Source organism: Planococcus faecalis, from assembly GCF_002009235.1.
In the GTDB taxonomy this organism is placed as follows: Bacteria; Bacillota; Bacilli; order Bacillales_A; family Planococcaceae; genus Planococcus; species Planococcus kocurii.
Genome location: NZ_CP019401.1, coordinates 1,056,543 through 1,114,213, shown reverse-complemented (window position 1 = coordinate 1,114,213; position 57,671 = coordinate 1,056,543). Strand labels below are relative to the sequence as shown.

The following is a 57,671-nucleotide window of genomic DNA, read 5'->3' as shown; positions in this document are numbered from 1 at the left end:
CTAATGGAATAAAAATTAATGTGTCTTCCACTACCGCATGACAAGCAACGAGAAAGATAAATACCAGTGTCGCATCCTTTTTACTAACGCCATCTTCTCGTACAGCTTGAATCATCACACCCGCTCCCATAGCGAGTCCGAAAACCAGTCCTGAAGCAAGTGTTAACGAAGCGTTTTTCTGAACACCCAATAAACGAGTTAAAGGTCCGAGCAGATTGGATATTTTTTGAAGGTATCGTTTATCTTTTAAAATTTGAATCATAATCATTAATGGAATAACAATCATCGCCAGCTGAAGAACACCAAACGAAGCTTTTTCAAGTCCGATTAGCATAACCCCAATCCAACTCTCAGGAACAGCTGATGCTTCAGGCGCAAAACCGTATTGCGCCATCTCGCTGCCACCTTTCCAAAAGACATTAATGATAATAGCAGATAACGCAGCTAGACCAAAGCGGACAACTAAAACGATCCACAGCTTGACACCAACTTTTAGCGCTACGCCAGTTTCAATAAAAATATTATGTGAAAAGGATAGCATGACGGCCAAGATAAAAACTTCTTTAACCGTTAAATCTAATGATAGGATGCCGGCAATTCCAGCATAAAGATTAAGCGCATTACCGAGAACCAGTGGAATTGCCGCATCGCCGCTTAATCCGAACAAGCCCATAACGGGTGATACTAAATCGATAACAAAAGGCAAAACCGGTGTGTATTGAAGCATGGTGACGAGCAAAGTGATAGGGAAAATGATTTTCCCTAATGACCAAGTCGTTTTCAACCCTGCCTTCAAACCATTTTTCAGTGTCGACATCTGATCGCTCTTTTCCTAATTAGTTATCCTTATAATGAGGTGGGTTTTTAATTGTGACACGACGGTATACGATGAATACAACAGCGATGACAATAGCCAATACTGACACTAGTTGTGCAGCACGAAGTTCACCGATTACATACAGGCTATCTGTGCGCATTCCTTCGATATAGAAGCGGCCAACAGAATACCAAATCATATAGAAGAAAAACATTTCACCACGTACTAGATTTACTTTTCGTAGTAGCAACAAAAGAATAATTCCCACTAAACTCCACATAGATTCATACAAGAAAGTTGGATGGTAATAAGCCCCGTCTATGTACATGTGATTGATGATCCAATCAGGGATAAACAGATTTTCAAGGAAAGTCCGTGACACTTCTCCGCCATGTGCTTCTTGGTTGATAAAATTACCCCAACGACCAATGGCTTGTCCGATTAAGATACTTGGTGCTAATATATCCGCCACTTTCAGAAATGACGTATTACGCTTTTTGGTAAACAGATAAGCGACAATAACAGATGCAATCAAGGCACCATGTATCGCAATTCCACCGTTCCAAATAGCGATAATTTGACTAGGATTGTCTTTGTAATGTTCCCACTCGAACGCTACGTAATAAATACGTGCGCCAACAATCGCCAGCGGTACCGCCCAAATTAGTAAATCAGTTAAAAATTCAGTATGCAGTCCTCGCTTAACCATTTCACGCTGGCCTACCAAAAAGGCGATGATAATACCAACAGCGATAATAACACCGTACCATTGAACCGAAATCGGACCGAGTGAAAAAGCGGTCGGATCTATTGAAGCTAATATTGCAAACATGTCGTGCACCTTCCCATTCGCTTAGTTTGTATCTTGTGCAATCACGTCATCCAGACGCTTCGAAAACTCTTCGGCGGCGTTAACGCCCATTCGTTTCAAACGATAGTTCATCGCGGCAACTTCGATAATAACCGATAAGTTACGACCTGGACGAACAGGAATTGTTAGTTTCGTCAATTGTGTATCAATAATCTTCATTTTTTCTTCTTCTAGTCCTAATCGATCGTAGGTTTTGTCTTGATCCCAGATTTCTAAATCAATGACCAAAGAAATCCGTTTAAATGTGCGAACAGCGCTCGCACCAAATAAGGTCATGATATCGATAATACCGACTCCACGAATTTCGAGCAAATGCTCAATTAGTTTAGGTGCAGATCCTACTAATGTATTTTCACCTTCTTGATGAATTTCTACACAGTCATCGGCAACTAAGCGGTGACCTTTTTTGACAAGTTCTAAAGCTGTCTCGCTTTTACCAACACCACTTTTTCCCGTCAGTAACACTCCAACACCGTATATATCTACAAGAACGCCATGGATTGCCGTCGTAGGAGCTAACTGACTTTCTAAAAAGTTCGTCAGCAAACTCGAAAACCGAGTCGTTGACATTGGAGTCGTCATGACTGGCACATGCCGATTGCTTGAAGCAGCGATCAATTCTTCTGGAACTGGTACACCATGCGAAACAATAATTGCTGGCGTGTCGTCTGTGCATAGCTTCATCATACGATCTAATCGTTCTTTAGGTGATAGCATAGAAAAAAAAGAAAGCTCGGTTTTGCCGAGCAATTGCACACGATTTGCTGGATAATGGGTGAAATAACCGGCCATTTCCAACCCTGGTCTTGAAATATCGCTAATGGGGATATGACGGCCAATGCCTTCTTCTCCACTAATTAATTCCAAGTCGAACGTCTTCATCACTTGTTTTGTCGTTACTTGTCCCATTTGGTATTCCTCACTTCCTATCCACACATTATTTTGAATTTTCATCAAAACAATTATTTTTATATGCGGTTTGCTTTTATTTTAACATGGAAACTATATATTTGAAGATTTTTGTCCCCTTTGTCATGTTTCCTTCCTATATAGATTGCAAAAGGAGGTCTATCCCAATGAAGATTATGATTGATGCCGGACATGGCCCAGATACACCTGGAAAGCGCTCACCCGATGGCAAATTGAGAGAATTCCATTTTAACGTGGCCGTAGCAGAAGAAGTTAAAAAGCGATTGGTACTGGATGGACATATTGTCTTTTTCAGCCATCAACATGACTTTGATGTTCCATTACACGAACGCACGAATCTAGCAAATCGTATGAAGGCAGATGTATTCGTCTCGATTCACGCCAACGCAGTGGGGCATACATTTAACTCTACAAATGGCCTAGAAACGTTTACCTATAACCACCCTCAGCCTGCTACACACATGCTAGCATCTGCAGTCCAACAGTCACTAATACAAGTAACTGGACGAAAAAATCGCGGGATTAAACAAGCAGATTTCGCCGTACTTCGGGATACCCATATGCCAGCTATTCTGGTAGAATGCGGCTTTATGACACACAAGGAAGAAGTCGAATTACTTAAGTCAGCTGCTTACCGAAAACGCTGCGCACAAGGAATCTGTTTCGGTATCGCTTGTTTTGAAGCAAGTCGGTAAAGGGGTAACTTTACACTTATATGAAAACGGGGCTGTCTCAAAAGGTCATGAACTAAGACTTTTGAGTGCAGCCTCTTTTTCTTGCAACAGAACAGGCCGCTTTTCGCGGGCACAGTCTCAACCGGTTGAACCATCTTAACCACACATTGTTTCCATTCCCATCAACCCCTTTAAAACTTTAAAAAGTGCATTTCTGTAAACTGAAAGTACAGGCCAAAGTAGCTCTTAAAGTGGCATCGATAACGCAAAATCACAATAGAAAGTGTGTTCTTCTATAAAGGAAAATTAATCATTCCCAAGAATTCACCTCTGGAACCTTGAAAAAGTAAACCGAGTTCGGAATTGTGAGGCGCGATTCAAAAAAACAGACAGAGAAAAAGATACTTTTTCTCTGTCTGTTTTATTTTAAAGACTTATGGGACACTCCCTTTTTTATAATTGCATATAAATTCTGTTAAACTAGAGATAAAGAGGTGACAACATGAACAAAACGATTGGAATTCTTGCGCATGTCGATGCCGGTAAGACTACTTTTTCAGAACAACTGTTATATCATACGAAAAGTATTCGGCAGCGCGGGCGAGTCGACCACCAAAATGCTTTTCTCGATAGCCACACCATTGAAAAAACCCGAGGCATAACAATTTTTGCTGATCAGGCAACCTTTACACTAAATGATTCTACTTATTTTCTTATTGACACACCGGGTCACGTTGATTTTTCCCCAGAAATGGAGCGGTCAATTCAAGTAATGGATTACGCCGTTATTATCATTAGTGCAGTTGATGGCATTGAAGGGCATACTGAAACTGTTTGGCAGCTTCTTCAAAAACATAAGATTCCGGTCTTTTTCTTCGTTAATAAAACAGATCGCGAAGGAGCAGATGCCGTTCAAGTTTTAGCAGACATTCGCTTGAATTTTTCCGAAGATGTCTGTAACCTAACAAATAACTTTCATAATGGTGAGTTGAGCGAAAGTCTCATTGAATTTATTGCTGAACGAGACGAAGAATTGCTGATGCAGTATGTCGAGACTGGTTTTGATAAAAAAACCTGGATAGAGGCTTTTCAGCGGTTGATTGCAACTAACCAGATTTTCCCTTGTGCTAGTGGCTCTGCTTTACAAGATATCGGCATCTTAGATTTCCTGCTCCAACTTGATCAATTAACGACTAGTGCTTATTCAGAAGATCATGCATTTGGTGCACGAATTTATAAAATTCGGCACGATGACAATGGCAATCGAATCTGTTTTTTAAAAGCGTTTAGCGGGACTTTACAGGTTCGTGACAAACTCGTTTATGGTCCTAATCAGCTTGAAGAAAAAGTGACGCAAATCCGCAATTATAATGGCAACAAATTTAAACTGGTTGAACAAGCAAGGGCAGGCGAACTTTTTGCGATAGCGGGATTGACAGAGGCTCTGGTCGGTGATGTCATTGGGAATTATGCTACTGACAACCAATCTGAAGTAGTGCCAACATTAAAATCAATTGTCCTTTTTGATGCGTCTCTCCCTGCAAAAGAAGTACTATTAAGTTTCCAAATTCTCGGTGCTGAAGACCCTTCTTTGTCGGTTTTTTGGAACGAGTATTTCCAGCATATCCAAATTCAAGTAATGGGTATTATTCAATTAGAAGTTCTCGAACAAGTAGTTCTAGAACGGTTTGGCCACCACGTCCAGTTTGGGGAACCTGAAATTCTCTATAAAGAAACGATTAACTTACCCGTTATGGGCTATGGCCATTTCGAACCTCTTCGCCATTATGCTGAAGTTCATTTGAAGCTAGAGCCGGGTGAGCGTGGCAGCGGCTTACAGGTAGACAACGTCTGCCATGCTCACGCTTTATCTGTCGGAAATCAGAACCTCATCTTGCATCACCTTAACGAGCGCGACCATCATGGCTTACTAACTGGTTCTCCTTTGACCGATGTTAAAGCAACGCTTGTAACTGGACGTGGTCACAACGAGCACACCTCTGGGGGTGATTTCCGGGAAGCAACTTTTCGAGCGCTTCGGCAAGGACTTGAACAAGCACAAAACCGTCTACTTGAACCCATGTACCGTTTTAAAATCAAAGTAAGTTTAGAGCAAATGGGAAAAGTATTATCGGATGTTCAGCAAGCACATGGTAGTTTTAATGCTCCTGAAACCATTGGTAGCAAAACGATCATCGAAGGTCGTGTACCCGTAGCGACATTTATGAAATACAGCACAGAATTTGCTGCGCTTACCCACGGCAAAGGCGCACTTAGTTTACTATTTGATGGTTATGACTTCTGCCATAATGAAGAACAAGTAATCAACCGGATTGGCTATGATAAAAACACTGATCCTCTTTATACATCCACTTCTATTTTTTGCGCAAAAGGCAAAGGTTATAAAGTTTCTTGGGACGAAGCAGAAAAAGCTATGCATTGTTTGTGAAACCTATCTGCATGAAGGAGGAATGGGCTATGTACGAACAAAAAACAAAAGAAACCGATGCCGACGTTATTGAATTTATCGAATCTGTCGATCACCCAAAAAAACGTCAAGATGCTTATAAGTTACTGGAACTATTTGAAAAAGCGAGCGGTCACTCCGCAAAAATGTGGGGACCCAGTATTATTGGCTTTGGCTCTTACCATTATGTTTATAAAACCGGACACGAAGGCGATGCGCCACTTGTCGGTTTTTCTCCACGCAAAGCGAAGATTAGTTTGTATGTTGCAACTGGTGATGAAAATCGCGGTCCTCTACTCGAGAAATTCGGCAAGCATACAAGTGGAAAAGCCTGTATTTATATTAATAAAACCGAAGACATCGACCTTGATGTCCTTCAGCAATTGATCCAACAATCCATCAGCTTTCTTCAAAGTTTGTATCCACCTCTAAAATAATAATGTAGTTTCGTCACCTAAAATCGTTAAAAAGCCGGCACAGGAAATCTGTGTCGGCTTTTTGTTTTATCTATTATTTAGTCGATTGTTAAATAGCGTAGCAAGACAGAACCTGTTTTGGTTTCTCCATAGACTAATAACGGAGCTGCAGCTGGTTCAGTTCCTTGCTTTGAAAAACGTATCGATTTTTGCATGAATTGTCCTTGTTCGTGCGTAGAATCGATATCCGATAGTAAGACATCTATTTTGCCCAAGTTTGACGAAACTTCACCTTTTAACGGCAAATGAGCTGGAATATAAATTTCTACATTGCCTGCCAACGTTTTCGTTTCAAGTTTGCGAGCTTCTTTGCATCTTGTTGTAGCGACAATATTGCCGTTTAATGATTTAGTAACGATTGTTTGAATATCGCCATCAATATAAATGCGGCCATTTAACGTCTCTGCTTCCACTACTTTCCCTTTTGCTTCCTGAACATGAATAGCACCATTAGCCGTTTCTAGTTCAGCATCATCAAACTCTACATTTTTCAAATCCACTTTACCATTTGCTGTTTTCACTTTTATCAATGCAGCATTCATGCGTTTCATTGTGAATCCACCATTGAATAAGCGAGCTGTAATATGTTGATAGGAAGCTTCTGGAACATACAGGATCACATTTACTTGCGTTGTTTTCAAATCACTGATGACACGTAACTTTTGATCGTCGGCAATAAAAACAAACTTATCAAGAAAATCTTCTTTCGCTTGTGTTGCTGACTCTGAACGATATGCTTTAACGTTGCATTCTGCACGTAGCAAGCCGTCTTGAGATGGGAAAATTTCCAGCTGACCATTTGCGATATCCGCAACGATGGTGTTCAAGTCTGTCATATTTTCTGTAAATGTATGAGTAAACTGAACTGCTTCCCCGAATGGCGAGTCAAATTCCATCGTTTTTAACTTGCCAACAGACGACTGCATAAAGTCCATCATTCGTGTACCCAAATCATTAAAGTCTCGTGACACATTTTTGGAAACGTTTTTGGAAACGTTCTTTGAAAAATCTTTGGATACTTTTTTAACAATATCTTCTGGTCTAAAAAATCCACGTTTGCTAGGTTTGTCTCTTTGGTTGCTACGGCCATAATTTGACTCGTTCGACGATGAACTACTACCATCAATTGCCCGCAGCAACTCAACTGCTTCACGTGCTGAAATCGTACCATTCTCAACCATATCCAAAATGCGTTCTTTTTCACTTTGCATGTATTGCGGCCTCCTCTTTGTCTGAATGCCGATAAGTAAATCCTTACCCTTACAAACAGATGGTTCTTCTTCTTCTATGTTGATACGTTTACTAGCAGAAAAAGTTTCATTTAACTGTTTTTTTCTTGCGACTTGCACCTTTGACGACTGCATCCATACGTGCCCGGTCGCGCTCCAGTACTGGTTTCAAGTACTTTCCGGTATAAGAATTTTCAACAGCGGCGATTTCCTCGGGAGTACCTGTAGCTAAGATCATGCCGCCTTTATCTCCACCTTCGGGACCTAAATCAATAATATAATCCGCCGTCTTAATGACATCTAAATTATGTTCAATAGTCAGTACTGTATCGCCATTTTCTACAAGCCGCTGCAGAACGACCAATAACCGAGAAATATCATCTGCATGCAGACCTGTAGTCGGTTCGTCCAGAATGTAAAAGGACTTACCATTTGAACGTTTGTGAAGCTCAGATGCTAACTTAACGCGCTGCGCTTCTCCGCCGGATAAGGTAGTCGCAGGTTGGCCAAGCTTAATATATCCCAACCCTACATCGACAATCGTCTTTAGCTTGCGATTGATCTTTGGAATGTTTTCAAAAAATGCGTAGCCATCTTCCACTGTCATCGCAAGAACATCCGCAATGCTTTTGTTTTTATACTTCACTTCCAATGTTTCCCGGTTGTAACGTTTACCATGGCAAATTTCGCACGGCACATAGACATCCGGTAAGAAATGCATTTCTATTTTTATAATACCATCTCCACGGCAAGCTTCACAGCGACCGCCCTTGACGTTGAAACTAAACCGGCCTTTTTTGTAGCCACGAACTTTTGCTTCGTTCGTTGTGGCGTAAACATCACGGATATCATCGAAAACACCTGTGTAGGTTGCTGGGTTTGAACGTGGCGTCCGACCAATTGGGGACTGGTCAATATCGATAACTTTTTCCAATTCTTCAGTTCCTTCAATTAGATCAAAATGTCCTGGTTTGGCTTTCGCACGATTCAATCTATGAGCCAATGTTTTGTACAGAATTTCGTTAATGAGCGTACTTTTACCTGATCCTGAAACCCCGGTCACTGCTGTAAATAAACCGAGTGGAATATCGACATCTACTTTTTTCAAGTTGTTTTGATTCGCACCGCGGATTGAGATTTTCCGGTCGCTTGGTACTCTTCGCTCAGCAGGCACGGGAATAAATTTCTTGCCGCTTAAGTATTGACCCGTTAATGATTTTTTATTTTTCATTACTTTTTCAGGTGTTCCTGCAGCAATAATTTCTCCACCATGCGCTCCTGCTCCCGGTCCAACATCAATCAAATAATCAGCAGCTAACATCGTATCTTCGTCGTGCTCTACGACAATTAAGGTATTGCCAATATCTCGCATACTTTTCAAAGTCTCAATCAATCGATCATTATCTCGTTGATGAAGACCTATGGACGGTTCATCGAGTATATAAAGTACACCGGTAAGTCTTGATCCGATTTGAGTTGCTAGGCGGATTCGCTGCGCCTCTCCTCCGGATAAAGTTCCCGATGCACGACTTAACGTTAAGTAATCCAGTCCAACATTGATCAAAAAACCAATGCGTTCTTGAATTTCCCGTAAAATCAGTTTGGCAATTTGCATATCTTTTTCTGACAATACGAGCTGATCGAAAAACTGATTGGCTTCGACAATCGAAAATTCAGCGACGGTTCCGATATGAAGACCATTTACTTTCACTGACAGCGATTCAGGCTTTAGACGATAGCCTTCACAAACTGTGCAACTTTGCTGACCCATGTATTTTTCCATTTGGTCACGGATATAATCTGAAGATGTCTCACGATAACGACGGTCCACATTGGAAAGGACACCTTCAAAATTAATGTGATTGTCTCGAATTTGACCATAGTCATTTTCATAACGGAAACGAATTTTATCGTTTCCAGAACCGCGTAAAATAATGTTAATATGCTCTTCTGGCAATTCACTTACTGGAATGTCCATATCAATTTTATAATGCTGACAAACCGCTTTTAGAAGTTGCGGATAATATTGCGAACTGGTTGGTTGCCAAGGAACAATTGCTCCTTTGTTCAACGTGGCAGTCCAATCTGGAATGACCAATTCAGGATCAACTTCTAGCTTTATCCCTAAACCGTCGCATTCTGGACATGCACCAAAAGGTGAGTTAAACGAAAACATTCTCGGTTCAAGCTCACCAATAGAAAATCCACAAATCGGGCAGGCATGATGCTCACTAAACAGCAATTCTTCTTGCTCCATCACATCTACTAAAACACGGCCTTCTGCTAGCCGAAGGGCTGATTCTAAAGAATCACTTAGACGTGGCGCAATGCCCTCTTTAATGATGATGCGATCAATAACAACTTCAATGTTATGCTTTTTATTTTTATCTAATGCAATGTCGTCATCGAGATCAATTAGTTCCCCGTCCACGCGCACCCGGACATACCCTTGCTTTTTAATGTCCTCAAGTAACTTGACGTGAGTTCCTTTTCGACCAGAAACAATTGGAGCTAAAATTTGCATTTTGGTACGTTCCGGGTATTCCACGATGCGATCTACCATTTGTTCAATGGTTTGAGAAGAAATTTCTATACCATGATTTGGACAAATCGGCTTACCAATCCGTGCATACATGAGCCGCATGTAATCATAGATTTCCGTAACTGTCGCTACTGTAGAACGCGGATTTTTACTCGTGGTCTTTTGATCAATCGAAATAGCCGGTGACAATCCTTCAATTAAATCAACGTCAGGCTTATCCATTTGTCCTAAAAACTGGCGTGCATAAGCAGACAACGATTCAACATATCGCCGCTGTCCTTCCGCATAAATCGTATCAAATGCAAGCGAAGATTTACCGGATCCTGACAGTCCAGTCATAACCACAAGCTTGTCACGTGGAATTACCACATCAATGTTTTTTAGATTATTTGCACGCGCGCCTTGTATACGTATTTCCTGATTTCTCAACTTGCATCATCCTTCCGCTTTCAATTCAAGAACTGTATCACGCAGTTCTGCGGCACGTTCGAAATCGAGTGCTTTTGCCGCCTCTTTCATTTCTGTCTCTAGCAAACTGATCAGCTTTACGCGCTCTTCTTTTTTGAGTTTTTTGCCTGATACTGCTTTAGAGATGTATTCCTCTGACTCTTCTGCTGCATTGGTCGCACGAATGACGTCACGGATTTTCTTCTGTATCGTAATCGGCGTTACGCCATGTTCTTCATTGTATTCAGCTTGAATGGTCCGACGTCGCGTCGTCTCATCCATCGCTCTTTGCATGGAATCTGTTATTCTGTCTGCATACATAATGACACGACCATTTGAATTTCTAGCTGCCCGGCCCATCGTTTGAATCAATGCCCGTTCAGAACGCAAGAACCCTTCTTTATCAGCATCTAAAATGGTGACTAGTGAAACTTCTGGAATATCCAATCCTTCACGTAGCAAGTTAATGCCCACCAATACATCGTAAACGCCCATCCGCAACTCTCGAATAATTTCAATACGTTCAAGTGTTTTAATCTCCGAGTGCAAATAATTCACTTTGATACCGGCATCTTTTAGGTAAGCTGTTAAATCTTCCGACATTTTCTTTGTCAACGTCGTTACTAGTACACGCTCATTGACTTCCGCACGTTTGCGGATTTCATCCATCAAGTCATCTATTTGGCCTTCAATTGGACGAATCTCAATTGTTGGATCTAATAGACCTGTCGGACGAATGATTTGTTCAACCATTTCTGGGGTATGTTCCAATTCGTAAGGACCTGGTGTTGCGGATACAAAGACCGCTTGGCTAATATGCTTTTCAAATTCATCAAAAGTTAACGGTCGATTATCCATAGCAGAAGGCAAGCGGAAACCATGATCAACTAGTACTTTTTTACGTGCTTGGTCACCATTGAACATGCCTCTTACTTGCGGTAAGGTTACGTGACTTTCATCCACTACTAGTAGAAAATCTTCTGGAAAATAATCAATTAACGTATACGGTTGAGCCCCCGCAGGACGCAGAGTTAAATGACGGGAGTAGTTTTCAATACCCGAACAAAAACCCATCTCTCGCATCATTTCCAAATCGTAGCGCGTTCGTTGCTCAAGTCTTTGCGCTTCTAGTAATTTGTCTTCTGCACGCATTTCTTTTAAACGTTCCTCTAATTCTATTTCAATATTTTCAATTGCTTTAACCATCTTATCTTCGCGTGTAACAAAGTGAGATGCTGGAAAAATTGCTACATGGTCACGTTCACCGATAATTTCACCTGTTAACGCATCGACTTCGCGAATTCGATCAATTTCATCGCCAAAAAATTCAACGCGTAAACATCTTTCGTCGCGGGATGCTGGGAAAATCTCCACTACGTCTCCACGAACACGGAATGTTCCACGAATAAAATTAATATCATTGCGCTCATATTGAACGTCAACTAACTTTCTCAATAGCTGATTGCGTTCAATTTCCATTCCTTTTCGAAGGGAAACCACGAGTTCTCTGTACTCTTTTGGCGAACCAAGACCATAGATGCATGAAACGGACGCAATAACGATAACATCATCCCGTTCAAATAACGAACTCGTGGCAGAATGGCGTAATTTATCAATTTCATCATTTATACTTGCATCCTTTTCGATAAATGTATCTGATTGAGGCACATAAGCTTCTGGCTGATAATAGTCATAATAACTAACAAAATACTCAACTGCATTATCGGGGAAAAATTCCTTGAATTCGCTATAAAGCTGGCCTGCCAATGTTTTATTGTGGGCCATAACTAATGTTGGTTTTTTAACTTGCTGGATGACGTTTGACATCGTGTAGGTTTTCCCTGTACCAGTGGCACCTAATAAGGTCTGGCAGCGTTTGCCACTAATGATGCCTTGTGTCAGTTCAGCAATAGCCTGAGGCTGATCGCCAGCGGGTTCGTAAGGGGCTTGAAGATTAAATTCCTGTTTCATAGCAAGGCGTCCTCCCATTCTTTCAATACTTCTACTTTAACATATGCCCTAAAAAACCCCTAACAAAAAGCGAACGTATGTTTTTTATGTGAAGATACTCAAAAAATAACCGAATTTACTTTTTATTAGACACAGAAAAAAGAGGAATTAGATTAGCTCTAAATCCCCTTTTTACGGCCATTCTTAGGCAGCTATTTATTCAGTTTCTTCGTAATTTAAAGTTTGCAATTGTGCAGTATATCTGGTGAACGCTTTTTGATCATGATTGTCCAAGGCTTCATCGATGAGTGTCATCAGCTGTTCTTCTTGCTGGGAGCGGTGAACATGCTTTAAGAACAAATCCAAGTAAATATCATTCAGCAGCTTTTCCGCTTCCGTAATTTTTTTTGTTTGAGCCATTGCCTTCATGAAATCAGCATAAGAATAATAGTTTTCCATTCTACTTCACCCCGAATGCTTTTCATTAGTATACATGACACGAATAGAATAAATCAATATTTATTTGAAAATTATGATTAAATAGAAAAAATTTTATTTTCAATCTAATGCATATTGCAGAATTTCCATTTTTTATTATAATAAGGTATGTAAAGTAAATTTAGGGGGTTTTTCTTCATGAGTAAAAAGAATCATCGGCCGTCATCATATACTATTTGTACGAACACCTATGCTCTTTTACCTTATCCAGATGGTCATCGAACGTGGACGCGTGTCATTGAAAATCGCAGCGAGCTTGTCGTTGAAGAAGCTGTTTACAAAACAGTTACAACATCTTGTCGGTTTTATCGCGCTTCTTTAGAAAGTGCTACACTCTACGCTCAAAAAGCAGTTGGCGTAAAGCATAAGCCCCCGGTTATTATTGGCGAGTATTATGGCAATCCGCTCATTTTCTTTCCGACTCACTCTCCAAAAAACAAAGAATGTGTGTGGTTTAATTACGATGCAATCGATTTGATAGAAAGTGACAGCAGCGGAAAAGGCAGCATTGTTTATTTAAGCAATAGTGAAACCGTTTGTTTGGATGTATCGCCTATCGCTTTGCGAAATCAGCATTCGTTTGCCGGTTCTCTCCGCCGCTATTTTAAGAAGGCGCAGCGTGTCCATAACCAACCGATGGCTTACGTAACAAAACGAACATTTCTGTCCCGCAAACAGCAGCCACTCGATTAGTTTTGAGGCTGTAAAAATTCTACTGGAAAAGAGTCTCTTCAATAATGATGTACAACTTTCTTGATTTATCGAGTATGATTGCGTAAGGAGCTCTGCTTCCCTCGCTTTTTACTACACAAGCTTTATTGCTCCACCCACTAGCTCCAGAAATACTCATGTTACCACCAGTCCTTATTTATACAAAAAAAAGTTGCCGACCCAAGTCAAAATGTCTGACTTGGGTCGGCAACTCTTTTTTTGTGGAATCTAGACTCTGGCTTAACTCTTCGGAATGTAAATCACCTTGTTGTGCGGCAAAGAACGCCGCTTGGAGCGCGTTTTTTCTTTTCTTATTTAATCGATCGGTAAGCCCACAGCGATCCTACGAAAAATACGGATGAGACCCACATGTACGGTTCGTTCCAAAACCAGACTGACACTGAAATTCCAACGAAAGAAATGATGGTGAAAATTCCAGCAAACATTCTTGATTGTAGATCACGACGGTACTCACGCTCTCGGCCATCTCGATTTTCAATGTAACGGCGGAGACGTTCAGGCTCTTCCAGGTAATTAATGACTTTTTGCGGAAAGATTCGCAGTGGCCCCGTTGCATTCAATACCCAGCGTAGAATATCTTCTTTTCCGAAGATTCCTTTGCCTTCCTTCTGCGAAGCTGCCCACTCCAATATTCGAGGACGGGCAAGTGCTAATAAATCTACTTTTGGATCTAATACGTGCAAGACGCCAACAAAAATAGAAACAGCACGACCAAAAAAAGCAAATTCTGCCGGCAATTGAACCGGTTGGGTTCGAACGATTTCTTGCATGTCAGTAAGAATCCGCTCAACAACAAAACTATCCATCTGTGACAGTTCGTTCGATTCATAAGCTGCGACTAGCCGTGAAATGGCATCTCCTAAAATGGCGCGATCCGCCTGCGGCAATAAGAAACGCAAATCTTCTAGTGCATCTAATACTTGATCATAATTTTTAAAAATAATTCCTTCTGCTGCACGTAACACTGCTTGAGAATCTTTTGGTGTTATATTGCCAATCATCCCAAAATCAATTAAGACAATGCCACCATCCGGTTCTAATAAGATGTTTCCTCCATGAGGGTCTGCGTGAAATTGTCCACCGTATAAAACTTGTTCTAAAAACAAAATAAACAAGCGCTCTGAAATTTCATGACGATCTAACTCATTCTTTTCAATAAATGCTAAATCTGTAATACGTGCTCCTTCAATCCATTCCATAACTAATACACGACGTGTCGTGTATTCATCGAAATACAACGGAATGCGAACGCCTTCCATTGCGTCAAAGCGATCGGCAAAAGCGCGACCATTTTGAAGCTCTCCCAAGAAGTTCAACTCTGCGCCAATGGTTTCAGTCATTTCTATATACAATAAGTTAAAATCAATTTGTTTTGTGAACGGCGTAAATTTTTCAGCCAACCAAATGACTATGCGAATGGCCTTAAAGTCTGCGCGTAAAATACGATCTGTTCCCGGCCGCTGAACTTTCACAGCAACCTCTACACCATTTTTCAATACCGCTTTATACACTTCACCAATAGAAGCTGAAGCGACAGCCGAATCAGATAAGTTATCTAAATAATCGGTGTGAACGGTATTCCACTCTTGCTCTAACACCGAAACGATGCTATTTCTTGAAACAGATGGCACACGATCTGTTAATCCTTCTAGTTCCGCAAGAAATGAGGGCGGCATAATATCTGCTCGTGTCGACAGGAACTGACCTAACTTAATCATTAGCCCACCTAGTTTTAAGGCGAGATTTTTGTATTCTTTTGCTTGTTTGGTGATCATTTCATTCCATCTTTTTTCAACTAGCGGAGTCCATTTTCCACGATTTCGCTTTTGGAAAAACGTCACTTGCAAAAAGATTTTAACTGCTAGCCAAACAATCCGGAAGATACGGATAAACGTAATTTTATTCATAAATGCAGTCCCTCCCATATTTTTCATTATAGAGTCTGATGGCGAAATAGTCCAAAAAGTGATATGTTTTTAATGGATGGCATGATACAAGGGGGATGGAAATGGACACAATTCATTATGAACAGCAAAACAATTTAGCTTTTATTACCTTAAATCGGCCCGATTCAATGAATGCCTTTAACTATGACATGCTTCTTGAACTTGGACAGGTCGTAGAAGCAATCCGCATCAACCCAGATATCCGTGTAGTGGTATTTACCGGCGCTGGAGAAAAGGCTTTTAGTGTGGGAGCAGATTTGAAAGAACGTAAAAACTTAACGGAACAGCATGTTAAACGCAATATCTTTAAAATTGGTGAAGTGTTCTCAACAATTGAGAATTTGCCGCAGCCTACCATCGCGATGATGAATGGTTTTGCCTTTGGAGGCGGAATGGAATTGGCACTTGCCTGCGATTTCCGCATTGCTGCAGACGATACATTGCTTGGTCTGACTGAAACCAGTCTCGGCATTATTCCAGGAGCTGGGGGGACGCAACGTTTACCTCGCTTAATTGGAGAAGCCAAAGCACTAGAACTGATTTTGACTGCTCGTCGTCTAAAATCAACTGAAGCACTGGCATATGGATTAGTAACACGTGTAGCAGCACGTGATGAGCTTGCCGACGTGACAGCGGCTTTTGCTGATGCGATTCTTGCCAATGGTCCAATTGCTCTTCAACAGGCAAAATTCGCCATCAAGAATGGCATGAATACGGATTTACAAACAGGCCTGCACATCGAACGCAAAGCCTATGAAATCACTATCCCCACAGAAGATCGAGTTGAAGCGCTAACTGCTTTTGGCGAAAAAAGAAAACCCATATTTAAAGGTAGATAAAAAAACGGAGCGGCTAAAAATAGCTGCTCCGTTTTTAATTTTCACACGTTATCTGCTAGCCAATTCACAATTTGTTCTAAACGAGCAATCCGGCGGTTTGGAGTGTCAGTACGTGATAAATCTGGAAAATGAACGAATGTTGTTGCGATATTCATGCTTTCCAACTTCAGAGTTACTTGCTCTGCGACTTCTTCACCCAGCACAGCTATGCGACTAACATCAATCCAGTCAGCCGATTCCATAGTATCCGTGATCGCGCTCAGAAGGTCTTTATAAGTAAAGTCCCGGCTTGCAGTCGCAAATTCCTGGCTATATCCTTGACTGCCGCTTGGATTGACGTAGAAAATGCCGAAACCGCTCGCTGCATAAAGTTGCAACTCCAGAGAAAAGGTATTGGCAAACATCTCAAGAGGGGTGTCATGAACTTTAATGATTAAGGGATAGTTCTGACCTTCCTCAAAACTAGCAGGTTTTATTAGCCAGCCATGAACCCCATCAATTGAACCTGTTGTAAAGGTAGTTTGTGCTTGGACCAACTCCGTATCTTCCATAAACTTTTGGTTAAACGAGGTCAACGCCTGATATTCACCGGTCGTAATCGTCAAACGATGAAGCTCTCCCGGTTGAATCGGATTGCTACTGGCTAAAACTGCATAGACGCCGTCTCGTGAAACATTGTAATCATACACATGTTCCATGTCAGGTGAAGCTGGGAAAATCATTCCATCAAGCGACGCAAAGTACAAGCGCACATCCCCCATCGTCGATACTTGGAAATACAAATGATCGTCTTTTGTCCAGACAACGGCAGGTGCAACTGCCTTCTTGTAATCACTAATTGCGTAATCACCAATAGGTGCATCCATCCCTTCCGTCAAACAAAAGCGAGTATTTGTTAGTAAGTCTGCGATATAAAGTTCAGTATGGGTTGCATCTCCGTAATAACGCATGCTACCGGCATAAGCGATTTTTGAATCGTCATGTGAAAAAGCGGCACCATTAAAATATCCTTGCTCTTCTGTCAGCATGGTTTGTTGCGCTGTTTTAGTATCGTACAAATAGAGAGGCTGATGAGGATTTTTTTGTAGATTGCCGGCCAAGCCAAAGACTATTTTTTCACCGTCATGCGAAACGGCTTTTAAATGATGATTGAAATTTCCTTGTGTCACAAATTCCACACTTTTCGATTTATGATCTACTAAGCCAATTTGACTGTAGCTTTGTGACTGCGTATCTTCTTTTTTCACTGCGGCATTAATCCAAATTTTTGTTCCGCAAGGTGCCCATTCGAATCGATCTACCCCATTCTCAAAACGGGTCAACCTGTTCATTTTTCCATCAGCGATTGATAATACAAACAATTGCTTTTCTTTTCCTCGATCGAATAAAAAAGCGACAGCTGTTCCATCAGTTGACCACCGCGGGGAAAGAACTCTTCCTGCGCCATTTGTCCACTGACTTTGTTGCCCCGTTTTTAAGTCGATATGATACAGATGCGTTGTGTACGTATTTTCCTTTTCGTCTATTTGCGTACGGACGAAAACTACTCTTTTTCCATCCGGTGAAATTTGAGGATCTGTCACTGAAATCAATTTCGTTAAATCGCTACTTTCTACTACTTTTTTCACCACTTTTTATACTCCTTTACGCGTTTATTGCTTGCCAATGAAAACTACCAGTTTTACCAATCAAAGTCTACCACAAACGACGATGCAGAAAGAATATAAGGTATGTGATAGCCATATAAAAAAGGCTCCGATTCAATCTCGGAACCTCTTTCTTATACTTAATCTGGCACTGCCTTATTTCTGCATCGCTTGGTCTTTTAGCGATCGCCGTAAAATTTTCCCAGTTGTATTCTTCGGCAACTCTTTAAGAACTTCAAACTGTCTTGGTACTTTGTATTTTGCTAAATGCTCTGTGCAATAAGCTTTAAGATCTTCTATAGAAACCGCTGGATCCTTTAATACTACATAAGCATTAACTTCTTCACCGAAGTCTGGATCCGGCAAACCGACAACTGCGGCTTCTAAGATTGCAGGATGAGCAAAAAGCACTTCTTCCACTTCTCGTGGATAAACGTTGTAACCGCCGACGATAATCATATCTTTTTTGCGGTCTACAATATAGAAGTACCCTTCTTCATCAACACGTGCTAAATCACCCGTATAAAGCCAGCCATCACGAATTGCTGAAGCTGTTTCTTCAGGCATTTTGTAATAACCTTTCATGACGTTCGGTCCACGAACAATCAATTCACCCACTTCGTTTGTTGCTACTTCTTCACCTAATTCGTTAACCACTTTGTTTTCTACATTGATAATGGAAGTACCAATTGAGCCCGCTTTACGCTCACGATCAATCGGGTTAAAGCACGTAACTGGTGATGCTTCAGATAAGCCATAGCCTTCTGAAATACGCACATTGAATTTGTCTTCGAAACTATGCAACAAAGCAACCGGCATTGCGGAACCTCCTGACACCGCAAGACGAACAGACGCAAAATCCGCTGGGTCAATGTCTGGCAATTGGTTCATAAAGTTAAACATAGTTGGTACGCCAGCAAAAACGCTTGCTTTGTGTGTTTTAATCGCATCAAACACTTCTTTTGGATGAAAGCGTGGAATCAAAACAATTGTCGCACCTTGTAATAATGGTGCGTTAACTACTACTGTTAATGCAAATACATGGAAAACTGGCAAAGTTGCTACTACCCGATCATTTCCACCAATTTGCAAATATGCTCCAACATCACGTGCGTTTGAATATAAATTCTGATGTGTCAGTAGTGCGCCTTTTGGCTTTCCAGTGGTACCCGATGTGTATAAAATGACGGCATTATCATCTTCTGCAACTTCTGCAAAAGTATTAGTTGCTGTTGAACGAGCCAACAGATTTGTAAATGAATACACCTTTTTTTGAACAGCTTCAGGCAATTTCATTATTTTCTCTTGTGTCGATGGATCTGTTTCACAAATAATATACGATTCTACAAAAGGCAGTGCTTGATGTGCTTTTTCTATGAGCGGAAGTAAGGCGTCTAATGCTACTACTACTTTTGCATCACTATCATTGACTATGTAAGCGATTTCATCCGGGCTATAAATAGGATTGATGGGGACACTTGTAGCTCCCAAGCGCATTGTGGCGTATAGTGCAATTAAAAAATGTGGCGTATTGCTTAAAAGAAGTGCAACATGATCGCCTTTTTTTACGCCTAAACTTTGTAAAGAATTAGCAAAAACAGCAACTGTTTGATCAAATTCACCATAGCTTGTATCTTTCCCCATAAAGCTATAAGCGACTTTTGCAGAATCCTGTTGTGAAATTTCATGAACACGTGTCATTAAATTCATCTTCATCCCTCTTTCGCGTTGAATGAATACTCATTCATATTTAAATCTATTTTTATTATAAAATAAATCTTCAGACAATACAACAGGCACCGTAAAATTACGGTGCCTGTAAGTGAGCGACATAGCGCCAACGAATCAAGAAAAAGTATAAAATTTGCGCCACTGTAAATCCGCCAAGCACAATGGACATTTCACCAAGAATCGACAACTCAGCAAATTCATCCCATACAACTTGCAACGAAATGAACGCAAATGCACTGTGAAGTAAAGCAAGTAACCACGGCAAAAAGAATTGAGGAATAAGTTGCCGGTTCACAATTTTCCCTAGCTCTTTGTCAGTCATTCCTAGACGAGTTAGCAATTTATATTGCTTACGATCCCGTTCAAGACCTGTATACAATTTAAAGTAGATAAAGCTCCCCGCTGCCAACAAAAAGACAGCTGCTACCATAACTCCGATAAACAACAACAAGGCAAAAGAAGATTTAAACCACCGATAATCGGCGCCAGGATTTTCAAAGAAAAAATTAACGTCACTAAAATTGGCAGTTTCCACTGCCTCATCAACTGTCGCCGTTAACCGATTGCCGATATTCATTGTTTCTGTCCAGTTTAATACATCAAAGGCATAGTAAGAGAAATCTGATTTTCCAGCTTCGTAGCCTAGTAGCGGTTGATCGATGGCTCGATAATCGGCGTCACTAACAACAATCGTATTGATGTTTAATGTATGAATTGGAAACACAACATGCGGATACGTTGAACGAAGCGATAAAGGCACATCACTTTCGAGCAATACGGTATCGACGCTAGCACTTTGCAACTCTTTTAAAGAATCTAATGAAAATGGTACAAATAGCCCTTCTCCTTGCTGCAATTGGGCTGGTTCAAAATCAAGCGCTGTTGCTAAGCGATTAAATTCGGACAGCGCTAAAATATCGACGTCGTTTCCAGTAGCCGCTGAGGTTTGACGTTTGACCGTCAATTCTACCATATCGTAGGATAATTGCTCATCTCTTAATTGGCTCGCTAGTCTGTCGATATGCTCTTCTTCCAACTCATTGTCGTCAAATGAAATATAAACAAGGCCTAATGGATTTGATTCACGGAAATCTCCTGTATAAGACATAAAAGACGCCAAAGTTCCGACTGTCAAAAAAGCTACCGTCGAAACGATAGTGACAATAAAAAACATTTGAGCACTGTCTTTTAATTTAACTGAAGCCTCGGCCAACGACACTAAGCGCGTTTTTTTCCAATATACAATCTTTTTTCGTTTGTATAGTTGCAGGGAAAAATGAAGTGTATGCGTGAAAAAGAGATACGTACCGAAAGTCGCAAGTGGCGGAACGATAAAAACCATTTGGTACACTGTTTGATCTGATACATTTGCCGCAAATGTATAGGCAGAAGCTAAAAAGACAATACCCATAATCGCTAGCACAGTAGAAGATTTCGACTCTTCCTCGACCTTCCAAAAGCCTTGCAACAAATCGACGATTCGCTTCGTCCGAATAAACCCGACGCTGACAAAGGATATAATGACAAACAGACTAGCGAATGCCGCAATCGTCAGCAAAAAGGGCTCCCATGAAACATAGAGGGGCAACGCATCTAATTCCATAATCTCTCGGCCGATCATAAAAAAGAATTTAGAAAACGCAAAACCGAAAACGATTCCAGTTACAGTTGAAATTGTTCCAATAATGAGCATTTCAAAAAAAATTAACTTATTCAGTTGCTTTTTCGACATTCCTAAATGCATCAACACGCCGAATTCCTTTGAACGTGCCTGTAAAAAAGCGCTCATCGAATAAAACAAGAAAAATAACGTAAAAATATACAACACTATTTCTGCAATCATCATGCCTCGTATAGCAAGCAGTTGCAATCCATCCTTGTCAAATATCGGATGAAAAATAAACATCGAGCAGACAAAAAACACCATGACAGAAAAGACGCTAGCTAAAAAGAACGCTGCGTAATTTCTTCGGTTACGGACAACGTTATGGTAAGCGAGTTGCCGAAAGGTCATTAACGGATCCTCCCAACAACGACAAAACATTTAAAATTCGCTGGTAAAATGTCTGGCGTCGTTCATCTCCATAAATTTCATTGAAGAACTCACCATCTTTGATAAACAGCACACGATCACAATAACTTGCTGCAATCGGATCATGCGTTACCATAATGATTGTCGTGTTATTGTCTTTAGCAACATTCGATAAAATTTCAAGTACGTCACGTGAAGATCTAGAATCTAAATTTCCCGTCGGTTCATCTGCCAAAATAAGTGCTGGCTGATGGATAAGCGCACGTCCAATAGCTGTTCTTTGCGCTTCTCCACCTGAAATTTCGTTTGGTTTTTTATGAAGGATTGATGTCAATCCGAGACGTTTCGCAATTCGCAACACGCGACGTGCCATTTCATCAATCGGAACATAATCAAGCGTTAACGGCAAAACTAAATTTTCTTCAACCGTCAGCATCTGCAGTAGGTTAAAGTCTTGAAAAACAAAACCTAGTTGTCTTCTACGAAATAACGCCAATTCATTTTTATTCAACAAATGTGGATTGGTTCCGTCGATTAAAATCTCTCCAGAAGTTAACGAGTCAATTGTTGAAATCAAGTTTAGCAGCGTTGTTTTACCGCTCCCTGAAGGTCCCATTACTGCCAGAAATTCACCTTTTTCCACTGTGAAGCTCAACTGGTTCACTGCCCGGTGCGTCACTTTCCCCTCGTAGACCTTGGTCACTTCGTCGATTTTCACTACTGTCATCATTTTCCTCCTGTGTTGCAAAATCTTGGTTGAAGAATCGTACAGATACAGTTGTCCCTTCTCCTTGAACAGAAGAAATCGACAATTCATGACCCAGCTTCCCGCAAATTTCTTTTGCCAAGTACAAGCCCATTCCTGTGGATTCTCCAGTTTTCCGTCCATTTTCTCCAGTGAAGAACGCTTTAGTTATACGTGGTAAATCAGAAGAAGAAATACCGATTCCTTCGTCGCGAACTGTCAAGAGCGTATTGCCGTTCGAACATTCAGCAGCAATTAGTACTTTTTTATTCGGTTCAAATGTGTACTTAACCGCATTTGTTAAAAATTGACCCATGATAAATTTCATCCATTTTTGATCCGTTGCTACAACGTGCTCTTCTGCTATTGATATTTCGGGGTATACACGTTTTGAAATAAATAATCGTTTATTTTCTGTAACTACTTCACTGACTAAAGACCGTAAATTAATTTTTTCAATTTGCATATCTTGCTCAAATGTATCTAAACGTGCATTCATCAAAACTGTGTCCAGCCCTGCTTTTAAACGGTCCATTTCTTCATGAACACTTTTCTTATCAAGTTCCTGCTCTTCTTGAAGTAAGAGGTGCATAACCGATAAAGGAGTTTTCATTTGATGTACCCACTGGTTCATAAACTGCAAATGGCGGTTTTGAGAAGCATATAAAGATTGCACTTCATGCTGGTACAGTCGATATAATTTTTGCAGGTAGATTTCATTTTGTACTTGCTCAGGTGACTTCCCTTCACGCTGAAGCATATGTTCCATATTCTGTGGAGTGGCCAAAATACGTTGATAATATTGGTAACGTTTAACAAAGCGTGTCAAAAGAAACGAAATGACCAAAACTGTGCTAATGACGAATGAATAAATAGCTGTATCCACATTACGAAAACCATCTAGCCAGTACAGCAACATAATAAAAGCTACCAGCACAATTTGAAAGACGATGAATGCTGCGTGTTCTTTCAAAAATAATCGCCACATCATGCTTCCTCCTCGTGAAGCAATAGACGGTATCCCGCCCCTCTAACCGTTTCAATCGTAGACTTCACATTGTAATCAGCTAGTTTTTTACGAACTCTCGTCATGTTCACATTTAGCGTGTTCTCATCCACAAATGCCTGATCGTCCCATAATTCCTCAAGCAATTGCTCACGTGATACTACTTTCGGATAATTAGATAACAAGAGTTCCATAATTGTGCACTCTTTTTTTTGCAGCGGAATAACTTCAGCCTTTACATGCAGCTCCATTCGTTCCATATACAGTATGATGCGCCCCACTTTGACAGAGCGTTCTTCTTGTTTTGGTGCGTATTCTCCATAAGCTCTACGCAAATGGCTCCTTATTTTTGCAAGGACGATTTCATAATGGAAAGGTTTCGTAATGAAATCATCCCCACCATTTTCCAAAGCGAAAACTTGATCCATTTCACCTGAGCGAGCTGAGATGAAGAGGATTGGACACGTGCTTTGCTGCCTGAGCTGACGGCACCAATAATAGCCATCGTAAGAAGGCAGGTTAATATCCAGTAAAATCAAATGGGGATCAAAAGCTTCGAATTCTTCGATGATTTGATCAAAATCTTTTGCGGTCTCTACTTGGTAATGGTACTTCCTTAAAGTCTCTGCCAATAACTCCGCAATTTTCAAATCATCTTCTACTATGAAAACCCGTTGAACAGCCACATTGATTCCCCCTTTCCTTTTTCTTTCCATTTTAACAAAAGAGCCTGCATAAAAGCAGGCTCTCAGCAATTCTTAATAAATTAATTTTAAAAATTCATCTGTGGTGATGCCGCCCAGAAGTTTGGGGATGTCGATCCCTGAAATCGCTTCATCTAATGAGGCACGCTCGTATTTAGATCCAGCAATCGCCTGTTCGATTTCCGATACATCACCAACACCGAAAAAGTCTCCGTAAATATTGATATCTTGAACTATGCCCTTGTCTACTTGCAATCGGACATCAATACCACCAACTGGAAAACGATGAGAGTGCTTAATGTTGAACTTAGGTGACTTGCCGTAATTCCAATCCCAATTGCCGTAGCGCTCTTTCGACAATTCATGAATATTCTTCCAATCTTCGTCCGTTAATTCATAATAACGTACATTTTCTTCACCTTCAAAAATTGAATGTAAAATCGCATGACGGAATTCTGTCACAGTCATCGGCTCTTTCAAAAACTCAGAAATGTTCGCGACGCGACTCCGAATCGACTTGATGCCTTTTGATTCGATTTTTTCTTTACTAACTTTCAGCGCAGATACGACTTCATCAATCTGTGTATCAAACATCAATGTACCGTGGCTGAACATACGTCCTCTAGTTGAAAATTGTGCATTACCCGATACTTTCCGACCTTCTGCCATTAAATCATTGCGTCCAGAAAGCTCTGCGTTAACGCCAAGACTTTGCAATGCTTTTACAACAGGTTCAGTAAATTTACGGAAATTACGGAAGCTGTTGCCGTCATCAACTGTAATAAAGCTGTAATTCAAATTTCCTAAGTCGTGATAAACTGCGCCACCACCTGATAAGCGGCGAACGACATGAATGCCATTAGAATCTACATAATCCGTATTAATCTCTTCAGCTGTGTTTTGATTCTTGCCAATAATGATAGATGGTTCATTAATATAAAATAGAAGAAATGGATCTTTCTCAACATCCATTGTTTTTAATAGATATTCTTCGATTGCCAAGTTAATTCGCGGGTCTGTAATGCCTTTATTATCTACAAAATACATATTCTCTCTCCTTTTGGCTACGTTGCTCTTTCTAGTTTAACGGATTATTTAAATAAATTCACTATTTTGGGTTGACGAACCCAAACTGTTATAATACACTAACTTAAACACCAACAGTACTATAACAAAAAGGAGCTGGAAGTTATGATTGAAAACGTAGTCGAATTTTTCAAGAACTTGCCCCCGAAACAGTGCGCGTCTTGTGGAGAAAAAATGGAAGAGCAGCATGAATGTTATGGTACTAAATGTGACTCGTGCAACGATTTATAAGATCAACAAGCATACTTAGAAGAAACGAAGCAACGCTCTTTAGCGTTGCTTCGTTTTTTGTATTAATCGATATAAAGGATCCGATAATTCAATGCTGTACTACAACATGTGGTAGTTTTACGGGCGTAATCGCTGCCGAGCAATTCTAAAACCTAAGCTACCTTATCTATCACTATGCAGCGAAATCGCGTTAAAGGAGTCGATCGAGTGACAAGACTGGCATTTTCTCAACTTATCGCGAGAACCTACTCCGAAGCAATTTCCAAAACGTTAAAATCGATTTCTTTAACTCTCTCTTATTGACCATACACAACAAAAAAGACACCGCCTGGGCAGTATCTTTGTCATTTTATATCAATGGCCTGAATGATCTTCCATCTTATCCATGCCTTGTGTATCATCACTATCATCCGAAACAATAGATGCTGGATCTGGATTACCTACCGTAATTTCTTGTTTTGGCATGACATGCAGCGAACGCGCAGTCGTATGTGCCTGCATAAAATACAGTCCCTCTTCTTCAAAGCTTGTTTGTGCTTCGTAAATGCCCTCTTCCGTATGTTCAGCTGGAATCATTTCGCTATTGCTGCGATCTCCAGACTGCCACACTTCATAGACAACTTCATCAGCATCTTCCACAGCTTTATCGCCCTGTGTCACAGTAACAGACAAAAGAACTTCTTTAGCCGGGTCAGCTTGTGTATCGGTATTAAATGCAACTTTCACTTCTTCAATTTGAGGTCCGGCACCAGGAGAATCAGCTTCTTCTGTTCCGCAGGCAGCAAGTAAAAGAAAGGGGATACCTAGCCAAAATATTTTTTTCATTTTGTATTTCCCTCCGTAGTAGATGTTTCAGCAGAAAACAGTTTTAGTAGTTGAGTGGCAGCTGCTTTTCCTTGGTCAACGCAAGCTGGCAAGCCGAACCCTTCAAAAGATCCCCCTGCAACCTGCACTTGTGGAAAAGCATATTGCAACTCTTTCTTTGCTAAAGCTACGCGTTCATCATGACCAACCAAATATTGTGGCATCGCTTCTTTCCAACGGGAAACCACTGTGAATTCAGGGATTAGTTGAATATCCAACAATTTTTGCAGATCTTCTAAAACAGCTTTAACAATTTCACCATCTGATAGTTCTACAACAGCCTCATCCCCGACACGGCCAATAAATGACCGATAAACAGCTTTTCCAGACGGTGTTAGGCTCGGCCATTTCAAATGGGCTGCTGAACAAGCAGTGATCGTAAAATCACTATTTCGCGCTACAACAAAACCGGTACAATCACTTTTTTTCGCTCGGACACTTTCTGGTAAAACAATAGACACTGTCGCGATAGACGAAGAAGGCATATCTTTTAATCCATGTAACAATCCTAAAGGCTCAAAGATTGGCATTAATTTCGCATGTGGCAACGCGAATATTACGCCATCCACGGTTATCGATGTCTCATTGTTTAACGTAAGCTCTATTTCACGCCGTTGCTGCTCTATTTTTTCAACTTTGATGCCTTTTAAAATCGTGCACTTCTCTAACTCTTTTTCCAGCGCCTGCACAAGTGTTTCAAGACCACCTTCGAACGTTTGGAACAAACCTTCTTTTTCGGTATCAAAAGCACGATAATCTGATACTTTCTTTTTCTTTAAGCCATGAATCAAGCTACGATGTTGTTGCTTAATTGCCAGTAATTCAGGAAATGTTGCTTTTAAACTCAATCGGTCAATGTCCCCAGCAAAAACACCTGAAAATAAGGGCTCAATTAAATTTTCAACCAATTCGTTACCAAATCTACGTCTTAAAAATCTCCCCAGTGGCTGATCGTCAAGTATAGTTGATGCAGGCAAGACAAAATCTCCCAAAGTACGAATCTTGCCAAACCAAGAGCTAGTACCTGAAGTGAAAAACGAAGCGAAATTGGTAGGTATGCCCATAACCGATTCTGTTGGAATCGGATAAAGTCGATTCTCAACCACTACATGGGTTTTACCAGGAGCACTTTGGACCAATTGATTTTCTATCCCTAATTCTCGAGCCAGCTGTTGAATACTATTTTTTCGTGAGACAAAAGAATCCGGACCACGCTCAATTACAAAACCATCCTTTTGCAAAGTCTGGATTTTCCCGCCAAGACGGTGGGCCGCTTCAATCAAAGTGATTTCGATTTCCAAACCTTGCTCAATTGCTTGCTTTTGTAAATAGTATGCCGCTGACAGTCCAGTTATGCCACCGCCTACAACGACTACTTTATGCGTTTCTACAGTCACGTTTAATCCTCACTTTTATCTAAGTTATTTTTCTGCTAGTTTGCGCAATACAACATCTGTTAACCCATCAATAAATAAAGGCTGAACGTTCGGCATTTCTGGACGATAATAATTTGCACCAATGTCATCGCATACTACTTTACATTCATAATCGTTATCGAAAAGAACTTCTAAATGATCTGTTACAAAGCCAACGGGTGTATAAACAAATGATGTATACCCTTTTTCCTCGAAAAGATCACGAGTTAAGTCTTGAACATCTGGTCCAATCCAAGGTTCGCCTGTTTGTCCGGCACTTTGCCAGCCAATTTCTACATTTTTAACGCCCGTTGCTTGCTGAATCATTTGGGCTGTTTCTTTTAATTGGTCTGGGTATGGATCGCCGTTTGCAATAATTTTTTCTGGCAATGAGTGTGCAGATACGATTAAACAAGCATTTGCTCGTTCTTCTTCTGACATTCCATCAAACGTTTCACTTACTTTTTCCGTCCAATATTGGATGAATTTTGGTTCTTTGTACCAACTTTCAACAGAAGTCAACGAGATGCCTGCTTTTTCAGCTGCTTCTGCTGCACGGCCATTATATGATTTTACTGAGAACGTTGAAAAATGGGGTGCCAAGACGATTGAGATTGCTTCTGTAATGCCGTCTTTTTTCATTTCTTCAACACCATCTTCTACAAATGGCTCAATGTGCTTAAGACCTAAATACATTTTGAATTCAATGTCATCTTGAACGTCATTTAAACGATCGCATAGGCCATTCGCTTGTTCTAGTGTAATTTTAGCAAGTGGCGAAATACCACCAATTGCTTTGTAACGACTCTTCAAGTCTTCTAAACTTTCTTCGCTCGGCTTACGGCCACGGCGGATATGTGTATAGTAGCGTTCAATATCATCTTCTGAGTAAGGTGTTCCATATGCCATTACTAATAATCCCATTTTCTTTTTCAACCTAGTCACCTCATTATGAATTTTGTTTTACTTCCAGTTATTTTTATGTGCAGCACTGTATTCGTGAACAAATGATGTTAAGCGTTTCAAGGTATCTGGATTCACCTCTGGGAATACTCCGTGACCTAAGTTAAAGATATACCCATCATTTTGCATACCCATATCTAAAATCTTTTTCGCCCGCTCTTCGATTACTGACCAATCTGCCAATAAATAAGCTGGGTCAAAGTTGCCTTGCAACGCTTTTGTCAAGCCCATTGAACGCGCTTCTGAAATCGGCAAACGCCAATCCAGTCCAACGACGTCGACAGGAAGTTCGTGCCATTCTTTAGCTAAATGACTTGCGCCTACTCCAAAGATGGTTAATGGTACATTTTCTGTACGCAATTCTGCGAAAATACGATCCATTACCGGTTTGATGAAAATACGGTAATCTTCAACGTTCAAGGCACCAACCCACGAGTCGAAAATTTGGATCGCTTTAGCTCCTGCTTTTACTTGTGCTTTTACGTAAGGAATGATTGTGTCGGCTAGTTTGTCCATCAAGGCAAACCACATAGCAGGCTCAGAAACCATCATTGCTTTTGTTTTGTTGTAGCTCTTCGAAGGACCGCCTTCAATCATATAACTCGCCAATGTAAAAGGTGCGCCTGAAAACCCAATCAATGGCACGTTTAATTGTTCTTGTGTTAGGATACGAATTGTTTCAAGTACATAATCGACATCTTGTTCAGGATTAATGTCTCCTAAGCGTTCGATATCTGCCATCGTACGGATTGGGTTATCGATAACCGGACCGATTCCTGACTTGATTTTTACGTCCACTCCAATTGCCGGCAGTGGGGTCACAATGTCTTTATACAGAATGGCCGCATCGTTATTATACTGATCCACTGGAAGCTTGGTAACATATGCACACAATTCTGGTTGATGCGTAATTTCCTCTAATGAGTATTTTTCTTTGATTTTGCGGTACTCTGGCTGTGAACGTCCAGCTTGTCTCATATACCAAACGGGTACGTGATCTGTTTTTTCTCCACGTGCTGCGCGAAGATAAGTATCATTAAATGTCATGAATGTTTCATCCCTTCGATGTGCTACTCTACTTTTGTCTACCTATATCCGTCTATACTATAGACGTTCCGTACTATATTGTATAGATTCCAAACGCATTTGTCATAAATTCGACGCTTCTCTTTTCACTTGATTGCCATTCCTGTTTCAGGAAGTTTCCTAAAGGGAAGTAGATATAGTAGTATTTATATTTATTAGGAGGGGTATTAATGAACTTTTACATGACAACTGGAACATACGATTACATGAAAAAAATGCGTGACAAACACCCACAACAGACAATGGTCGTCATGCAGGGCGAAAATACGACAATGATGATGCACGAAACAAAGGGAAAAACTATTTTCCAAACACCTCGGCGTTATGAAGTCGTCGATGGGACAGGTGACTTAACTGAGAAAGGATTTTTCGTTTTAAACAATATACCGGTAACTGAAGAAGGTCGTCCAATTTTTGAACACCGTTTTAAAAATCGTGCGAGTGCTATTGAAAATGAGCCCGGATACATTGCATTTCGTGTTTTAAGACCGCTTGATTCAGACACTTATATCGTTTTGACTGAATGGGAATCTCCTGTTTTTTATGAAAAATGGAAAGAGTCTCAAGCTTTTGCACAAGCTCATTCTGAGAAACCGGATAGTGGTGCACAGCGTCCAAATATTTTCTCAGGTGTTTCTCATATTAGTACCTATAGAGCAAAACCTGAAGAAGACTAATACGGCATACTCTTGCCCATAACTAAAAAGGAGGAAATCAATTGGTTTTTGTTATTTTTATATTAGCAGCGGCACTTACTGTATTTGCCTCCATCAAGCTATCTCAATATGCAGATGTCATCAGTTCCAAAACAGCAATGGGCGGCATGATGGTCGGTACATTATTATTAGCAGGTGCTACTTCTCTGCCTGAAGTTTCCACTAGTTTTTCTGCCGCAGCGATTGGCAACGCTGATATCGCTGTTGGAAACATGATCGGATCGAACTTGTTTAACTTGTTTATCCTCGCTGGATTTGATTTTCTCTTGCGTGGTCGACGTATTTTAGATCGAGCTTCACGCAATAATATTTATACAGCACTTCTTGGAACCTTATTAACCGTTTTGGTCATTTTGGCACTTTGGTTACGCATTGATGTCCAAATTTTAGGTATTGGTTTAGATGCATTAATCATTGCCATCACTTATATAGTTGGTATGATTGCTATCAATAAATTGCCGTCTCTTGATCCTCAAGCAGAAGCAATTGCCGAGTCAGAAGAAGAACCTGATAACCCAAGTGCTTCTTTATCGTCAAAAGCAGCCATTTTTCGTTTTGTTATCGCGGCACTAATCATTTTAGCTGCTGGGACGGCGCTATCCATTACAGGAGACGAAATTGCGGTCATTACTGGAATCGGCTCTAGCTTTATCGGTAGTTTCTTAATTGCAGCAGCGACTTCTCTTCCGGAAGCCATTTCTGTTTTTGTGGCGCTACGATTGAACAATGTGAACATGGCTGTTGGTGCAATTCTCGGAAGCAACATCTTTAATATGATCATTCTTGCCCTTTCTGACCCTGTATATACTGCTGGGACAATTATTTCAGGGGTATCTGGTGCGAATATGATTATCGCTGTCGGTGTATTGATCATGTCATTGCTCGCTTTGTTTTCGCTTTATAGAAAAAAGAGTGGTTCTACATTATCCTATGCACTACCGTCAATTATTATTGTCGTTGTGTATTTTGCAGCATCTTACTTTAATTTCACTTACTAAGATAAACTAAAAGCAAAGTCCGATTCCCGTCTGCGGAGTTGGACTTTGCTTTTTTTATTTCTTTTAAATCTTAAATAAATTAATAGTTCCTATACCATATATCGCATATTACATTTAGGTTCATTTTCATACTGCTAGTTATTTATGATATGCTTTTAAAAAAGAAAGGGGTTTTAAAAATGATTGATACGCTTTACGCTAAATTAGATGCTGCTTACCCAGAAATGGTCGAGATTCGTCGTCATCTCCACATGAATCCTGAACCGTCGTTTCAAGAAACCCAAACTGCTCAGTTTATTCGAGATTATTACGAAAAATTAGGCGTTGACGTTAAACACAATATTGGCGGAAATGGTGTCGTCGCAACCATTCAAGGCGCAAAACCTGGAAAAACCGTTGCATTGCGCGCTGATTTTGATGCTTTGCCGATTCAGGACCAGAAAGAAGGAGTATCTTACCGATCAACTGTTGATGGTGTCATGCATGCATGCGGACACGATGGTCATACAGCCACTCTCTTAGTTTTAGGGAAAATACTCTACACCATGCGTGAAGAATTAGCAGGAACCTACATATTAATTCATCAGCACGCTGAAGAACTCGTTCCTGGAGGGGCAAAGTCTATGATAGAAGCTGGTGTCTTGGAAGGCGTTGATGCCATTTTTGGTACGCACCTTTGGTCAACGACACCATTCGGAAGAATTGACACACGTGTCGGTCCAATTATGGCAGCAGCAGATAGCTTTCAATTGAAAATTCAAGGCCGTGGTGGTCACGGAGCAAGTCCTCATGAAACCATTGACGCAGTTGTCGTCGGCTCTCAAATTGTCTCTACTCTCCAGTCTTTAGTATCTAGACGTGTAGATCCTTTAGAATCTGCTGTCTTATCTATCGGTTCATTTGTTGCGCAAAACCCTTTTAATATTATCGCAGACCAAGCAGTATTGTCAGGTACTGTCCGTTCATTTAAGGAAGATGTTCGTAGCTTGATGGAAACAGAAATGGAGCGCGTCATTAAAGGAACGAGTTTGGCTAACAACAGTCGTTATGAATTTAATTTCAAACGAGGCTATCCGGCTGTCATTAATCATGAAAAAGAAACGCTTTATATTAAAAGCATTGCGGAAACCGTTCCAGGCGTTACAGAAGTCTTTGACTGCCCACCTCAAATGGGTGGAGAAGATTTCGCCTACTACTTAGAGGAAATTCCTGGAGCCTTCTTCTTTACAGGAGCTATGCCCGATGGTGATGTGTTCCCCCACCACCATCCGAAATTCGATTTTAAAGAAGAAGCGATGCTTGTCGCCGCTAAAACTTTAGGCACAGCAGCTATTCATTTTCATCAATAAAAACAAACCCGCCCTCTTTTTCAGAGGCCGGGTTTGTTTTTAAGTTTTTTTACTTTTTAATACAGCAACAGTCACGAAAGACACGACCAAAATAACCATAAGCGTTATCAAAGCTGTGATCAACTGACCCATGATTACTAACATGATGGCTGTAGCGATGCTCTGCACTAGTTGCAACGCAAGAATAAGTTTAAAAACAGCTTGTTGTCTACTAAAGCGAGATAGTGGAAACAAATTGTCCATTCGGAAATGTTGTGTGTGTGTCAAGCCCTGCCAAATTTGAATAGTGGTTGCGAACGCCAACGCGCCTGCAAACAATGCCACACCCACTTGAAACGGAATGAACCAAGCACCTATCATAACAATGACAGTTAGCCGTACCCATAAATAAAATAATTCATCTGATCGGATAAACGTTCTACAAACCAAATACAAGTGAGCATTTTTTGCTCCCGGCTTAATAAAGCGATAAATCCAATTGAGCCATGACCTGACTTTTATTTTTCCCTTTAGATGAGGGACATCGGTAAAGTAATTAGCAAACTGATAAAAACGCAGCATGCGATTTTCTTCTAGTGCAATAAAATGCTCATAAGCAAAAGGCTTGCCAACGGCTTTACGAGTAATCCATTTGCCATAAAAAATGATAGCAAACAGAACAAATACAGCAACTATTAACTGCTCTTCTATATAAAAGTAGGTGAACAAACCAACTAGCAAAAAACGTAACAATCGGTCTAGCCACACGCCTTCTCCTGCTCCTTGGCGTCGAAAGGCGAATTCAGTTTGAACATTCCACCATTTGATTAGCAGTAAGAGAATTGGAAAGCCAATCAAAAAAGAAGACGGCAGACCGTATAGGGCGTTGACCATCGGCAGCGAAACGATGAAAACGACTACCGGCAAATACAGTTGAGACACGAACGACCATTTTAAAGCAGGTTTCAAAAACTCATCTAATTTGCTTTCCAATGGCAAAAAATACACCGTATCCGCTTCTTTTAACAAGGTTGACGGTGGACTGATGGCGAGCAACAATCCAAACACTCCTGCTAATAGCCATGCGGCTGGGAATTCAGGTGGAATATCCTGTATCCATTCGCTATAAGCAAAACCGGCAGCTCCAAGTGCAAAAAGTAAAACGACCGCAATATGACCTGTAAAAATATATTTTAAATAGTTTTGAACTTCAACAGTGTGCTTATGAAGTCGGCTTGACCAAATATCATGCAAATTCTTCATTTAGCTCATCCTCAGTCATCGCAATATACAAATCGTCTAGCGACGCATCTGGCATATTAAAGGCTTTGCGCAAATCTTCCATTGTCCCATTTGCTCGCACACGGCCATTATGAAGCAGGATAATCCGGTCACAATAACGCTCAGCTGTGGACAAAATATGTGTCGACATCAGCACCGATGCGCCTTTTCTCTTTTGTTTTTCCATTTGATCTAATAGTGATTTAATACCCAGTGGATCGAGTCCAACAAAAGGTTCGTCGATGATATACAGTGCGGGATTCACGAGAAACGCACTCATAATCATCACTTTTTGACGCATTCCTTTTGAAAAATGTGACGGGAACCATTTTAGGCGCTTTTCCATTCGAAATTCCTTCAACAATTCTGCAGAACGTTTTTCAAACAGCTTAGCATCGATATTATAAGCCATCGCTGTCAGTTCAAGATGTTCACGCAATGTTAATTCTTCATATAACACTGGAGTCTCCGGAATATAGGAAAAAGCAGATCGATACGTGTCCATATCTTCTTCAAAAGTTTTGCCATTCAAGCGGATCTGCCCTGATTTTGGTTGCATCAAACCGATAATATGTTTGATGGTGGTACTCTTGCCTGCTCCGTTCAAGCCAATCAAGCCCACAAGTTCTCCTTTTCCTATCGAAAACGTCACTTCTTGTAAAACGGGTTTACGTGTATACCCCCCTGTTAACGCATCAACTTCCAAAATAGCCATCGAAACACCTCTTTCTTTCTATTAAACTATTGTATCAAAACTGACTCTCGATTTCTTTTGTCATATGGCAATTATGGTAACATGGTGAAAATAGAAAGGATGATCCCCAATGACAAATTGTATTTTCTGCAAAATTATTGCAGGCGAAATCCCTAGCGTAAAAATTTATGAAGATGAGCACGTCTTCGCTTTTATGGATATTATGCCCTTGTCAAAAGGCCATACTTTACTTATTCCGAAAACACATCGTGAATTCGTATACGACATGACCCCAGAAGAAGCAGCCAACTTGTTTTCCGTAGCTCCTAAAATTGCTAAAGCTATCAATGAAACCTTTCAACCTGAAGGCATGAACCTGCTAAACAATAATGGCGCAAAAGCCGGACAAAGTGTTTTCCACTTCCACTTACACTTTATCCCACGCTATGGTCAAAGTGATGGTTTCGGTGCCAAGTGGATGACCAAGGAAAAAGAATTCACTTCTGAACGTATACAAGAACTGGCAGAAAGCGTAAAAGAAAAGTTAAACGCTGAAGCTTGATTTTCTGAAGTAAACAGGATAAAATCAGGTTAAGTTTTTCGCCGGCGGTCATGAGGGCACGTCCGGGAAAAAGAAACTAGCACATAGCTGAGGAGAGATGAGAAATGAATACGAAAAATCTAGTTTTAATGGCGCTGTTGGTCAGTGTCGGAGCCACACTTTATGTAGTGATTCCAGGCATCAACGGCGGGATGAAGCCCGACTTTATGTTGACAATGATGTTTGTCGGAATTCTGTTGTTCCCAAATGTAAAAAATGTCTTCTTATTAGCAGTAACGACCGGTGTCTTATCAGGTCTATTCTCGACATTCCCAGGTGGCTTTTTCCCGAATATTATCGATAAATTTATCACAGCGTTTGTGTTCCTTGCTTTGGTCATGCTATTGAAAAAATTCGTTGCAAAGTTACCTGTTACGATTGCCCTTGTTGCAATGGGAACTGTATTATCGGGAACGATTTTCCTTTCTGCTGCTATTTTCGTTATTGGCGCCAACATTCCTTTTAGTTTGTTGTTTGTCACAGTAGTGCTGCCTGCAGTTTTGTTAAACGGAATCGCTTTCGCTTTTATTTACCCGATTGTGATTACATTGGTCAAGCGTTCAAAATTCGAAACGGCGGTTTCGCAAGCCGCCTAACAAAAGAGCTTTTCACTAGTAACAACAGTGAAAAGCTCTTTTTATTGAATAGTCGTTCATCTATATGTTTTAATTAGGTATAATAGAGGAAAAGAAGTTTATAGGAAGAAAGGGGCGTTTCAAATATGAAAGCATCAAGATTTTTCTTAGGACTTGCTACAGGGGTAGCAGCTGGAGCTGCAACAGCTTTATTCTCTACTCCACAATCAGGACAGGAATTTCGCTCTACAGTGAAATCAACGTCAGCTGAATGGAAAGAATATTTGACCGAACTAAAAGATAAAGTGAATAGCTTAAAAGAGTCGATCAATCATTTAACAGAAGAAGCTAAATCTCAGCTTCCTGAAGCAGTCGATGGATTAAAAGCTTCACTGGAAACATGGACAGAGAGTACCGCTCCTGCTAAAGAACATCTTCAACTTGAAATCATGGCCATCCAAAATTCAATCGAAGAATTGCAAAAAGCCATTAGCAAAGATAAAAAAGTTATAAAAAATGATGACCAACCCAAATCAGAAAAAGTTGACGATGATACTCAAAGCGCTTAAAACAACTGCCTTCCGGGGGTTGTTTTTTTGATGGTCTGTTTATAACTTAGAAAGTTCATTGTAAATCTACTATCTATCAAAAATCCATCGCAGTGATTTTTGGAGACTGAGTTATCTTTTACGTTTGCCAGTTTGATTTCTGTTGCCACGTTGTCTTTTTATTCCAAAAAACTAAACAAACTCGTATATCTCCCCACTGTAAATTATTTTACTATTCTTACTTTAATTACGTTTGCTTTACTGCTATAATAAAGAAAAGATTTTGGAGGAAAGTTGGTGCCTGTGTGAACGAGAAGGAATATACCATGAAAGAAGCTATGCTGTTTAGTCAACGCATTGGTCAATTGTCGAAAGCTCTATGGAAAGCGGTAGAAAAAGATTGGCAAATGTGGATAAAACCTTATGATTTGAATATTAATGAACATCACATTCTTTGGATTTCCTATCATTTAAAAGGCGCTTCGATATCAGATGTCGCAAAATTTGGTGTAATGCATGTTTCCACTGCTTTTAACTTCTCCAAAAAATTAGAAGAACGTGAACTGCTGTCTTTTTCAAAACGCGATACGGATAAACGCAATACATATGTCCAGCTAACTGAGAAAGGCGAAAAATTAATGCAAGAGATGATTGAGAACTATCATGAAACTCCTCACTCCGTCATTGAAGGCTCTCTACCTTTACGCGAACTCTACGGAAAGTTCCCTGAATTCATGGACATCATGGCTGTTATACGCAATATTTATGGCGAAGACTTCATGGAAATCTTCGAAGCTTCCTTCAAAAATATTGAGAATCGATTTAGCGAAGAAAACCATGTTATCAAGCATCAAGAAAGCCAGCAATAACAAGTCATTTCATAAAAAAAATTATGGTTGCATTTCCTTATAAATCATTGTATTGTATGTATCGAATCAAAAATGAATTTAGTAAATAGGGGATGCACACATGCACTGCTGGAAAACAATTAACTTAAAAAAACAATACGGATTTGACCGGCTTTTCATGATCTCTGCGCTTTTTGGAGTCGCTGTTTTTATGGCTTCTTACATTGGGCTTGCAATCGTCTATGCCACGCCTCTATCCGATCAATATTTTCTATTTTTTATAGTGTCTTTGCTCGCTATTTATCCGCTTCACAAGATTTTGCATTTCTTGCCTTTGATCGGCTGCCATAAATCATTGAAATTCATAATTCGAAAACAAATGAAAGTGTGTCCCGCTTTTTCACTCCATGTCAATGAACCGGTTCCCAAAATACGGTTTTTGCTTTCATTGGGCACACCTTTTCTTGTACTAAATACAGCTATTATTAGCTTAAGTATTGCAATGCCTGAATTTAGCCATTACTTCGCTATGCTTTTGGCGTATCATTGTGCGCTGTGCTTGACCGACATTATTTACCTTCGCAACTTAGCCCGTTCGCCAAAGTATGCGTTAATAGAAGAAACAGACACCGGCTTTGAAATCCTTATCCCTCCAGTAGTTAGCTGATATCTGCTTTTTCTTCCGGTCTTTGTTATACTAGGAAGTAAAGTCAGAGGGGAGGAAATCCATGATTATCGCATTTATTGTTATGTTCTCTGTGTTTTATCTTTTCCAGATCAACCGGATGACATTGGCACTTGTAACTTCTCGAGAAATTCCAGAAGAAAATCATCAAAAGATATTCCGAACGATAAATATATTAATTACAATACTATTGGTATCGTTGTATGTAGGCGTAGAATTTACACCTTAACTCACTTGCCTCTTTGGCAAGTGACTTTTTTTTGAAACTTTGCAAACCGTAATACGTTTATAGTATAGTAACTACTGCATCTAGATAGAAAGTTGGGAGCGAAATCTAATGAAAAAATCTTTTTTAACATTTACTTTGGCAGCATCTGTACTGGCTTTATCTGCGTGTAGCGATAGCGGGGATGACAAAACAATTGTAACTTCTGATGCTGGTGATATTACAAAAGACGAGCTTTATGAAGAAATGAAAACATCGATTGGTGAACAAGCAGTTCAAATTTTACTAATTGAAAAAGTACTTGCTGAAAACTTCGAAGTGACTGACAAAGAAGTAACTGCAGAATACGACAGCAACAAAGAAGAACTTGGAGAAAGCTTTGACCAATTTCTAACCCAGAACAACCAAACAGAAGAAAGCTACAAAAAAGTGATCCGTTTGAATTTATTACAAGAAAAAGCATTGACTGAAGGCATCGAAGTGACGGATAAAGAAATACAGACACAATACGATCGCCAAGGCACTGAATTAAATGCACGTCACATTCTTGTTGCTGATGAGGAAACCGCTAACTCTCTTAAAAAGCAATTGGATGAAGGCGCTGATTTCGCGAAATTAGCTAAAGAAAATTCGACAGATACCGGTTCTGCTGAAAATGGCGGTAACGTTGATTGGTTCGGTCCAGGGGCAATGGTTCCTGAGTTCGAAAAAGTCGCTTACGAGCTTGAAATTGACGAAATTAGTGAACCTGTCGCATCTGAATTCGGCTTCCATATCATTCAAGTTCTTGAAACACGTAAAGTAGAAGATCAACCGGCACTAGAAGACCAAAAAGATAAGATTCGTTCTGATTTGGCTATAGCTAAAGCAGATCAATCCACTTTGCTTCCAAAAGTCGCTGAGTTAATGAAAGACGCAAATGTAGAAATCCAGGACGAAGATCTTAAAGGGGCACTAGATGATATTTTAAATCCTCAAACGCCTGCTGCTCCAACTGAATAATAGAAGTTACTTTAAAAGAACCGTTCTAAAAGTTTGGCAACTGACTTTTAGCAACGGTTCTTTTTTGGCATACAAATAGACACAGACAAGATAGCTAACTTGTCTGTGTCTATTTTTCGCTGGAGACTCAGTTCTTCATTAAATTTTCGGTTTGTAAAATGAGCGGTTATCCAATGCAAAGACGCGTTCAGAAAACTCTCCTTCTTTTGTTTTCCCAAGAACACGGTCCAACATCATCATTTTCGCATCGATGTTATCGATATAATGAAGAATTTCTGCTTCTTTCAGCATTGGTTTTTTCGGGCTTCCCCACTCCTCTTTGCCATGGTGAGAAAGAATGATGTGTTGCAGTAGCATAACTTCTTCGCCTTCAATTTCCAACTCTTCTGCAGCTTTTGCTACTTCTGTTACCATAATGGAAATATGTCCAATCAAATTGCCTTCTACTGTATATGTAGTTGCAATGGGTCCAGAAAGTTCGATCACCTTGCCGATGTCATGAAGAATAATTCCTGCAAACAGTAAATCTTTGTTCAATCCTGGATAAATGTCGACCAGTGCTTTACCTAGCTTCAACATGGACACCACATGATCTGCCAGACCAGACACATAGTCATGATGATTACGTGTTGCTGCAGGATAAGTTAAGAATTGCTGCTGATATTTCTTCAGCAAGTAACGCGTCATTCGTTGGATTTGGGGATTCTCCATTTCGAACAAATACTTTGTTACTTCTTCTAACAATTCATCTGTCGACTTTTCCGAAGATGGCATCAAGTCTGATATTGACTGATGTTCATCTGGTTTTGCTGGACGAATGCTTTTAATCCGCAATTGGTTTTTCCCTCTGTAATTATGGATTTCACCACCGACACGGACGATTGTTTCAGCAGCGAATGTTTTTTCCTGCTCATCTTTTGTATCCCATAATTTTGCTTCAATGTCTCCGCTTTTGTCTTGTAACACGAGCGAAATAAATGGATTTCCGGTAGTGGTAACTCCTTTGACGGACTGTTTGATCAATAAGAATTCATCGACTGTCTCGCCGACTGCATACTGTGTAATTCCTTTAGTCATGAATGAACGCTCCTTTCGGTAATGGCCACGTTAATAATTTGCGCATTAGGCCAAGCCTGTTGCATGCTGTCGTGGCAAGTAAAATAGATGAACTGGTGCTCTTTTTGCAACTCTGTCACTAAGTTTATCATTTGCTGCAGTCGACTGCGATCAAAATGAACAAAAGCATCGTCCATAATGATCGGAAACGGATGGCTTTTTTTCATAGATACGGCCAACGACAACCTCAATGCTAAATACGCTTGTTCTTTTGTTGCCTGACTAAGTTCGGAAATTGGAAAACGTGCCCCGTCTTGACGCTTAGCTTCAAAATAGCCGGTTCGATTCATGGCTAATTCAGTATAAGCACCATTTGTCAATTTACTAAAATAAAGCTGAGCGTTAGCTAGTACAGCAGGTAGTTTTTTTTCTTTTAGTTCACTCATCGTTTGGTTGATTGCTTCAACAATTGCTTTGTTGATGGACCATTGCTTCGCCAAATCAATAAATTCGGCTTTTTTCTCTTCAAAATGCTGTAACTTTTCTTCGTAAGAAGTATCCGTTACTAACATCTGAGTCAAGTGTTGCTTGTCTGCTTGTTCGTTTAATAATTTATTTCGCTGGGCTTTAAGCTCTGTCATTTTTTCTTGTCGTTGCTCAATTGCTTGCTGTGTATGATCCGACTCCCAGTCTTCTGGCAATTCAATTTCTCCAATAGCTTGCAATTGCCCTTCGACCAATTCAAGTTCTTTTTCCACTCGTTTTTTCTGATCCCATTGATCGGCCAACCGATAAAAATCAAAGACATCTTCTGCTAACGCATAGGCAATTAGCACTTGCTGTTCTTTTTCAAGTTGCTCTTGGAATGCTTGCAACCGCTCAATTTTTTCTAACAAGTCATGGGTTTCCCTTTGTTGCTTATTCCATTGATCTTTCTTTTGCTGTCGCACTGATTGTTCAGAACGCAGCGTGGCAATCAAGCCTACTATTGCGAGCTCTTTGCCACATGCTTGCTGCGCTTTATCCATCCACTCTTGTTGTTGCATTGCTAATTTGTCTATTTCATCTTGAATTCGTAATATACGCGAATAATTTGCATGAACTTTACGCAACTTACTAAAAAGCTCCAGTATCATCGTTCGACTAGCATCTGGTTTCAAACCAATTTCAAGCAAGAGTTGCTGATAAGCCTCTTGTGCTACAGCGGTTGAATCGACAGCTACATAACTGGTTATGTTCTTTTTGACTGTCTCCACACGATTCATCAAGCTGTCTAACTGCCGATCAAACTCGGCTACTTTTGTGATGATTGTTTCGCACTGCCATTCTTTTCCACTGTATTTTTTAATCAGAGCGGCGTAATTTGCAGGCAGCTCTTTGGGTTTTCGCATTTTCACAAAAAGCCATACACCTGCAGCCATTGCGACAAGTCCAATCACAATAAGTAAAGCAGTCGATTGGATAAATCCATAAGCTACTACGAGTAATCCCAGTCCAAACAATACAAAACGAACGATTTGGTCTTGTCCAGTGTCGCTTTTTTGAAACTTCGAAGCAGCTTTAGCTTCTGCTAATTGTGCTGAAGTCTCTGGCCATTCTTCTGCAATGAGTCGTTCTTTTGCAGTTGGTTCTTGAACTAAAAACGCCGATAAATCTTGTTCTGCCCGTGCCAATTTGTTTTTCTCTTCTTGCAAATTACGTTGGTTAAAGCGTTGGTTTTCTTCTTCTACATCCAACTCCTTCAACCGCTCAAGCAGTTGCTCTTCGTGATTTAACGAAACATCAACCGCCATCGCTTGTTGTTCCGTAAGTCCAAGTAACGATAATAGTTCTTCGCGTTCTTCTGATAACTCGATTGTTTCATTACGCTTTTGAACTAGTTGTAGATTTAATTGGTGCCAGTCTGATTCACGATTCAATAAATTCTCAATCGCGTCTAAAGAATCGGCTTTATCTGCAGTGGTTAGTAGGTGACGTTGGTTGGTTAAATACTCCATATCGGCTTTTGTTTGAGTTAGCTTATCCACTAACCGATCCATTTGCCTTCTGCCTTCTGCTGGGAATTGCGTAATGGCAAGATTGTCTAATTGCTTAGTCAACCGATGCTGGTCTGCTACTAATGGCGCGGCTTGTTGCCATCTGTGGATTTCTTTAAGCTCTTGATCCATTTCTGCTTCTACTTCTCCAATGACCTTTAAACGCTGTTCAATTGCTTGTAATCGCTCAATAGCAGGACTATAAAGTTCTGCACGATGTCGAAGTTCCTTTAGCTGTTCTTCGATGTCACGAAGCTCTTCAACCAAGGCATTTATTTGTGGTTTGCGACCATTTTTTTTAAATAGCTCAGCCATTTGTTTTTCAAGCTGATTTTCTAAATCTGTCAAGGCATCAATACCTGTTGTCCCTGAAGCTAGTAAAGTTCGGCTCAGTTCTGATTCACTGAGTTGATCTAGGCCTTGCAATTCATGAATCGAAAATGAAAAAATTGCTTCAAAAGAAGCGCGATCGTAGTTTCGTAAGATTTGTTTCAACTCGTTATCACCACCTCTGTGACCGTCTTCAAATTCTACTATGACGTCTCCAGCGGATTTCCCTTTTATTCGTTCGATTACAAGCTTTCCATAATACGGGTCTGTCAAATATAGTTTGCCCCCATATTTTCCGCCAGTTTTTGGCTCGTACCGTAATTGCGTTTGATTGCGTGTAGGAAAGCCAAAAAGAAGTTGAATGATAAATTGCTGAATTGTTGTTTTCCCCGCTTCATTGGGACCATAAAATAAAACCAATTGATTTCCTAATTCGATGGTTCGGTTTTCATGTTTGCCAAAACCATAGATTGTTAATTTTTCGATTCTCATGTTATCACTCTCCCGCCTGCATCCTACGCCGAATTTTTTGGGCGGTAGCTAATTGAAGTTCTCCGACGGTTTGATCGTCTACAGCTTCTAAAAACCGGCTGCTTTTTGGATGTCTGTACAAATCCTTCAAAATAGCTTTCCAGTTGTCTATTTCCCAGCTCTCTATCGTCTCAATCAACGTTGCTCCTATTGGAGAAAGTTCACTATCTTGTTCCACTTGCTGAAGTTGAATCGATTGGATCCAAACAAACCATTCCATTTCAGCAATCGACTCACGAAGCATTTCTAATAATTCACTTTCGGGAATTTCAGCCAGCAGTTGAAAGCTTTCTTTATCCAATTCTGTAAAGACCAATTCAATAATGGCGGCTCCTGCTCCTTGAGTAAAAAGACTTAGTTTGTCTTGGCAAGCCTCGATCAATTCATTCATGTGAATAATGCCTTTAGCTGAAACAGCCACTCTGTCGAATTGAACAACTGACGTTGGAATAAATGCTAATTGTGTTGTTGTCTTTGACAAAGTCACTTCATAAAAGCCTTTTACACCGGTTTCCTTCCGGTGACGTCCTTGAATATTACCGGGATACACGATAGCGGGCTCGTTAGCAAGTTCTTGACGCTTGTGGATGTGCCCTAATGCCCAATAATCGTATTGTTTACTAAGTAGTTGCTCTTTTTTAAAAGGCGCATAAACAGCATGTGTTGAATCTCCTTCGAGACTGCCATGTAGTAGCCCAATATGATACTCTTGGTTTTGTGCTACCGGGTATTGCTTGACCATGGACTCACTAATGTGACGTTTGCCATAGCTAAATCCAGTAAACGTTACAGGCCCTGAGGCGGTGGCTAGTTTGAATTGAGAAACTGTTTCATCAAAAGCATGAACATTTTCCGGAAGTTCAAAGCGCGTCCAATTGCCACTTAAATGATCATGATTGCCGTAGCACATAATAACTGGTATTTTTTGATTAGCAAGTTGTTGCATGCCTTTTTGAAAACGCGCTTGCGCACGAATGTTGCGATCTTCCCCGTCATAAATGTCTCCCACAATTAACACGAAATCTGGTTTTGTTTTTAGTGCATAGTTGATAAGTCGATCGAACGCTTCTAACGTACTGTCTTTTAATTTTTGCCATTGCTCTTTTTGCAAATCCCTCATGCCGCTAAAAGGGCTTCCTAAATGCAAATCTGCCGTGTGGATAAAGCGAATCGACTCCATAAATAAACCCCTTTTAATTACCGAATATTTGTTCTTATTTTACCATGACAAAACCATTAAAAAAACTCTTTGCAGAAAAGTTTCTGTAAACAGTCGAATCGATCAATGTTTCAAAGCACTTAATAAGATGTTTTAAAAATGACAGGACTTTTTAATGGAAAGCCTTTATACTTAAAATGAACATCCATTCAGAAAGGATTGATTCTGCTTGAGAACTTACAAACTGACAGCTTTTGAACAAACTGGCAAACAACTACTAGACGAAACATTTACCGCTGAGACGGACGAAGAAGCACGTGGCAAAGGTCAAGCTATGTTAGAAGAAAAAGAATTGATTAACCAAACACATCGCTTAGCGTCACCCGCTGGGAAACTTATTCTTTTCCATTCATAAGAACGTAAAAAGCATGGCGGAGATTCCGCCATGCTTTTTATAGACCTTTAAACTCAGGTTTTCGCTTTTCAACAAATGCTTGGATGCCTTCTAAATGATCTGCTGATTTCCGCATTGCCGATTGTGCTGCCGCTTCCATGTCCAGCGTACTGACTAACTCTTTTACTTTCCATTGATGAAGAATGTGCTTAGATGCCAATTTAGCACCGATTGGTGATGAGATTGCTTCAGTTGCATAGGCTTCTGCTTTTTCAAGACCTCTTCCTTCGGCAGTCACTTCTTCGATTAATCCTTTTGCTAGTGCATCGTGTGCTTTTAACACTTGTCCTGACCAAATAATCTGCTTGGCTTTTGGTACACCTACTCGTTCTTTCATAAAGAAATGACCGCCACCATCTGGTACTAACCCGATGCCGATAAAATTCATAGCCAATTTACTATTTTCTTCTGCGACCACATAGTCACAGGCCAGTGCCATACTAAAAGCAAGACCAGCTGCTGCTCCATGTATAGCAGCAATTGTAATTTGTGGCAGCGTGTAAAGTGCTTTTGCCAAGCGGCTGACGTCCTTCATAACCAAATCGATATCCATTGGATGTTCCGGGTCCATCATTTCTTTGATATCGCCGCCCGCTGAAAATGCTCTACCTTCGCCACGGATAATTAGGACCTGTATTGTGCTGTCTTGCAACAAAGATTCAAAGCAATCCGCTAGTTCTTTCATCATCGTTCCATTCATGGCATTCATTGATTTCGGACGATTCAAAACCAATTGGCCAATTCGTCCTTGTTTTGTCAATTCAATCGTTTCGTACATAAAAAGAGACACCCCTTCATAGAAATGAATTGTCATTCACTTCTATGTATTCGGTGTCTCTTTCTATTATTCCTTTATTTTTTTGAAAATTACATGCTTTCGTATAAAGACTGAACCGGTTTGATCAAGACACGGTTTACTTCTTCGATCATTTGGCTTAATCCCATTTCAGCTTCAAGCATTGCAAGAATTTTTTCGTTTTGCTGAGCTGCTTGTGCAGTGCTTTGCGCGTTCATCATTTCTTCTTCTGTAATTTCTTCACCTTCTGTTTGTTTTTGCTGAAGAGAAATCTGCAAATCACGGAACGTCTTAAATAACTCATTTGCTTCTTTATCAGAAGTTACTTGTGCAACTGCCTCTTCTAATTTCTTAAACTCGTCTGTTGAACGGAACGTGCTTTCTAATTTGTTGATGTCGTCATAAATGTTTACTGTCATGTTCATCCATCTCCTCTTTGTTAGTTTAGTATCATGACGAAAATCCCTTGGAAGATTCCGATGAATCCTCCTAAAAAAGCGCCCAATACGGTAATCATTTTAAATTCTCTCCGGGATATTCCAAGCACCAATTCTTCTAGGCGACTGAGCGGCAGAGAATCGACTTGCTCTTTCACCATACCTTCCATATCAATTTTCAATATGGTTTCTTCCAGTTTATGCTCTCCTTGTTCGAAGACAAAGTCTGTCACAAGTGGCGTAAAATTGACACTCGTCCATTTTAACCCTCCAGGCCAAGTCTCTGCAAGTGTTGTGTTTAAACGCGTTGAAATCGCGGCTTTTTCACGCACATACTGTTTCACTGCGGTTAATGCTGTATCAAAATCAAATTCTTTAAGTAACTCATCGACTCTCCGGTCCTGTACTTTTTCCCATTCACTAAATGCCAATGTTCCTACCAATTCGAAGGTTCTTGGGGAGTTGAGAAATTTGATGATTTCCGGTTGAATCCGATCTACTAACGGTTTTGACTCACCAAGCAAAGAATGCAGCATATGACCAAAGCGACCTCGCGATTCTAAAAATTCATCCAACAAAGATTTGATCGTTTGTCTTCCTTGCGGCGATTCAAAATAAGTTGTTCCTTGACTGATGGCATATTCGACACCTTCATAGAGCTTGGCTTCTGTCTCTGCTTTCCAGTTTTCAGGCATGAGTTCACGAATCGTTTTCCCAGCAATATACTGTTGCAAGGACTCTTTTTGCAGATCAACCAACTCATCTAATTTTGCTTCTATTTTTATATCCATTTCTGTTTGTCCAGCTTCTTGCAGCCAGTCGTTGAAGGATTTTGGAGAATTAAATAAGTGCTTCTGCAGCTGTCGATTGATCCATTTTTCTGTTTTAATGTGCATTTCCTCGTTAAAAAACCTCTTTTTGAATGTCTCAGGAGTTAACAGATGCTCAACAACTGTTCGACCCAGTTGACGAGATAGTTCATCGCGTCGTTTCGGAATGAGTCCCGGTGTCAGTGGAACTCGCCATTTCCCAATATACTTTGCCTCGTACGGCCAAAAAAGCATTTTAATTGCTAAATGGTTGGTGACGCCACCAATTAACGCACCCACAATCGCCATAAAAACTAATGTTACGATAATATTCACTGTTGTCACTCATTTCTTTTTCTTCTTTGTGTATTCTTCGCAATCCTCTATAATAGGGAGAAGAAAGCAAAGGAGGTTCCATATGCTTCAGCATTTTAAATTTAAACCAATGTTCGAAAATCATCAATTACCAGGTTGGAACATTTCCTTCTTTTATAAGAACGAACGCATAAACGGGGAGTATCATCCCGATGGCAGCATCGTTTGGCGTTCAAATCCACCGCAAGATGAAGAAGCTATCAAAACGATGATCCACGAGCTCATGCTCTATCATGTATACGATTAAAGCGCTGGAAAGTTCCAGTGCTTTTTTCGTTCGCTCTTTTAAGTATAAGGAAGCTTGACTTATTTTAACAGCGATAGCTCTGTGAACGCATAAAAAAGGGAATGTCCCCTTACCCAACGGTCTGGGTTTTGGACATTCCTGATTGAATTTTATACATTTGGAAATAGATGCCGCCGAGCTTCATCAATTCTTCATGACTACCCGTTTCCGCAATTTGACCTTTTTCCAGTACTAGTATTCGATCTGCATTTTTAATTGTCGACAAGCGATGAGCGATAATGAACGTCGTTCTGCCTTTTTTTAATACATCCATAGCATGCTGGATAATTTCTTCTGTCTCTGTATCGATGTTAGACGTTGCTTCATCCAAAATCAAGATTGCCGGATCAAATGCTAATGCTCTAGCAAAAGAAACCAATTGTCGTTGTCCAGAAGAAAGCGTACTGCCTTTTTCTACAACTGGCTCATCAATTCCTTTCGGCAAATGAGCCAACACGCGCTCTCCTCCGACTGCTGCTAACGCATCCGTCACCATTTCTCTAGTAATCCGCTCATCTCCTAGAGTCACATTTGACTCGATTGTTCCACTGAACAGATAAGGGTCTTGTAGAACGATTCCCATATGCTCTCTAACCGATTGTCTTGGCATATCATTGATATTCATGCCATCAATGGTAATCGCACCTTTAGAAGTATCGTAAAAGCGAAACAATAAATTCATGATGGAGCTTTTACCTGAACCTGTGTGACCGACTAACGCTACGGTTTCGCCTTGTTTTGCTTTAAAAGAAATATCCTGTAGCACATAGTCTTGTTCATTATAAGCAAACCAAACTTTCTCGAAACTGACATTTCCCTGATATCGAGTTATTTTTTTATCGACAACTGCTTCACCACTTTGATCTAGTAAACGGAATACTCGTTGAGCCGCGACTAACGCTTGTTCTAGGCGTCCAAACTGATTGACAATGCCACTGATAGGATTGAATAGCCGGATAATGTAGTCGATAAAAGCATACAGCATACCAACTGTCACTACTTCACTCCCCGACATAGAAGCTCCGCCGAAATACCAGACAAATAAAATAAAGGTCATGGATCTCAGTACCCCAACCAAATTATAAGAAGCGGCTCCTTCGAGTACTAATAATTTCTTCTGATACTTGTAATGTTCATCGTTCAGTTCTTCAAATTCGTCTTTCATTTTGTGTTCTCGACGAAATGCTTGAATAATGGTCATTCCTTGAATTGACTCGTTGATCATAGCGTTCATTTCACTGACCTTTTCTCGCACGACATGATTGTAGCGGGCCGCATATTTACGGTATACCAACATCCATATATACAACAACGGGATTAAAACAAGTGTCATTGCAGCCATTTTCCAGTCGAGATAAAACAACGCGATAAAGATACCAGCCATATACATAAAACTCGTTGCAAATTGAGACAATACAGTCACAAACAAATCCCGTATTGCTTCTGTATCGTTTGTTATGCGCGATACTACTTTCCCAGCTGGTAAATTGTCAAAATAACGAATTGGTAGCGTTTGTGTATGGCCGTAGACATCGTTTCGCATTTTACGGATAATCCGATTGGCTCCTTTTTGGAGAAGTATAGACTGCCAATAACGAAAAATCGCGCTGATAATAGCAAGCCCAAAAAACAAAGCCAGTAAATAAGCAATCGGCTCAAAGTTTATTACTTCACCAGAGGTAGCGATGTGTTTATCGATAATTTCTTTGGCAATAAGCGGTGCTGCCAAATCAGCAGCAACCGCGATCGCAAGCATTCCTAATCCCCAAACTAAAACACGTTTAAAGTGCAATGCATATTGTACTAATCGTTTACCTGTCCCCATATTTACACCTCCTCAATTTGCTGACGGAGGAATTGTTCGTTGTACCATCCGTTTGTTTCCAGCAATTCCTTATGAGTTCCTTCTTCAATAATTTTCCCGTCATCTAATACGACAATCCAATCAGCGTGCTTTACTGCAGAAAGTCGGTGTGTTGTGATGATGGTCGTTTTGCCAGTACGATTGGCTTGGATGTTTTCGATAATGCGTGCTTCTGTTTTCGCATCTACCGCTGACAACGAATCATCCAAAATTAGAATCTCCGGATTTTTAATCAATGCGCGCGCAATAGAAATCCGCTGCTTTTGACCACCTGATAACGCCACTCCTTTTTCACCAACTAGTGTGTTTAACCCATTTGGCAACAACGCTAAATCTTTTTCAAAATAAGCTAAACGAAGCGCTTCAACCATCTCTTCTTCACTAGCATTTGATTTTCCAAAAAGAATATTTTCTCGAATTGTCCGCGAAAACAACACATGATCTTGTGGCACGTAGCCAATCCAGCTACGCAGCTGATCTTTCGTTAATTTCTTCAATTCAATTCCATTCATAAAGATGGCTCCTTGACCAGTGGGGTATTCTCTCAGCAATTGCTTAACGAAAGTCGATTTCCCACTACCTGTCTTGCCGACAATGCCCAGCGTCTGGCCACTGTTCATGGAAAGATTGATGCCTTGAAGATTGATTGAATTTGATTGCGGATAAGTAAAACTAAAGTCTTTAAAACCAATTTCCTTTGGTTTACCGGTAGTAAATGGCTCCTGTGGATCGGTAACATCTTCCGGATAATCCAGTGTTCCGTTGACACGGTCCAATGAAGCATTGCCTCGTTGCAAGATGTTAATCAATTCTCCAATCGCAAACATCGGCCAAACAATCATGCCAAGGTAAACATTAAAAGCCACTAAATCCCCTAGCGTCATCGTGCCTTCAGCAACTAAAAATGCCCCATAGCCAAGTCCAATCATATAGCTAATGGCAGTCAGCACTTTGGTTACTGGCGCAAACAAAGCATCAATTCGTTCTACAGCCATATTCTTTTCGTACACGTCTTCGGTCATAGCAGCGAATTGTTGTTCTGAAGCGCGTTCTTGAACATAAGCTCGGATGACACGAACTCCTCCAACCGATTCCAATACGCGGTCATTCATGTCACCAAAAGCTTCCTGCGCTTCCATATAACGAACATGAATTTTCTTCCCCAGTATTTGTACTACTACCGCTAGAATCGGCAAGGGAATCATCGCTAGAAAAGTCAATTCCCAAGAAACCAACATTCCCATCGCGACAATAATAGTTGCCATATACAAAGTTGAATCCACCAACGTTAAAATGCCGAATCCTGCCGTCTCGGAAATGGCCTTTAAATCATTTGTCGCACGTGCCATTAAATCGCCTGTCCGATTTTTCTCGTAAAAAGTGGGGGTCATTTTCAAGAAATGCCCCATCAAGCTAGAACGGAGCTGCCGTTCAATAACATAAGCCCCACCAAATAATTGATATTGCCAAACAAAATTGATCAAATAAGCTAATACCATCGCTACTGCTAATACTGCCATGTACTGCCACATCAGCATCGAAGTCAGCTGCGCTTGAGCAATTGAATCAATCGCTTTCCCAATTAACCAAGGTGGAATAATTTCTAAAATATTGGCAACGAATAACAAAGCGACAGCTGTCGTGTACCTCAGCCAATTTTCTTTAAAAAACCATTTTAATTTCCATAATACGTCAAACATTAGCTACGCCTCTTTTCTTTTCCACTCCAATAATCAGCTTCAAGTCATTCTTTATTGATCATTTCTACCTTTTGAAACAACTTCATATCCAACAACTCCCATTAGATTTCATTTCATTTGCATTAAAACACACAAAAAAACGCGCGCCTCGTTCATGGGCACACGCTCATTAAAACAGGACATTTAGTCAGACATGTCCTGAATCATTCTATTTCCGAAATAAAGTCAGAGAAAAATTGAAGGAAGGTCTGATAACATTATTAAATTAATGTGCTTGTTAATTTCCAATTTTTTCATCATCACGACCTCCATTCCCTTTTATTTGTTAATTCTAGAATAGCAAAGTTTATTTTGAATTGTCAAGATTTTTCGAAAATTTATTTTTTCCAAAATATAACGGATGTTTCATTCTGATAACGTAGGGTAATTTAACACTAAGAGAAATTAGAATGAGGTGATGATAATGTATAAAAATATTGCTGTGGCTTATGATGGTTCTGATGGAAGTCGAATTGCATTTGAAAAGGCATTGGAATTTGTAAACGTATTGCAAGGTGCTAAACTTTCTGTTATCTATGTGAACGAAGACTACCGGGAAAGTATTGGTTATATGGATGCCGGCAATGCCTCGGCTCCAGTAATTTCGGCAAACGTCGACAGCAATTATGCACAATTCATGCCACCTGGAATTGGCGATGAACGCGTCTCTAGTCTAAAGGATTATGATGAGACAGTAGTTGAATATTCCAAGCACCTTCAACAATCTATCCAACGTCAATTAGATGAACACAACACAAAAGCATCGGTGCTGGCCCTTGAAGGAAATGCGGCCAAAACGATTTCTGCTTTTGTTGATGAGCAAAACATTGATTTGCTCATTATTGGCAACAGCGGGAAAGCAGGTTTGCAAAAATTCTTCGTTGGATCTGTCAGCAACAAGTTAATCAAAGATTCTTCCTGTTCTATCTTGGTTGTTAAATAACCATTTCCTCTTGCACTACTGAATGGATTACTAAAGCACTCAAAAAATCCGGTCTAGTTGGACAAGTTATTGCTTGTTCACCAGACCGGATTTTTAATACCTTATCAAAAAGTCACAATACCATCACAAATTTAACAGTTTAATTTCTTCTCTACCGGGTAAACATTACTAATAGCAAAACGCGTTTTACAAAAGGAAGAAGGGAAGACCTATGTCAAGACAAACAGTTTATTTTTTATCTCCTCATCAGCATCGTGGCTTGATGGCTGAAATTTGGGCAAATCGACTGATGCTTCCTGATTGGGAAATTCGCAGTGCTGCATGGTCAAAAGAAGCTCAGCCTTCTTTTAATGACATGCCTTTAGAAATAATGAAGGAAGTTATATTGGATTTACCAGCAGTTGAAGCACGTGCTTATAATCCAGAAGAAATAAGAGAAGCAGATTTAATCATCGCTTTACACGATGGAGAATTTGAACATGGTGACATTCCAACAGATTTGCCGACTCAGAAACTGCTGCGCTGGGACATACGTAACCCTGAGTTAAGAACTAGCGACACTACAGAACAATGGGTGCTTTACCAAGAGATTTGTGATGAAATTGCGACGAATATAAAAAACATGGAACCTTATTTCCGTGCAGATTACGCATAAAACCTTCACCAGTAAACCGGTGAAGGTTTTATTTGCTTTCATTCTTTTATACTTGCCTACACTGCTTTTTACGTATAGAGAATTGCTCGGACTGGGCTGCCTTCTCCGCCTTTAATCTTCAGTGGCAATGCTGCTAATCGGTAAATCCCTTCTGCTACATGATCCAAAACGATGCCTTCCAAAATAAAACGATGATGACGATTCATAGCCTGGTGCATTGGCAATTCTTTGCTAGTTTCTGGATCCACGGACGGCACGTCAACGCCAAGTAAGCTTACACCATGATCAGCCATCCATCGTGCGATTCCTTCATCAAAAATAGGCCATTCCACTGGAAATTTACTACGGTCTTTCCAAGACGCGGTTTTTAGCAACACCGCCGTGACCTGTTCTTCAAGTGGTTTCAAATCTGACACCTTGATTTTTTCCAAGCCACTAACATCCATCACTTGAGCTTGTGACAAGTAGACATCTAAGGGCAGTTCATGTGTTTTGAGCCCCTCGTTATTGTAATGAAAAGGAGCATCAATATGAGTGCCAATATGCGTACTCGTTTGCACCTTCCCGATATTAACTGAACCACTTTGCTTTATCGTGACAGATAGTTCATAACTAAACGGTACGTCTCCAGGCCACTCCGGTGTTGTGTCGTTCAATTCCATTGAAATATCAATGATTTTTTGTGGGTCCATTCAAGCCACCACATTTCGTTCATTGCTAAATTTTTTATATGTTTCATTGTCCATAATGTGCTGAAGCTTATCGGCCACTTGCTCTACATCGCTAAAAGATGTGTAAAAAGCAACAGGCGCTAATCGAATGATATTGGGTGCACGGAAATCAGGAACGATTTTTGCTTTTTTCAGTGCTTTGCAAATTCTCGCTGCCTCAGGATGAGCAAAAGCGATGTGACCGCCTCTAGCTTCGTCTTGTACGGGTGTAACGTCAGTCAGTTCAGGAACTTGTTGGCCTACAAGCTGTCTCAACAAACGAGTCAGCTGCAGTGATTTTTGGCGAATCGCTCCAATTCCCGCTTCTTCAAATAACTCGAGACTGCCAAGCAACGGTGCCATACTGAAAATATGCGGTGTCCCAATTTGGTAAGCACCCGCTCCTTGCGCTTTCGTAAATTCATGGTCCATATCGAATTGACGAGCTTTATCAGAACCAAACCATCCAGCATTCCCAGGCAGCAATTGATGGTGGCGTTCGTGTATGTACAGCCCCCCTGTTCCACCTGGTCCTGAATTCATGTATTTGTAATGACACCAAATAGCAAAATCCACTCCATCGTCATGCAAGTGATGCGGCATGGCACCGATCGAATGCGCTAAGTCAAAGCCGACCAAAATACCTTTTTCATGTGCCGCTTTTGCAATGTCGCGCATTGGCAATAGCTGACCACTGCGGTAAAGCACAGAAGGTAACAGCACAATAGCAACATCGTCAGTTAATTGTTCAATAATGTCGGTTAGCTCAAGTGTGTAGCCATCTTTACTTCCAACTTTTCTCATAGCTTTTGCCGGATCCAATCCTCGCAAACGAAGATGGCTTTCTACAGCATAAATATCTGAAGGAAAGTTCAAGTCATCGACAACAATTGCAAAACGTTCAGCAGTCGGTTGAAACAACGTTGACAGCATTTGATGAATATTCGACGTAATCGATCCTGTTACCATCACTTCATTGCCTTGTGCGCCGACTAATGGGGCAATGCGTTTACTCATTTCTTCAGCTAAGGTAAACCACGGGTGGTTACCTTCTGTCCACCCATCAATTCCAAATGTTTTCCAGCTATCCATCAGCGTCTGTAATTTTGCTTCAGACCGTTTAGACATCAACCCAAGAGAATTGCCGTCCATATAAACCATCCCTTTTTCAACAAAAAATTCCTGTTTAAAATCCGCTAACAAATCTTCGCGATCCAACTCTTTGCTCGTCATTATTTCGTCCTCCTCTAAACTTTATATTGCATAAGCAATTGCACCTAGAATTGTTGTTACTAGTACGACAATCCAAGGAGTCAGTTTAAAATAGACTAACATTGTAAAGGCAGTTACTGCAATTGCAAAATCAACAGGACCACGAATCCCTGAAGTGAAAACAGGGTCATATAAAGCGGCTAGTAAAATTCCGACCACGCTTGCATTGATTCTTCTTGATACTGCTTGTACTCCTGACTTTGTCCGAATGATGCGCCAAAAAAGCAATGTTGCAATCACCAATAGGAAAGATGGCAAAAACATAGCAATGATAGCAATAATCACTCCCGATACACCGTTCATCAATTTCCAAACCACGACAAAAATCCACCAAACATTCTTCCACGCGACATGCCAATGGAAATCCCCACCTGCGAACTAGCCGGTCCCGGGAGAAATTGACAACGTGCTACTAAGCCTGCATACGCTTTATCGTCGAGCCATTTTCTTTTATTGACGTATTCATCTCTGAAATAACCAATATGGGCTGCCGCTCCACCAAAAGACGTCAGTCCCAACTTCGTCAATGTTTTTAAGATTTCTGCATAGTTGTTTTTTTCTTTATCATAGCCCTCTCCTTTAAATAAATTAGTCCTTTTGAGGATAACCGTTTACTTATATGTCTTAATATTAAATTCATGTAACTTTACTGTCTCAAGCATTTCTAGAAATTCTTAGTATTGACAACGCTTCAAAAGACCTTGATACTATTAAAAGGTCATCTGTGAATCAAAGTCGCTATTCACTATTTTGGACTGTCTATTCTTTGCACGTTACTGCGAGCAATAACTCAAACATCTATTTTACTACTCATAAATAAAGATAATGAAACGGCCCTCCTCTGAGGGTCGTTTCACTTTGTTTCAGCAACTTGGAGGCGGGAAACATTATGGACATGTATACAAACTTACGCAAAGGGGAAAAAGGGGCTTGGATCAGTATTGGTGCTTATGTATTTCTTAGTGCTATCAAGCTTTTCTTCGGCTTTTCAGGTTCTTCTGAAGCATTAAAAGCCGATGGTCTTAACAATTTAACTGACATTCTCGCATCTATTGCCGTTTTGGTGGGACTACGAATTTCTCAGAAACCGCCCGATGAAAATCATCATTATGGTCATCTGCGCGCTGAAACCATTGCCTCTCTTTTGGCATCTTTCATTATGGCGGCTGTAGGATTACAAGTTTTGGCTAACGCTATTCGCTCTATTTTTGAACCTGTTGCCGAAACCCCTTCTCTGTTTACGGCTTGGATTGCTTTGTTTTCTGCAATTGTTATGTACGTTGTGTATCGCTATAACTTAAAGCTTAGTCAAGAAATCAAAAGTTCAGCTGTCCGTGCTGCAGCTTACGATAATCGGTCAGATGCTCTCGTCAGTATTGGCGCAGGTATCGGCATTATGGGTGCTGTTTTTGGCGCACCAATTCTCGATGTTCTTACCGCATTTATTATCGGATTGATCATTATCAAAACGGCTCTGGATATTTTCAAGGAATCTGTCATGACGTTAACCGATGGGTTTGATGAAGATGAAGTGGAAACTTTATCTGTTTTAGTTAGAAGAGTTCCCGGAGTTATTTCATTGCGTGATTTTAAAGGACGCAATCATGGCAATGTCATGTTTATCGATTTGACTGTCAGTGTTGCACCCAAACTTAATGTAATAGAAAGTCACTGGATCACTGAAGAAATCGAAAGGAAAATTCAGAAAGTAAAACCTCATTGCGTCATTCTTGTTCACATTGAACCAGATTTTTCGTCTCCTATTAGTCGTCAGGACGACTGAAACGAACAAAAGAATATTCATTTCACTGTGCTTGTACGGCATTCTGCATTCCACACCGATGAAAGGAACTCCAAGTGGCAAGACCATATAGGCTTATATAATGCTTTCTGTAACCAAAAAAGTCCACGGCTTTAAAGAGCCGCGGACTTTTTTGATTATTCGTCTAGTGCTTGCGCCATTTTTACATTGTTGTGAACAAAATCTTCTGCAATGGCATGACGAATTCGACTTTCAAGCCTTTCTTTCATTTCAACATCGGCAACTTGTACTTCTACTTGAAAATCCAATGCGGAATTCCGAAAGTTAATAAATCGGACATCTGGTTCTTTTTCTGGTATTCCTTTCATCAAGTTGATTGTCTTTAGAGCTGCATCTTTGAGAAGTTGTTCGATTTTTTTCGTATCACTGCCATACTCCACACTTACTACTACCCTGGCATACAATTGTGCGCTCGAACGATTTTTAACAATTTGCTCGATAAAATATTGATTCGGAACGACGAGAGTTCCTTCTTTCAAGGTTTCTATAACAGTTGACCTCAATTTAATTTTAGTAATACGTCCGATTTTCCCGTCGATTTCCACCATTTCTCCAACTTCCATCGGACGCTCAAACAAAATGATGATGCCTGAGACAAAATTAGCGGCGATGTTACGAACGCCAAAACCTATACCAATTCCAAGAACACTAAATACAAATCCGAGCGCTGTTAAGTCAAGCCCGACAGTAGTAAAACTGATTGCCAATGCTAAAAACATCACGACATAATAAAGCAGTCGGTTGATTGTGTAGCCCATTCCCATATCTATATTAAATTGTTCGTAGACAAATGGCATGACGTAGCGATTTAAAGCTTTAGTGACGCGACTGGCAAATGTCACAATGAGGACAGCTACAATGATTAGTAATACGGAGATCTCAACGCCTTCAGTTTCATAAAAAGCTGAAGTCAGCCATTGTTCTTTCGAGAAGTAAAAAAGAAAGAACAGGATGCCGCCGTAAAGAAG

General features: G+C 40.4%; 54 protein-coding genes and 1 pseudogene (2 of these 55 cut by a window edge). 21 read left to right on the top strand and 34 right to left on the bottom strand.

Annotation, left to right across the window (positions count from 1 at the left end; translation table 11 throughout):
- The 3 genes in view from AJGP001_RS05465 to hprK are tightly spaced (at most 21 nt apart) and all read right to left on the bottom strand, a layout consistent with a single transcriptional unit that may run on beyond the window.
- Positions 1-817, bottom strand: partial view of a nucleoside recognition domain-containing protein gene (locus AJGP001_RS05465; RefSeq protein ID WP_071153680.1) — the 5' portion only. 119 nt of this gene lie to the left of the window's left edge; the window shows 817 of its 936 coding nt (coding positions 1-817); its start codon is at positions 815-817; its stop codon lies off the left edge, out of view.
- Positions 818-836: 19 nt separating this feature from the next.
- On the bottom strand, positions 837-1,649 hold the full coding sequence (lgt, locus tag AJGP001_RS05460) for a prolipoprotein diacylglyceryl transferase (RefSeq protein WP_058385919.1): 813 nt from the start codon (positions 1,647-1,649) through the stop codon (positions 837-839).
- Positions 1,650-1,670: 21 nt separating this feature from the next.
- The gene (gene hprK, locus AJGP001_RS05455) at positions 1,671-2,597 is read right to left on the bottom strand and encodes an HPr(Ser) kinase/phosphatase (RefSeq protein ID WP_058385920.1); all 927 of its coding nucleotides are present in this window, start codon (positions 2,595-2,597) and stop codon (positions 1,671-1,673) included.
- 167 nt (positions 2,598-2,764) lie between these two features.
- On the opposite strand from hprK, the gene AJGP001_RS05450 reads away from it, so the two are divergent.
- The 3 genes from AJGP001_RS05450 (at position 2,765) to AJGP001_RS05440 (ending at position 6,196) form a co-directional block, all read left to right on the top strand.
- A complete protein-coding gene (locus AJGP001_RS05450) occupies positions 2,765-3,313 on the top strand; it encodes an N-acetylmuramoyl-L-alanine amidase family protein (RefSeq protein WP_078080233.1) in 549 nt (182 codons plus the stop codon).
- 481 nt (positions 3,314-3,794) lie between these two features.
- Positions 3,795-5,741, top strand: coding sequence for an elongation factor G (locus tag AJGP001_RS05445; RefSeq protein WP_071153679.1), 1,947 nt, complete (start codon positions 3,795-3,797; stop codon positions 5,739-5,741).
- 29 nt (positions 5,742-5,770) lie between these two features.
- Complete coding sequence (locus AJGP001_RS05440) at positions 5,771-6,196, top strand: DUF1801 domain-containing protein (protein WP_078080232.1); 426 nt, start codon at positions 5,771-5,773, stop codon at positions 6,194-6,196.
- Between the two features lie 77 nt (positions 6,197-6,273).
- Here AJGP001_RS05440 and AJGP001_RS05435 read toward each other — a convergent pair whose 3' ends face one another.
- The 4 genes from AJGP001_RS05435 to AJGP001_RS05420 form a co-directional block, all read right to left on the bottom strand.
- Positions 6,274-7,446 (bottom strand): DUF4097 family beta strand repeat-containing protein, encoded by a 1,173-nt coding sequence (locus AJGP001_RS05435; protein WP_058385924.1) that lies wholly within the window; start codon positions 7,444-7,446, stop codon positions 6,274-6,276.
- A gap of 106 nt (positions 7,447-7,552) precedes the next feature.
- Positions 7,553-10,435, bottom strand: a complete 2,883-nt coding sequence (uvrA, locus tag AJGP001_RS05430) for an excinuclease ABC subunit UvrA (RefSeq protein WP_058385925.1) — start codon at positions 10,433-10,435, stop codon at positions 7,553-7,555.
- Positions 10,436-10,441: 6 nt separating this feature from the next.
- Complete coding sequence (gene uvrB, locus AJGP001_RS05425; RefSeq protein WP_071153693.1) at positions 10,442-12,424, bottom strand: excinuclease ABC subunit UvrB; 1,983 nt, start codon at positions 12,422-12,424, stop codon at positions 10,442-10,444.
- 195 nt (positions 12,425-12,619) lie between these two features.
- Entirely contained in the window at positions 12,620-12,862 is a 243-nt protein-coding gene (locus tag AJGP001_RS05420) for an IDEAL domain-containing protein (protein ID WP_058385927.1), read from the bottom strand.
- Between the two features lie 177 nt (positions 12,863-13,039).
- On the opposite strand from AJGP001_RS05420, the gene AJGP001_RS05415 reads away from it, so the two are divergent.
- Entirely contained in the window at positions 13,040-13,594 is a 555-nt protein-coding gene (locus AJGP001_RS05415; RefSeq protein ID WP_058385928.1) for a competence protein ComK, read from the top strand.
- Positions 13,595-13,923: 329 nt separating this feature from the next.
- On the opposite strand, the gene AJGP001_RS05410 is transcribed toward AJGP001_RS05415, so the two are convergent.
- Positions 13,924-15,540 carry an ABC1 kinase family protein gene (locus AJGP001_RS05410; RefSeq protein WP_058385929.1) on the bottom strand — a complete coding sequence of 539 codons (1,617 nt, stop codon included), beginning with the start codon at positions 15,538-15,540 and terminating at the stop codon, positions 13,924-13,926.
- A 101-nt stretch (positions 15,541-15,641) separates the two neighbouring features.
- On the opposite strand from AJGP001_RS05410, the gene AJGP001_RS05405 reads away from it, so the two are divergent.
- Positions 15,642-16,418, top strand: a complete 777-nt coding sequence (locus tag AJGP001_RS05405; RefSeq protein ID WP_071153677.1) for an enoyl-CoA hydratase-related protein — start codon at positions 15,642-15,644, stop codon at positions 16,416-16,418.
- 41 nt (positions 16,419-16,459) lie between these two features.
- Here AJGP001_RS05405 and AJGP001_RS05400 read toward each other — a convergent pair whose 3' ends face one another.
- The 7 genes from AJGP001_RS05400 to lplA all read right to left on the bottom strand — a co-directional run bounded on the left by AJGP001_RS05400 (position 16,460) and on the right by lplA (position 25,329).
- Positions 16,460-18,049, bottom strand: coding sequence for a S9 family peptidase (locus AJGP001_RS05400; RefSeq protein ID WP_071153676.1), 1,590 nt, complete (start codon positions 18,047-18,049; stop codon positions 16,460-16,462).
- Between the two features lie 171 nt (positions 18,050-18,220).
- Positions 18,221-19,774 carry a fatty acid--CoA ligase family protein gene (locus AJGP001_RS05395; RefSeq protein WP_071153675.1) on the bottom strand — a complete coding sequence of 518 codons (1,554 nt, stop codon included), beginning with the start codon at positions 19,772-19,774 and terminating at the stop codon, positions 18,221-18,223.
- 97 nt (positions 19,775-19,871) lie between these two features.
- Positions 19,872-21,809 carry an ABC transporter permease gene (locus AJGP001_RS05390; RefSeq protein ID WP_071153674.1) on the bottom strand — a complete coding sequence of 646 codons (1,938 nt, stop codon included), beginning with the start codon at positions 21,807-21,809 and terminating at the stop codon, positions 19,872-19,874.
- Complete coding sequence (locus AJGP001_RS05385; RefSeq protein WP_071153673.1) at positions 21,781-22,554, bottom strand: ABC transporter ATP-binding protein; 774 nt, start codon at positions 22,552-22,554, stop codon at positions 21,781-21,783. Before AJGP001_RS05385 ends, AJGP001_RS05390 begins: the two co-directional genes overlap by 29 nt.
- Positions 22,457-23,560, bottom strand: coding sequence for a sensor histidine kinase (locus AJGP001_RS05380; RefSeq protein WP_071153672.1), 1,104 nt, complete (start codon positions 23,558-23,560; stop codon positions 22,457-22,459). Before AJGP001_RS05380 ends, AJGP001_RS05385 begins: the two co-directional genes overlap by 98 nt.
- Entirely contained in the window at positions 23,560-24,294 is a 735-nt protein-coding gene (locus AJGP001_RS05375) for a response regulator transcription factor (RefSeq protein ID WP_425439672.1), read from the bottom strand. Before AJGP001_RS05375 ends, AJGP001_RS05380 begins: the two co-directional genes overlap by 1 nt.
- A 42-nt stretch (positions 24,295-24,336) precedes the next feature.
- The gene (gene lplA / locus AJGP001_RS05370) at positions 24,337-25,329 is read right to left on the bottom strand and encodes a lipoate--protein ligase (RefSeq protein ID WP_071153670.1); all 993 of its coding nucleotides are present in this window, start codon (positions 25,327-25,329) and stop codon (positions 24,337-24,339) included.
- 144 nt (positions 25,330-25,473) lie between these two features.
- Here lplA and yhfH point away from each other — a divergent pair, with 144 nt between their 5' ends.
- Complete coding sequence (gene yhfH / locus AJGP001_RS05365; RefSeq protein ID WP_071153669.1) at positions 25,474-25,599, top strand: protein YhfH; 126 nt, start codon at positions 25,474-25,476, stop codon at positions 25,597-25,599.
- 354 nt (positions 25,600-25,953) lie between these two features.
- Here yhfH and AJGP001_RS05360 read toward each other — a convergent pair whose 3' ends face one another.
- Genes AJGP001_RS05360 through hemE form a run of 4 tightly spaced genes read right to left on the bottom strand, consistent with a single transcriptional unit; the run spans position 25,954 to position 29,888 of the window.
- Positions 25,954-26,424, bottom strand: a complete 471-nt coding sequence (locus AJGP001_RS05360; RefSeq protein ID WP_078080231.1) for a FixH family protein — start codon at positions 26,422-26,424, stop codon at positions 25,954-25,956.
- On the bottom strand, positions 26,421-27,860 hold the full coding sequence (gene hemY, locus AJGP001_RS05355) for a protoporphyrinogen oxidase (protein WP_078080230.1): 1,440 nt from the start codon (positions 27,858-27,860) through the stop codon (positions 26,421-26,423). Before hemY ends, AJGP001_RS05360 begins: the two co-directional genes overlap by 4 nt.
- Positions 27,861-27,884: 24 nt before the next feature.
- The gene (gene hemH, locus AJGP001_RS05350; protein ID WP_071153692.1) at positions 27,885-28,802 is read right to left on the bottom strand and encodes a ferrochelatase; all 918 of its coding nucleotides are present in this window, start codon (positions 28,800-28,802) and stop codon (positions 27,885-27,887) included.
- A gap of 39 nt (positions 28,803-28,841) precedes the next feature.
- Positions 28,842-29,888 (bottom strand): uroporphyrinogen decarboxylase, encoded by a 1,047-nt coding sequence (gene hemE, locus AJGP001_RS05345; protein WP_058385940.1) that lies wholly within the window; start codon positions 29,886-29,888, stop codon positions 28,842-28,844.
- Between the two features lie 209 nt (positions 29,889-30,097).
- Between hemE and AJGP001_RS05340 the strand changes: the two genes are divergently transcribed.
- From AJGP001_RS05340 to AJGP001_RS05330, 3 genes are all read left to right on the top strand, one after another.
- Positions 30,098-30,604, top strand: coding sequence for an antibiotic biosynthesis monooxygenase family protein (locus AJGP001_RS05340; protein ID WP_071153668.1), 507 nt, complete (start codon positions 30,098-30,100; stop codon positions 30,602-30,604).
- A gap of 41 nt (positions 30,605-30,645) precedes the next feature.
- Positions 30,646-31,641: a sodium:calcium antiporter gene (locus tag AJGP001_RS05335; protein ID WP_071153667.1), complete on the top strand. Its 996-nt coding sequence runs from the start codon at positions 30,646-30,648 to the stop codon at positions 31,639-31,641.
- 179 nt (positions 31,642-31,820) lie between these two features.
- On the top strand, positions 31,821-32,990 hold the full coding sequence (locus AJGP001_RS05330; RefSeq protein WP_071153666.1) for a M20 metallopeptidase family protein: 1,170 nt from the start codon (positions 31,821-31,823) through the stop codon (positions 32,988-32,990).
- 39 nt (positions 32,991-33,029) lie between these two features.
- Here AJGP001_RS05330 and AJGP001_RS05325 read toward each other — a convergent pair whose 3' ends face one another.
- Together AJGP001_RS05325 and AJGP001_RS05320 are read right to left on the bottom strand one after the other, a co-directional pair.
- The gene (locus AJGP001_RS05325) at positions 33,030-34,232 is read right to left on the bottom strand and encodes an ABC transporter permease (RefSeq protein WP_071153665.1); all 1,203 of its coding nucleotides are present in this window, start codon (positions 34,230-34,232) and stop codon (positions 33,030-33,032) included.
- On the bottom strand, positions 34,216-34,965 hold the full coding sequence (locus tag AJGP001_RS05320; protein ID WP_078080229.1) for an ABC transporter ATP-binding protein: 750 nt from the start codon (positions 34,963-34,965) through the stop codon (positions 34,216-34,218). The genes AJGP001_RS05325 and AJGP001_RS05320 overlap by 17 nt, the downstream gene beginning before the upstream one ends.
- A 109-nt stretch (positions 34,966-35,074) precedes the next feature.
- Between AJGP001_RS05320 and AJGP001_RS05315 the strand changes: the two genes are divergently transcribed.
- The 7 genes from AJGP001_RS05315 (at position 35,075) to AJGP001_RS05285 (ending at position 39,429) form a co-directional block, all read left to right on the top strand.
- Positions 35,075-35,506, top strand: a complete 432-nt coding sequence (locus AJGP001_RS05315; RefSeq protein ID WP_058385946.1) for an HIT family protein — start codon at positions 35,075-35,077, stop codon at positions 35,504-35,506.
- Between the two features lie 104 nt (positions 35,507-35,610).
- On the top strand, positions 35,611-36,141 hold the full coding sequence (locus tag AJGP001_RS05310) for a tryptophan transporter (protein ID WP_058385947.1): 531 nt from the start codon (positions 35,611-35,613) through the stop codon (positions 36,139-36,141).
- Between the two features lie 125 nt (positions 36,142-36,266).
- Positions 36,267-36,689, top strand: coding sequence for a YtxH domain-containing protein (locus tag AJGP001_RS05305; protein WP_058385948.1), 423 nt, complete (start codon positions 36,267-36,269; stop codon positions 36,687-36,689).
- Between the two features lie 284 nt (positions 36,690-36,973).
- Entirely contained in the window at positions 36,974-37,537 is a 564-nt protein-coding gene (locus AJGP001_RS05300; RefSeq protein WP_078080228.1) for an HTH-type transcriptional regulator Hpr, read from the top strand.
- A 100-nt stretch (positions 37,538-37,637) separates the two neighbouring features.
- On the top strand, positions 37,638-38,183 hold the full coding sequence (locus tag AJGP001_RS05295) for a DUF3267 domain-containing protein (RefSeq protein WP_058385950.1): 546 nt from the start codon (positions 37,638-37,640) through the stop codon (positions 38,181-38,183).
- A 61-nt stretch (positions 38,184-38,244) separates the two neighbouring features.
- Positions 38,245-38,430 (top strand): hypothetical protein, encoded by a 186-nt coding sequence (locus AJGP001_RS05290; protein WP_006828367.1) that lies wholly within the window; start codon positions 38,245-38,247, stop codon positions 38,428-38,430.
- Between the two features lie 108 nt (positions 38,431-38,538).
- On the top strand, positions 38,539-39,429 hold the full coding sequence (locus AJGP001_RS05285; protein ID WP_058385951.1) for a peptidylprolyl isomerase: 891 nt from the start codon (positions 38,539-38,541) through the stop codon (positions 39,427-39,429).
- 138 nt (positions 39,430-39,567) lie between these two features.
- Here AJGP001_RS05285 and yhaM read toward each other — a convergent pair whose 3' ends face one another.
- From yhaM to AJGP001_RS05270, 3 genes are read right to left on the bottom strand one after another with little or no spacing between them, the layout of a single operon-like run.
- Positions 39,568-40,506: a 3'-5' exoribonuclease YhaM gene (yhaM, locus tag AJGP001_RS05280; RefSeq protein ID WP_058385952.1), complete on the bottom strand. Its 939-nt coding sequence runs from the start codon at positions 40,504-40,506 to the stop codon at positions 39,568-39,570.
- Positions 40,503-43,343, bottom strand: a complete 2,841-nt coding sequence (locus AJGP001_RS05275) for an ATP-binding protein (RefSeq protein WP_071153664.1) — start codon at positions 43,341-43,343, stop codon at positions 40,503-40,505. Before AJGP001_RS05275 ends, yhaM begins: the two co-directional genes overlap by 4 nt.
- A gap of 4 nt (positions 43,344-43,347) precedes the next feature.
- On the bottom strand, positions 43,348-44,562 hold the full coding sequence (locus AJGP001_RS05270) for a metallophosphoesterase family protein (RefSeq protein WP_071153663.1): 1,215 nt from the start codon (positions 44,560-44,562) through the stop codon (positions 43,348-43,350).
- 208 nt (positions 44,563-44,770) lie between these two features.
- Here AJGP001_RS05270 and AJGP001_RS05265 point away from each other — a divergent pair, with 208 nt between their 5' ends.
- Entirely contained in the window at positions 44,771-44,956 is a 186-nt protein-coding gene (locus tag AJGP001_RS05265) for a YhzD family protein (RefSeq protein ID WP_058385955.1), read from the top strand.
- Between the two features lie 37 nt (positions 44,957-44,993).
- On the opposite strand, the gene AJGP001_RS05260 is transcribed toward AJGP001_RS05265, so the two are convergent.
- The 3 genes from AJGP001_RS05260 to AJGP001_RS05250 form a co-directional block, all read right to left on the bottom strand.
- Entirely contained in the window at positions 44,994-45,773 is a 780-nt protein-coding gene (locus AJGP001_RS05260; RefSeq protein ID WP_058385956.1) for an enoyl-CoA hydratase, read from the bottom strand.
- A gap of 89 nt (positions 45,774-45,862) precedes the next feature.
- Positions 45,863-46,210 carry a YlbF family regulator gene (locus tag AJGP001_RS05255; RefSeq protein WP_071153691.1) on the bottom strand — a complete coding sequence of 116 codons (348 nt, stop codon included), beginning with the start codon at positions 46,208-46,210 and terminating at the stop codon, positions 45,863-45,865.
- 20 nt (positions 46,211-46,230) lie between these two features.
- Positions 46,231-47,373 (bottom strand): DUF445 domain-containing protein, encoded by a 1,143-nt coding sequence (locus AJGP001_RS05250; RefSeq protein WP_058385957.1) that lies wholly within the window; start codon positions 47,371-47,373, stop codon positions 46,231-46,233.
- Positions 47,374-47,455: 82 nt separating this feature from the next.
- Between AJGP001_RS05250 and AJGP001_RS05245 the strand changes: the two genes are divergently transcribed.
- The gene (locus tag AJGP001_RS05245) at positions 47,456-47,659 is read left to right on the top strand and encodes a YheE family protein (protein WP_058385958.1); all 204 of its coding nucleotides are present in this window, start codon (positions 47,456-47,458) and stop codon (positions 47,657-47,659) included.
- 109 nt (positions 47,660-47,768) lie between these two features.
- On the opposite strand, the gene AJGP001_RS05240 is transcribed toward AJGP001_RS05245, so the two are convergent.
- Together AJGP001_RS05240 and AJGP001_RS05235 are read right to left on the bottom strand one after the other, a co-directional pair.
- Entirely contained in the window at positions 47,769-49,523 is a 1,755-nt protein-coding gene (locus AJGP001_RS05240) for an ABC transporter ATP-binding protein (protein ID WP_071153662.1), read from the bottom strand.
- 2 nt (positions 49,524-49,525) lie between these two features.
- Positions 49,526-51,262: an ABC transporter ATP-binding protein gene (locus AJGP001_RS05235; protein ID WP_071153661.1), complete on the bottom strand. Its 1,737-nt coding sequence runs from the start codon at positions 51,260-51,262 to the stop codon at positions 49,526-49,528.
- Between the two features lie 463 nt (positions 51,263-51,725).
- Here AJGP001_RS05235 and AJGP001_RS05230 point away from each other — a divergent pair, with 463 nt between their 5' ends.
- On the top strand, positions 51,726-52,244 hold the full coding sequence (locus AJGP001_RS05230; RefSeq protein ID WP_071153660.1) for a universal stress protein: 519 nt from the start codon (positions 51,726-51,728) through the stop codon (positions 52,242-52,244).
- 211 nt (positions 52,245-52,455) lie between these two features.
- Positions 52,456-52,899, top strand: a complete 444-nt coding sequence (locus AJGP001_RS05225) for an arsenate-mycothiol transferase ArsC (protein ID WP_078080227.1) — start codon at positions 52,456-52,458, stop codon at positions 52,897-52,899.
- A gap of 68 nt (positions 52,900-52,967) precedes the next feature.
- On the opposite strand, the gene AJGP001_RS05220 is transcribed toward AJGP001_RS05225, so the two are convergent.
- The 4 genes and pseudogenes from AJGP001_RS05220 to AJGP001_RS17770 all read right to left on the bottom strand — a co-directional run.
- Entirely contained in the window at positions 52,968-53,591 is a 624-nt protein-coding gene (locus AJGP001_RS05220) for a cyclase family protein (protein WP_078080226.1), read from the bottom strand.
- Positions 53,592-54,842, bottom strand: coding sequence for a kynureninase (gene kynU / locus AJGP001_RS05215; RefSeq protein WP_071153659.1), 1,251 nt, complete (start codon positions 54,840-54,842; stop codon positions 53,592-53,594). It lies immediately after the preceding gene.
- 21 nt (positions 54,843-54,863) lie between these two features.
- Positions 54,864-55,145 carry a chromate transporter gene (locus AJGP001_RS17775; protein WP_425439676.1) on the bottom strand — a complete coding sequence of 94 codons (282 nt, stop codon included), beginning with the start codon at positions 55,143-55,145 and terminating at the stop codon, positions 54,864-54,866.
- Between the two features lie 44 nt (positions 55,146-55,189).
- Positions 55,190-55,420: pseudogene (locus AJGP001_RS17770) on the bottom strand (chromate transporter); the annotation flags it as partial.
- Positions 55,421-55,770: 350 nt separating this feature from the next.
- Between AJGP001_RS17770 and AJGP001_RS05205 the strand changes: the two are divergent.
- Complete coding sequence (locus AJGP001_RS05205; protein ID WP_071153658.1) at positions 55,771-56,664, top strand: cation diffusion facilitator family transporter; 894 nt, start codon at positions 55,771-55,773, stop codon at positions 56,662-56,664.
- Between the two features lie 155 nt (positions 56,665-56,819).
- Here the strand turns inward: AJGP001_RS05205 and AJGP001_RS05200 are convergent, their stop codons facing one another.
- On the bottom strand, positions 56,820-57,671 hold the 3' portion of the coding sequence (locus AJGP001_RS05200; protein WP_078080225.1) for a mechanosensitive ion channel family protein. It continues 198 nt past the right edge of the window; only the last 852 of its 1,050 coding nucleotides appear in the window; its start codon lies beyond the right edge, outside the window — the gene reads right to left on this strand; its stop codon occupies positions 56,820-56,822.

What these genes read in the sequence shown, in the direction of transcription:
- lgt (WP_058385919.1), bottom strand. Translation starts at nt 1,649, where the DNA reads ATGTTTGCAATATTAGCTTCAATAGATCCGACCGCTTTTTCACTCGGT.
- hprK (WP_058385920.1), bottom strand. Translation starts at nt 2,597, where the DNA reads ATGGGACAAGTAACGACAAAACAAGTGATGAAGACGTTCGACTTGGAA.
- AJGP001_RS05450 (WP_078080233.1), top strand. Translation starts at nt 2,765, where the DNA reads ATGAAGATTATGATTGATGCCGGACATGGCCCAGATACACCTGGAAAG.
- AJGP001_RS05445 (WP_071153679.1), top strand. Translation starts at nt 3,795, where the DNA reads ATGAACAAAACGATTGGAATTCTTGCGCATGTCGATGCCGGTAAGACT.
- AJGP001_RS05440 (WP_078080232.1), top strand. Translation starts at nt 5,771, where the DNA reads ATGTACGAACAAAAAACAAAAGAAACCGATGCCGACGTTATTGAATTT.
- AJGP001_RS05435 (WP_058385924.1), bottom strand. Translation starts at nt 7,446, where the DNA reads ATGCAAAGTGAAAAAGAACGCATTTTGGATATGGTTGAGAATGGTACG.
- uvrB (WP_071153693.1), bottom strand. Translation starts at nt 12,424, where the DNA reads ATGAAACAGGAATTTAATCTTCAAGCCCCTTACGAACCCGCTGGCGAT.
- AJGP001_RS05420 (WP_058385927.1), bottom strand. Translation starts at nt 12,862, where the DNA reads ATGGAAAACTATTATTCTTATGCTGATTTCATGAAGGCAATGGCTCAA.
- AJGP001_RS05415 (WP_058385928.1), top strand. Translation starts at nt 13,040, where the DNA reads ATGAGTAAAAAGAATCATCGGCCGTCATCATATACTATTTGTACGAAC.
- AJGP001_RS05410 (WP_058385929.1), bottom strand. Translation starts at nt 15,540, where the DNA reads ATGAATAAAATTACGTTTATCCGTATCTTCCGGATTGTTTGGCTAGCA.
- AJGP001_RS05405 (WP_071153677.1), top strand. Translation starts at nt 15,642, where the DNA reads ATGGACACAATTCATTATGAACAGCAAAACAATTTAGCTTTTATTACC.
- AJGP001_RS05395 (WP_071153675.1), bottom strand. Translation starts at nt 19,774, where the DNA reads ATGAATTTAATGACACGTGTTCATGAAATTTCACAACAGGATTCTGCA.
- AJGP001_RS05390 (WP_071153674.1), bottom strand. Translation starts at nt 21,809, where the DNA reads ATGACCTTTCGGCAACTCGCTTACCATAACGTTGTCCGTAACCGAAGA.
- AJGP001_RS05385 (WP_071153673.1), bottom strand. Translation starts at nt 22,554, where the DNA reads ATGACAGTAGTGAAAATCGACGAAGTGACCAAGGTCTACGAGGGGAAA.
- AJGP001_RS05380 (WP_071153672.1), bottom strand. Translation starts at nt 23,560, where the DNA reads ATGTGGCGATTATTTTTGAAAGAACACGCAGCATTCATCGTCTTTCAA.
- AJGP001_RS05375 (WP_425439672.1), bottom strand. Translation starts at nt 24,294, where the DNA reads ATGGAAAGAAAAAGGAAAGGGGGAATCAATGTGGCTGTTCAACGGGTT.
- lplA (WP_071153670.1), bottom strand. Translation starts at nt 25,329, where the DNA reads ATGTATTTTGTAGATAATAAAGGCATTACAGACCCGCGAATTAACTTG.
- yhfH (WP_071153669.1), top strand. Translation starts at nt 25,474, where the DNA reads ATGATTGAAAACGTAGTCGAATTTTTCAAGAACTTGCCCCCGAAACAG.
- AJGP001_RS05360 (WP_078080231.1), bottom strand. Translation starts at nt 26,424, where the DNA reads ATGAAAAAAATATTTTGGCTAGGTATCCCCTTTCTTTTACTTGCTGCC.
- hemH (WP_071153692.1), bottom strand. Translation starts at nt 28,802, where the DNA reads ATGGGATTATTAGTAATGGCATATGGAACACCTTACTCAGAAGATGAT.
- hemE (WP_058385940.1), bottom strand. Translation starts at nt 29,888, where the DNA reads ATGACATTTAATGATACTTATCTTCGCGCAGCACGTGGAGAAAAAACA.
- AJGP001_RS05340 (WP_071153668.1), top strand. Translation starts at nt 30,098, where the DNA reads ATGAACTTTTACATGACAACTGGAACATACGATTACATGAAAAAAATG.
- AJGP001_RS05330 (WP_071153666.1), top strand. Translation starts at nt 31,821, where the DNA reads ATGATTGATACGCTTTACGCTAAATTAGATGCTGCTTACCCAGAAATG.
- AJGP001_RS05325 (WP_071153665.1), bottom strand. Translation starts at nt 34,232, where the DNA reads ATGAAGAATTTGCATGATATTTGGTCAAGCCGACTTCATAAGCACACT.
- AJGP001_RS05320 (WP_078080229.1), bottom strand. Translation starts at nt 34,965, where the DNA reads ATGGCTATTTTGGAAGTTGATGCGTTAACAGGGGGGTATACACGTAAA.
- AJGP001_RS05315 (WP_058385946.1), top strand. Translation starts at nt 35,075, where the DNA reads ATGACAAATTGTATTTTCTGCAAAATTATTGCAGGCGAAATCCCTAGC.
- AJGP001_RS05310 (WP_058385947.1), top strand. Translation starts at nt 35,611, where the DNA reads ATGAATACGAAAAATCTAGTTTTAATGGCGCTGTTGGTCAGTGTCGGA.
- AJGP001_RS05305 (WP_058385948.1), top strand. Translation starts at nt 36,267, where the DNA reads ATGAAAGCATCAAGATTTTTCTTAGGACTTGCTACAGGGGTAGCAGCT.
- AJGP001_RS05295 (WP_058385950.1), top strand. Translation starts at nt 37,638, where the DNA reads ATGCACTGCTGGAAAACAATTAACTTAAAAAAACAATACGGATTTGAC.
- AJGP001_RS05290 (WP_006828367.1), top strand. Translation starts at nt 38,245, where the DNA reads ATGATTATCGCATTTATTGTTATGTTCTCTGTGTTTTATCTTTTCCAG.
- AJGP001_RS05285 (WP_058385951.1), top strand. Translation starts at nt 38,539, where the DNA reads ATGAAAAAATCTTTTTTAACATTTACTTTGGCAGCATCTGTACTGGCT.
- yhaM (WP_058385952.1), bottom strand. Translation starts at nt 40,506, where the DNA reads ATGACTAAAGGAATTACACAGTATGCAGTCGGCGAGACAGTCGATGAA.
- AJGP001_RS05275 (WP_071153664.1), bottom strand. Translation starts at nt 43,343, where the DNA reads ATGAGAATCGAAAAATTAACAATCTATGGTTTTGGCAAACATGAAAAC.
- AJGP001_RS05270 (WP_071153663.1), bottom strand. Translation starts at nt 44,562, where the DNA reads ATGGAGTCGATTCGCTTTATCCACACGGCAGATTTGCATTTAGGAAGC.
- AJGP001_RS05260 (WP_058385956.1), bottom strand. Translation starts at nt 45,773, where the DNA reads ATGTACGAAACGATTGAATTGACAAAACAAGGACGAATTGGCCAATTG.
- AJGP001_RS05255 (WP_071153691.1), bottom strand. Translation starts at nt 46,210, where the DNA reads ATGACAGTAAACATTTATGACGACATCAACAAATTAGAAAGCACGTTC.
- AJGP001_RS05245 (WP_058385958.1), top strand. Translation starts at nt 47,456, where the DNA reads ATGCTTCAGCATTTTAAATTTAAACCAATGTTCGAAAATCATCAATTA.
- AJGP001_RS05240 (WP_071153662.1), bottom strand. Translation starts at nt 49,523, where the DNA reads ATGGGGACAGGTAAACGATTAGTACAATATGCATTGCACTTTAAACGT.
- AJGP001_RS05235 (WP_071153661.1), bottom strand. Translation starts at nt 51,262, where the DNA reads ATGTTTGACGTATTATGGAAATTAAAATGGTTTTTTAAAGAAAATTGG.
- AJGP001_RS05230 (WP_071153660.1), top strand. Translation starts at nt 51,726, where the DNA reads ATGTATAAAAATATTGCTGTGGCTTATGATGGTTCTGATGGAAGTCGA.
- AJGP001_RS05225 (WP_078080227.1), top strand. Translation starts at nt 52,456, where the DNA reads ATGTCAAGACAAACAGTTTATTTTTTATCTCCTCATCAGCATCGTGGC.
- AJGP001_RS05220 (WP_078080226.1), bottom strand. Translation starts at nt 53,591, where the DNA reads ATGGACCCACAAAAAATCATTGATATTTCAATGGAATTGAACGACACA.
- kynU (WP_071153659.1), bottom strand. Translation starts at nt 54,842, where the DNA reads ATGACGAGCAAAGAGTTGGATCGCGAAGATTTGTTAGCGGATTTTAAA.
- AJGP001_RS17775 (WP_425439676.1), bottom strand. Translation starts at nt 55,145, where the DNA reads ATGTTTTTGCCATCTTTCCTATTGGTGATTGCAACATTGCTTTTTTGG.
- AJGP001_RS05205 (WP_071153658.1), top strand. Translation starts at nt 55,771, where the DNA reads ATGGACATGTATACAAACTTACGCAAAGGGGAAAAAGGGGCTTGGATC.